Origin of the sequence: Pantoea sp. SJZ147, assembly GCF_007828605.1 — a bacterium.
In the GTDB taxonomy this organism is placed as follows: Bacteria; Pseudomonadota; Gammaproteobacteria; order Enterobacterales; family Enterobacteriaceae; genus Pantoea; species Pantoea allii.
The window spans coordinates 391,996-449,666 of sequence record NZ_VIVB01000002.1; the positions used below are offsets into that span (position 1 = coordinate 391,996).

The 57,671-nt window shown below is 53.3% G+C and carries 48 protein-coding genes and 1 riboswitch (1 of these 49 running past the window's edge); of the genes, 26 read left to right on the forward strand and 22 right to left on the reverse strand.

Features of this window, described 5'->3' with window-relative positions; translation table 11 throughout:
- Positions 1–1,366 carry the 5' portion of an LPS assembly protein LptD gene (lptD, locus tag FBY13_RS04510; protein WP_063881106.1) on the reverse strand. The gene continues 1,007 nt to the left of window position 1, outside the view, so the window shows 1,366 of its 2,373 coding nt (coding positions 1–1,366); it begins with the start codon at positions 1,364–1,366; the stop codon falls past the left edge of the window.
- A 182-nt stretch (positions 1,367–1,548) separates the two neighbouring features.
- Between lptD and djlA the strand changes: the two genes are divergently transcribed.
- Positions 1,549–2,364, forward strand: coding sequence for a co-chaperone DjlA (gene djlA / locus FBY13_RS04515; protein WP_063878376.1), 816 nt, complete (start codon positions 1,549–1,551; stop codon positions 2,362–2,364).
- A 61-nt stretch (positions 2,365–2,425) separates the two neighbouring features.
- Here djlA and rluA read toward each other — a convergent pair whose 3' ends face one another.
- The 3 genes from rluA to polB form a co-directional block, all read right to left on the reverse strand.
- Positions 2,426–3,079, reverse strand: coding sequence for a bifunctional tRNA pseudouridine(32) synthase/23S rRNA pseudouridine(746) synthase RluA (gene rluA, locus FBY13_RS04520; protein ID WP_063878377.1), 654 nt, complete (start codon positions 3,077–3,079; stop codon positions 2,426–2,428).
- 37 nt (positions 3,080–3,116) lie between these two features.
- Positions 3,117–6,023 carry an RNA polymerase-associated protein RapA gene (gene rapA, locus FBY13_RS04525; RefSeq protein ID WP_063881107.1) on the reverse strand — a complete coding sequence of 969 codons (2,907 nt, stop codon included), beginning with the start codon at positions 6,021–6,023 and terminating at the stop codon, positions 3,117–3,119.
- Between the two features lie 155 nt (positions 6,024–6,178).
- Positions 6,179–8,539: a DNA polymerase II gene (polB, locus tag FBY13_RS04530; RefSeq protein ID WP_145393600.1), complete on the reverse strand. Its 2,361-nt coding sequence runs from the start codon at positions 8,537–8,539 to the stop codon at positions 6,179–6,181.
- A gap of 168 nt (positions 8,540–8,707) precedes the next feature.
- On the opposite strand from polB, the gene FBY13_RS04535 reads away from it, so the two are divergent.
- Positions 8,708–9,472: a DedA family protein gene (locus FBY13_RS04535; RefSeq protein WP_096010967.1), complete on the forward strand. Its 765-nt coding sequence runs from the start codon at positions 8,708–8,710 to the stop codon at positions 9,470–9,472.
- Here the strand turns inward: FBY13_RS04535 and thiQ are convergent.
- From thiQ to FBY13_RS04560, 5 genes are all read right to left on the reverse strand, one after another.
- On the reverse strand, positions 9,469–10,170 hold the full coding sequence (gene thiQ, locus FBY13_RS04540) for a thiamine ABC transporter ATP-binding protein ThiQ (RefSeq protein ID WP_145393601.1): 702 nt from the start codon (positions 10,168–10,170) through the stop codon (positions 9,469–9,471). The two genes, FBY13_RS04535 and thiQ, sit on opposite strands and share 4 nt — an antisense overlap.
- Positions 10,154–11,764, reverse strand: coding sequence for a thiamine/thiamine pyrophosphate ABC transporter permease ThiP (thiP, locus tag FBY13_RS04545; protein WP_145393602.1), 1,611 nt, complete (start codon positions 11,762–11,764; stop codon positions 10,154–10,156). The genes thiQ and thiP overlap by 17 nt, the downstream gene beginning before the upstream one ends.
- Entirely contained in the window at positions 11,740–12,726 is a 987-nt protein-coding gene (thiB, locus tag FBY13_RS04550; protein ID WP_145393603.1) for a thiamine ABC transporter substrate binding subunit, read from the reverse strand. Before thiB ends, thiP begins: the two co-directional genes overlap by 25 nt.
- Before the next feature lie 44 nt (positions 12,727–12,770).
- A riboswitch (TPP riboswitch) is annotated at positions 12,771–12,875 on the reverse strand.
- A gap of 35 nt (positions 12,876–12,910) precedes the next feature.
- Complete coding sequence (sgrR, locus tag FBY13_RS04555; protein WP_145393604.1) at positions 12,911–14,572, reverse strand: HTH-type transcriptional regulator SgrR; 1,662 nt, start codon at positions 14,570–14,572, stop codon at positions 12,911–12,913.
- 191 nt (positions 14,573–14,763) lie between these two features.
- Positions 14,764–15,264, reverse strand: a complete 501-nt coding sequence (locus FBY13_RS04560) for a GNAT family N-acetyltransferase (protein ID WP_145393605.1) — start codon at positions 15,262–15,264, stop codon at positions 14,764–14,766.
- A 309-nt stretch (positions 15,265–15,573) separates the two neighbouring features.
- On the opposite strand from FBY13_RS04560, the gene FBY13_RS04565 reads away from it, so the two are divergent.
- Positions 15,574–16,752: an MFS transporter gene (locus FBY13_RS04565; RefSeq protein ID WP_109716550.1), complete on the forward strand. Its 1,179-nt coding sequence runs from the start codon at positions 15,574–15,576 to the stop codon at positions 16,750–16,752.
- 43 nt (positions 16,753–16,795) lie between these two features.
- Here FBY13_RS04565 and FBY13_RS04570 read toward each other — a convergent pair whose 3' ends face one another.
- Positions 16,796–18,103 (reverse strand): MFS transporter, encoded by a 1,308-nt coding sequence (locus FBY13_RS04570; protein WP_145393606.1) that lies wholly within the window; start codon positions 18,101–18,103, stop codon positions 16,796–16,798.
- A 193-nt stretch (positions 18,104–18,296) separates the two neighbouring features.
- Here FBY13_RS04570 and FBY13_RS04575 point away from each other — a divergent pair, with 193 nt between their 5' ends.
- Entirely contained in the window at positions 18,297–19,265 is a 969-nt protein-coding gene (locus FBY13_RS04575) for a LysR family transcriptional regulator (RefSeq protein WP_145393607.1), read from the forward strand.
- Here FBY13_RS04575 and aroD read toward each other — a convergent pair.
- The 9 genes from aroD to leuL form a co-directional block, all read right to left on the reverse strand.
- The gene (gene aroD / locus FBY13_RS04580) at positions 19,228–19,983 is read right to left on the reverse strand and encodes a type I 3-dehydroquinate dehydratase (RefSeq protein WP_145393608.1); all 756 of its coding nucleotides are present in this window, start codon (positions 19,981–19,983) and stop codon (positions 19,228–19,230) included. The genes FBY13_RS04575 and aroD overlap by 38 nt on opposite strands.
- Before the next feature lie 21 nt (positions 19,984–20,004).
- A complete protein-coding gene (locus FBY13_RS04585; RefSeq protein WP_145393609.1) occupies positions 20,005–21,219 on the reverse strand; it encodes an MFS transporter in 1,215 nt (404 codons plus the stop codon).
- Between the two features lie 11 nt (positions 21,220–21,230).
- Positions 21,231–22,094 carry a shikimate dehydrogenase gene (locus FBY13_RS04590; RefSeq protein WP_096010978.1) on the reverse strand — a complete coding sequence of 288 codons (864 nt, stop codon included), beginning with the start codon at positions 22,092–22,094 and terminating at the stop codon, positions 21,231–21,233.
- Between the two features lie 10 nt (positions 22,095–22,104).
- Positions 22,105–24,138: an NAD(P)/FAD-dependent oxidoreductase gene (locus FBY13_RS04595; protein ID WP_145393610.1), complete on the reverse strand. Its 2,034-nt coding sequence runs from the start codon at positions 24,136–24,138 to the stop codon at positions 22,105–22,107.
- A 391-nt stretch (positions 24,139–24,529) separates the two neighbouring features.
- Positions 24,530–25,135: a 3-isopropylmalate dehydratase small subunit gene (gene leuD / locus FBY13_RS04600; protein ID WP_063878391.1), complete on the reverse strand. Its 606-nt coding sequence runs from the start codon at positions 25,133–25,135 to the stop codon at positions 24,530–24,532.
- A gap of 10 nt (positions 25,136–25,145) precedes the next feature.
- The gene (leuC, locus tag FBY13_RS04605) at positions 25,146–26,543 is read right to left on the reverse strand and encodes a 3-isopropylmalate dehydratase large subunit (RefSeq protein WP_063878392.1); all 1,398 of its coding nucleotides are present in this window, start codon (positions 26,541–26,543) and stop codon (positions 25,146–25,148) included.
- Positions 26,544–26,547: 4 nt separating this feature from the next.
- The gene (gene leuB / locus FBY13_RS04610) at positions 26,548–27,639 is read right to left on the reverse strand and encodes a 3-isopropylmalate dehydrogenase (RefSeq protein WP_063878393.1); all 1,092 of its coding nucleotides are present in this window, start codon (positions 27,637–27,639) and stop codon (positions 26,548–26,550) included.
- A 2-nt stretch (positions 27,640–27,641) separates the two neighbouring features.
- Entirely contained in the window at positions 27,642–29,204 is a 1,563-nt protein-coding gene (leuA, locus tag FBY13_RS04615) for a 2-isopropylmalate synthase (RefSeq protein ID WP_145393611.1), read from the reverse strand.
- An 88-nt stretch (positions 29,205–29,292) separates the two neighbouring features.
- Positions 29,293–29,376 (reverse strand): leu operon leader peptide, encoded by an 84-nt coding sequence (leuL, locus tag FBY13_RS23880; protein WP_109716544.1) that lies wholly within the window; start codon positions 29,374–29,376, stop codon positions 29,293–29,295.
- A gap of 732 nt (positions 29,377–30,108) precedes the next feature.
- On the opposite strand from leuL, the gene ilvI reads away from it, so the two are divergent.
- The 22 genes from ilvI to mutT all read left to right on the forward strand — a co-directional run bounded on the left by ilvI (position 30,109) and on the right by mutT (position 55,923).
- Positions 30,109–31,833 (forward strand): acetolactate synthase 3 large subunit, encoded by a 1,725-nt coding sequence (gene ilvI / locus FBY13_RS04625; RefSeq protein ID WP_063878395.1) that lies wholly within the window; start codon positions 30,109–30,111, stop codon positions 31,831–31,833.
- 2 nt (positions 31,834–31,835) lie between these two features.
- Entirely contained in the window at positions 31,836–32,327 is a 492-nt protein-coding gene (gene ilvN / locus FBY13_RS04630) for an acetolactate synthase small subunit (protein WP_006117664.1), read from the forward strand.
- Positions 32,328–32,523: 196 nt separating this feature from the next.
- Positions 32,524–33,534: a catabolite repressor/activator gene (gene cra, locus FBY13_RS04635; RefSeq protein ID WP_096010982.1), complete on the forward strand. Its 1,011-nt coding sequence runs from the start codon at positions 32,524–32,526 to the stop codon at positions 33,532–33,534.
- A 491-nt stretch (positions 33,535–34,025) separates the two neighbouring features.
- Positions 34,026–34,484: a division/cell wall cluster transcriptional repressor MraZ gene (gene mraZ, locus FBY13_RS04640; RefSeq protein ID WP_063878397.1), complete on the forward strand. Its 459-nt coding sequence runs from the start codon at positions 34,026–34,028 to the stop codon at positions 34,482–34,484.
- Between the two features lie 2 nt (positions 34,485–34,486).
- Complete coding sequence (rsmH, locus tag FBY13_RS04645) at positions 34,487–35,428, forward strand: 16S rRNA (cytosine(1402)-N(4))-methyltransferase RsmH (protein ID WP_096010983.1); 942 nt, start codon at positions 34,487–34,489, stop codon at positions 35,426–35,428.
- Positions 35,425–35,745: a cell division protein FtsL gene (ftsL, locus tag FBY13_RS04650; RefSeq protein ID WP_145393612.1), complete on the forward strand. Its 321-nt coding sequence runs from the start codon at positions 35,425–35,427 to the stop codon at positions 35,743–35,745. The genes rsmH and ftsL overlap by 4 nt, the downstream gene beginning before the upstream one ends.
- A gap of 16 nt (positions 35,746–35,761) precedes the next feature.
- Positions 35,762–37,528, forward strand: coding sequence for a peptidoglycan glycosyltransferase FtsI (locus FBY13_RS04655; RefSeq protein ID WP_063878399.1), 1,767 nt, complete (start codon positions 35,762–35,764; stop codon positions 37,526–37,528).
- Positions 37,515–39,002, forward strand: a complete 1,488-nt coding sequence (gene murE, locus FBY13_RS04660; protein WP_096010984.1) for a UDP-N-acetylmuramoyl-L-alanyl-D-glutamate--2,6-diaminopimelate ligase — start codon at positions 37,515–37,517, stop codon at positions 39,000–39,002. The genes FBY13_RS04655 and murE overlap by 14 nt, the downstream gene beginning before the upstream one ends.
- On the forward strand, positions 38,999–40,357 hold the full coding sequence (gene murF / locus FBY13_RS04665) for a UDP-N-acetylmuramoyl-tripeptide--D-alanyl-D-alanine ligase (RefSeq protein ID WP_145393613.1): 1,359 nt from the start codon (positions 38,999–39,001) through the stop codon (positions 40,355–40,357). Before murE ends, murF begins: the two co-directional genes overlap by 4 nt.
- A complete protein-coding gene (gene mraY / locus FBY13_RS04670; protein ID WP_013024610.1) occupies positions 40,351–41,433 on the forward strand; it encodes a phospho-N-acetylmuramoyl-pentapeptide-transferase in 1,083 nt (360 codons plus the stop codon). Before murF ends, mraY begins: the two co-directional genes overlap by 7 nt.
- A 2-nt stretch (positions 41,434–41,435) precedes the next feature.
- A complete protein-coding gene (murD, locus tag FBY13_RS04675; protein ID WP_145393614.1) occupies positions 41,436–42,752 on the forward strand; it encodes a UDP-N-acetylmuramoyl-L-alanine--D-glutamate ligase in 1,317 nt (438 codons plus the stop codon).
- Positions 42,752–43,966: a cell division protein FtsW gene (gene ftsW / locus FBY13_RS04680; protein WP_145393615.1), complete on the forward strand. Its 1,215-nt coding sequence runs from the start codon at positions 42,752–42,754 to the stop codon at positions 43,964–43,966. Before murD ends, ftsW begins: the two co-directional genes overlap by 1 nt.
- A complete protein-coding gene (gene murG / locus FBY13_RS04685; RefSeq protein ID WP_109716540.1) occupies positions 43,963–45,018 on the forward strand; it encodes an undecaprenyldiphospho-muramoylpentapeptide beta-N-acetylglucosaminyltransferase in 1,056 nt (351 codons plus the stop codon). Before ftsW ends, murG begins: the two co-directional genes overlap by 4 nt.
- Positions 45,019–45,092: 74 nt before the next feature.
- The gene (murC, locus tag FBY13_RS04690) at positions 45,093–46,568 is read left to right on the forward strand and encodes a UDP-N-acetylmuramate--L-alanine ligase (protein WP_109716539.1); all 1,476 of its coding nucleotides are present in this window, start codon (positions 45,093–45,095) and stop codon (positions 46,566–46,568) included.
- The gene (locus FBY13_RS04695; protein ID WP_145393616.1) at positions 46,561–47,478 is read left to right on the forward strand and encodes a D-alanine--D-alanine ligase; all 918 of its coding nucleotides are present in this window, start codon (positions 46,561–46,563) and stop codon (positions 47,476–47,478) included. Before murC ends, FBY13_RS04695 begins: the two co-directional genes overlap by 8 nt.
- Before the next feature lies 1 nt (position 47,479).
- Positions 47,480–48,319 (forward strand): cell division protein FtsQ, encoded by an 840-nt coding sequence (gene ftsQ, locus FBY13_RS04700; protein WP_063878407.1) that lies wholly within the window; start codon positions 47,480–47,482, stop codon positions 48,317–48,319.
- Positions 48,316–49,572: a cell division protein FtsA gene (gene ftsA / locus FBY13_RS04705; RefSeq protein ID WP_063878408.1), complete on the forward strand. Its 1,257-nt coding sequence runs from the start codon at positions 48,316–48,318 to the stop codon at positions 49,570–49,572. Before ftsQ ends, ftsA begins: the two co-directional genes overlap by 4 nt.
- A gap of 71 nt (positions 49,573–49,643) precedes the next feature.
- Positions 49,644–50,798 carry a cell division protein FtsZ gene (ftsZ, locus tag FBY13_RS04710; RefSeq protein WP_013024618.1) on the forward strand — a complete coding sequence of 385 codons (1,155 nt, stop codon included), beginning with the start codon at positions 49,644–49,646 and terminating at the stop codon, positions 50,796–50,798.
- Between the two features lie 101 nt (positions 50,799–50,899).
- Positions 50,900–51,817 (forward strand): UDP-3-O-acyl-N-acetylglucosamine deacetylase, encoded by a 918-nt coding sequence (lpxC, locus tag FBY13_RS04715; protein WP_063878409.1) that lies wholly within the window; start codon positions 50,900–50,902, stop codon positions 51,815–51,817.
- A 288-nt stretch (positions 51,818–52,105) separates the two neighbouring features.
- Complete coding sequence (secM, locus tag FBY13_RS04720; protein WP_255474418.1) at positions 52,106–52,612, forward strand: secA translation cis-regulator SecM; 507 nt, start codon at positions 52,106–52,108, stop codon at positions 52,610–52,612.
- A gap of 70 nt (positions 52,613–52,682) precedes the next feature.
- Entirely contained in the window at positions 52,683–55,388 is a 2,706-nt protein-coding gene (secA, locus tag FBY13_RS04725) for a preprotein translocase subunit SecA (RefSeq protein ID WP_145393618.1), read from the forward strand.
- Between the two features lie 139 nt (positions 55,389–55,527).
- Complete coding sequence (gene mutT / locus FBY13_RS04730; RefSeq protein WP_063878412.1) at positions 55,528–55,923, forward strand: 8-oxo-dGTP diphosphatase MutT; 396 nt, start codon at positions 55,528–55,530, stop codon at positions 55,921–55,923.
- A 32-nt stretch (positions 55,924–55,955) separates the two neighbouring features.
- Here the strand turns inward: mutT and yacG are convergent, their stop codons facing one another.
- From yacG to coaE, 3 genes are read right to left on the reverse strand one after another with little or no spacing between them, the layout of a single operon-like run.
- Complete coding sequence (gene yacG / locus FBY13_RS04735) at positions 55,956–56,153, reverse strand: DNA gyrase inhibitor YacG (protein WP_063878413.1); 198 nt, start codon at positions 56,151–56,153, stop codon at positions 55,956–55,958.
- A gap of 8 nt (positions 56,154–56,161) precedes the next feature.
- Entirely contained in the window at positions 56,162–56,905 is a 744-nt protein-coding gene (zapD, locus tag FBY13_RS04740; RefSeq protein WP_063878414.1) for a cell division protein ZapD, read from the reverse strand.
- A 3-nt stretch (positions 56,906–56,908) separates the two neighbouring features.
- Entirely contained in the window at positions 56,909–57,526 is a 618-nt protein-coding gene (gene coaE, locus FBY13_RS04745) for a dephospho-CoA kinase (protein ID WP_145393619.1), read from the reverse strand.
- Between the last annotated feature and the right edge of the window lie 145 nt (positions 57,527–57,671).

The following is a 57,671-nucleotide window of genomic DNA, read 5'->3' on the forward strand; positions in this document are numbered from 1 at the left end:
TGGCTTCGGTATCCAGGCTGGCCCAGCCGTTTGATAACGGCAGATTGATGGTGGGCTCAACATGTAAACGTGTGGTTTCAGGGAAACTACTGTTTACGTTGGTGAACTTCACAGCCTGCGCATAAATGCGCGTGTCAAACGGGCCGACATCGTTCTGATACCAGTTCACATCCAGTTGCGGGAAGGCGCGGTAGACGTTGCTGTTGCTGGTATTACCAAAAATCTGGAAGTCTTTGGTCGACAGGGTCGCGTCCCAGTTGGTATCCGCGTAGCCCACGCTAAATTTCTGCGAGGCGTAACCGTCAGTCGAGCTGTAATAAGGTGAGGTCAGATCGTTGAAATAATACTGATCGCTGACTTTGGTGTAGTCAGCGCTAAAACGCCAGTGCTGGTCATAAACACCTGAATGGCGCCAGTAAAATAACCAGCGGTCGGAACTGTCATTTTGGGCGATGCCGCGCGCGGCTTTATCGTTGTCGTACTGCTTATCCGATGCCAGATAGTCGAACTCAACGATGCCTGCACCCGCCTGGGTCAGGTAGCGGAATTCATTCTGCAATTGCAGCCCGCGCTTACTCATGTAATGCGGCGTAATGGTGGCATCCGCCTGCGGCGCGATGTTCCAGTAATAAGGCAGAATGAATTCAAAACCGTTGCTGCTGCCGTATTTGGCGTTGGGGATCAGGAAGCCTGAACGGCGGCGGTCGCCCAGCGGCAGCTGCATATAGGGACTGTAGAATACGGGAACCGAACCGAGCTTAAAGCGCGCATTCCAGATTTCAGCAACCTCTTCCTGACGATCCTGAATAATCTCAGAACCGGCAACGCTCCAGCTGTTACTGCCAGGCAGACAGGAGGTGAAGGTTCCGTTTTCCATAATGGTGTAACGGTTTTCTCCGCGCAGCTTCATTTGATCGCCAGTGCCTCGCCCCTGGCGGTCTACCATCTGATAATCGCCGTTCCAGACGTTCGTATCTTTGGTATTAAGATTTGACCAGGCTTTCGGACCTTTCAGGATGACCTGATTGTCATCGTAGTGCACATTACCTAGCGCATCCACAGTACGGACGGGAACCGTCTGCCCTTCGGGCTGGCGTTGATGAAGCTGGACTTCGTCTGCCAGCATGCGGCTGTTGCCTTGCTTAACATCCACATCACCTGTGAATACCGCATCGTCAGGGTAGTTGCCTTTCAGTGAATCCGAGTGAATAGTAACGGGCAGCTGATTAGGATCGCCGTTAACCAGGGGACGATTGTAACTGGGTACGCCCAACATACACTGCGACATTAAATCGTCGGCGAAGGCTTGCTGGCTAATGGCTGCGCCGATCATGGTGGCCAGCAGAGTAGGTATATGTTTTTTCATACGCGGTATCGAAAATTCCATGAAAACTGGCATCATGCCGACAATCGGGTCAGAGACTAACGCACTGCCTGGCGTTGTGCCAGTGTTAATCCTTTTCTGTCCGCGCTGCCGTTAGGCGCTGAGATAAATGACAGGTATGATAATGCAATTTTCAGCCGTAAGCATGGCGAATTGAGGAGTTTATGCGCTACTGGGGAAAAGTTATAGGTTTAGTGCTTGGATTGCTGTCCGGCGCAGGCTTTTGGGGAATTGTAATTGGTCTGATCGTTGGGCATGGATTTGATAAGGTTCGCGGTGCGCAGAGCAAGGCTTACTTCTCAAATAATCAGACCCGGCAGTCACTGTTTTTCAGTACGACTTTTCAGGTCATGGGGCACTTAACCAAGTCCAAAGGGCGCGTAACCGAAGCGGATATCCAGATTGCCTCGCTGTTTATGGATCGCATGCAGTTGCACGGAGAGGCCCGAACGGCTGCTCAGCGTGCTTTTCGTGAAGGCAAACAGGGCGAGTATCCGTTACGTAATAAATTGCGTGAATTACGCAGCGCCTGCTTCGGCCGTTTTGATCTGATTAGGATGTTTCTGGAAATTCAGATTCAGGCGGCCTTTGCCGATGGCTCACTGCATCCCAATGAACGTCAGGTGCTGTATGTGATTGGTGAAGAACTGGGGATTTCACGCAGTCAGTTCGACCAGTTTCTGCGCATGATGGAAGGGGGCCAGCAGTTCGGCGGCGGCCGCAGCTACTCGCAACAGGGTGGCTTTCAGCAGGCGCAACGTGGCCCGACGCTCTCGGATGCCTGCAATGTGTTGGGCGTGAAAACGACGGATGATGCCACCACCATTAAACGCGCCTATCGCAAGCTGATGAGTGAACATCACCCGGATAAGCTGGTGGCGAAAGGCCTGCCGCCAGAAATGATGGAAATGGCCAAACAGAAAGCGCAGGACATTCAGTCAGCTTACGATCTGATTCGCAAAGAAAAAGGGTTTAAGTAAGCGGTTGATGCGCGCCCGGGCGAATGGCCAGGGCGCGCGAATACCAGGCATGGTGCGCGGGTTAAAAATCGGCAGGCTGTCTGAAGGTCATGGCATTACCAAACGCTGGGTGCGTAATGGTTAATGATTCGGCATGCAGCAGAAGGCGCTCTGCCATGGCTTTTGCTTCCGGATGGGCATAAAAACCGTCCCCCAGAATCGGATGGCCCAGCGCCAGCATATGCACGCGCAGCTGGTGCGACCGCCCGGTAATCGGCTTCAGTACAACGCGGGCGCTGTTATCTTCGCGATATTCAATCACCTGATAGTCGGTTTGTGCCGACTTGCCGGTCTCGAAACACACTTTTTGTTTCGGGCGATTTGGCCAGTCGCAAATCAGCGGTAAATCCACCACGCCTTTCTCGTGGGCCGGATGGCCCCAGATCCGGGCCACATAGGTCTTCGCGGGTTCGCGCTCGCGAAACTGGCGTTTAAGCTCGCGTTCGGCGGCTTTCGTCAGGGCAACCACTATCACGCCACTGGTCGCCATATCCAGCCGGTGCACGGACTCAGCCTCGGGATAATCGCGTTGAATCCGCGTCATCACGCTGTCTTTGTGCTCTTCAAGCCGGCCGGGTACCGAAAGCAGGCCGCTGGGCTTATTCACCACCATGATGTGGGCATCCTGATACAGGATGTGCAGCCAGGGCTCCTGCGGCGGATTATAGGGTTCCATAGGTTATTCCAAAAAAGAGGGCCTTACGGCCCTGAACTTATTGATGCGTAACCACAATCAGACGCAGTGCGTCCAGTCGCCAGTTGGCCTCATCCAGACTCTCCAGCACCTGCTGGCGATTGCTTTCTAACGCCTCGACTTCATCGTCACGGATGTTGGGGTTCACGGCTCTCAGGGCTTCAAGACGGGATAACTCGGCCCCCAGCTTTTCGCCTGCCTCACGCCGCGCCGCGTCAATGACGGCGCGCGCTTCACTGACGACTTCTTTTTCGGCCAGCGTAAGAATCGCGTGAACATCCTGCTGTACGGCATTCACCAGCTTACTGCCAGTATGGCGGTTAACCGCATTCAACTGACGGTTGAAACTCTCGAACTCCACTTTACCGGCCAGATTCGTACCGTTGCGATCTAACAGCAGACGCACGGGCGTTGGCGGCAGGAAACGGGTGAGTTGCAGATGTTTCGGCGCCTGCGCTTCCACCACATAGATCATTTCGACCAACAGCGTTCCCACGGGTAAGGCCTTATTCTTCAGCAATGACAGCGCACAGCTCCCGGTGTCACCCGACAGGATCAGATCCAACCCATTACGGATTAACGGATGTTCCCAGGTGATAAACTGCGTATCTTCACGCGAAAGGGCCTGATCGCGATTGAAGGTGATCGTGCAGCCATCTTCTGGCAGGCCCGGGAAATCCGGCACCAGCATATGATCCGATGGCGTCAGCACAATCAGGTTATCGCTGCGGTCTTCCTGATTGATTCCCACGATGTCGAACAGGTTGAGGGCAAAGTTAACCAGCTCGGTATCATTGTCCTGCTCGGCGATGGTATTCGCCAGCGCCTGAGCGGCGTCGCCACCGTTAGAGTTCAGTTCCAGCAGGCGATCGCGGCCCTGTTCCAACTGGGATTTCAGCGCGTCATGCTGCTTGCGGCATTCAATGATGAAATCATCAAAACCGTCGCTGTTTTCCGGCGCAGCCAGATAGTTGATCAGCTCTGCGTGAACGCTGTCATAGATTGCTCTGCCGGTCGGACAGGTGTGCTCAAACGCATCCAGCCCTTCGTGATACCAGCGCAGCAGCACGGCCTGCGCCGTTTTCTCCAGCCACGGCACCAGAATCTGGATATCGTGTGCCTGACCAATACGGTCCAGACGACCAATACGCTGTTCCAGCAGATCCGGGTTAAACGGCAGATCGAACATGACCAGACGGCTGGCGAACTGGAAGTTACGGCCTTCGGAGCCAATTTCGGAACACAGCAGCACTTGCGCACCGTTCTCGTCTGAAGCAAACCAGGCAGCGGCCCGATCGCGTTCAATAATCGACAAGCCTTCGTGGAACACCGCAGCGCGAATCCCTTCCCGTTCACGCAAGACCTGTTCTAACTGTAGCGCCGTCGCGGCCTGAGCGCAGATCACCAGCACCTTCTCTTTACGGTTACTGGTGAGATAACCCATAAGCCATTCAACGCGTGGATCGAAGTTCCACCAGGTGCCGGTATCGCCTTCGAATTCCTGATAGATCTGCTCCGGGTAAAGCAGGTCGCGCGCACGCGCCTCTGCGCTTTTGCGCGTTCCCATAATACCGGACACTTTAATGGCGGTTTGATACTGCGCAGGCAGCGGCAGACGGATCTGGTGCAGCTCACGTTTAGGGAAGCCTTTCACACCGTTACGCGTATTACGGAACAGAACGCGGCTGGTGCCGTGGCGATCCATCAGCATAGAAATGAGTTCTTTGCGCGCGTCCTGCTTGCCTTCACGGTCGCTGTTTGCCACCTGCAGCAGCGGTTCAATGTCCTGCTCGCCGACCAGCTCATTGATCATATTCATCTCGCTTTGTGAGATGGCATGATCGGCCAGCAGCGAGGTGACCGCGTCCGCAATCGGACGGAAGTGCTGCTGCTCTTCAACGAAGGCGGCAAAATCATGAAAACGATTAGGATCGAGCAGGCGCAGACGCGCAAAGTGGCTCTCCATGCCCAACTGTTCTGGCGTTGCCGTCAGTAACAGGACGCCCGGCGTTTTTTCGGCCAGTTTTTCGATAACCTGATATTCACGGCTGGGTTCGCCTTCGGACCAGGCCAGGTGATGGGCTTCATCGACCACCATTAAATCCCAGTCGGCCTCCGCCAGCTTATCCAGACGCTGTTTATTACGACGGACAAAGTCCAGCGAGCAGATAATCAACTGCTCGGTGTCAAAGGCATTATCACTGTCATGCTGTGCTTCGGCATAGCGATCGTCATCGAACAGGGCAAACCGCAGGTTGAAGCGGCGCAGCATTTCTACCAGCCACTGATGTTGCAGGGTTTCCGGCACCACAATAAGCACGCGCTCAGCCCGGCCCGCTAACAGCTGCTGCTGGATAATCATGCCGGCTTCAATGGTTTTACCTAAGCCCACTTCATCCGCCAGCAGAACGCGCGGCGCATGGCGACGACCCACATCGTGAGCAATGTGCAGCTGGTGTGGAATCAGGTTGGTGCGCATGCCGCGCAGACCGCTGACAGGCAGACGATACTGCTCACTTTGGTATTTACGTGCACGAAAACGCAGGGCGAAGCGATCCATACGATCAAGCTGGCCTGCGAATAACCGGTCCTGAGGCTTACTGAACACCAGTTTGCTGTCGAGCATCACTTCGCGCAACATAACGTCGGTTTCCTGGGTATCAAGGCGCGTACCGATATAGGTTATCAGGTCATTGTCATTGCGGACTTCATCGACCTGCATCTGCCAGCCTTCGTGGCTGGTAACGGTATCACCCGGATTAAAAATCACGCGAGTGACCGGCGAGTCGTTGCGAGCGTAGAGGCGATTTTCCCCTGTGGCCGGAAAAATCAACGTGATCATGCGAGTATCAATCGCCACCACGGTGCCTAATCCCAGTTCACTTTCTGTATCACTGATCCAACGCTGACCTAATGTAAAAACCATATAATTTTTGCTCGAATTTTTAACGTTTTTGAAGGTGTTCCCCATTCTCAGGCAATAGCATGTCAACCAGGCAAAAGGGCCTGGCACGTCATGTCAGAGCAGTGAGTTTTGAGGAAGGGCATTATGGTACTGGATGGCAGGGCATTCGTCACCTGTCAAAAAAGCCCTAACTGCCCGGTAATGAGTGTAGCAAAGTCACCCTCGACAAAGGGCAGAATGCCTTCGGCTACGGGTTGCAGCTGTTTTGTGACGTAATGATCGTAGTCCAGCGGCGTGGTTCGGGCCTCCACGGGCTCAGGGCCGCCGGTGGCAATCACATAGCGAATGCGGCCGCCGGTCTGGTATTGCAGCGGCCTGCCCAGTTTACGGTTTTGTTCATCAGCCAGGCGGGCGGCGCGAACGTGCGGCGGCACGTTCCGTTCATACTCGTTCAGCGGGCGGCGCAGGCGCTTTTTGTAAATCAGCTGATCGTCCAGCTCGCCCGCCAGTAATTGCGCCACGGTGGTACGGACATACTCCTCCCACGGCTGGCGATGAAATATCCGGCTGTAAAGCGCCTGCTGAAACTGCTGCGCCAGCGGCGTCCAGTCGGTACGCACCGATTCCAGCCCTTTAAACACCATACGTTCACCTTCGGCCTCCCGAATTAAGCCGGCATAACGTTTCTTACTGCCCTGTTCGGCACCGCGAATGGTGGGCATCAGGAAGCGGCAAAAGTGATTTTCATACTCCAGCTCCAGTGCGCTGGTCAGGCCGTATTGCTGTTGCAGATGCGTGCGCCACCAGTGATTAACCTTCAGCGCCAGCGAGCGGCCAATGGCTTCTGCATCGGCTTCACTGTGGGCGGATTTGAGCCAGACAAAAGTTGAGTCGGTATCGCCATAAATCACATCATAGCCTTCGGCTTCAATGAGTTCGCGGGTTTGCTGCATGATGGCGTGACCGCGCAGGGTGATGGAGGAAGCCAGCCGTGGGTCAAAAAAGCGACAGGCGCTGGTACCCAGCACGCCGTAAAACGCATTCATGATGATTTTCAGCGCTTGCGACAGCGGTTTATTACCCTGCTGTTTTGCGGTTTCACGTCCCTGCCAAATCTGTTCAACGATAGCCGGCAGGCAGTGCGTTGTGCGGGAGAAGCGTGCCTCGCGGAAACCGGTGACGGAGTCAGCGTCAGCAGGGTGCGCCAGGCCGTCAATCAGGCCGACGGGATCGATCAGGAAAGTGCGGATAATCGACGGGTACAGGCTTTTATAATCCAGCACCAGCACCGAATCATACAGACCGGGACGGGAATCCATTACGTAACCACCGGGGCTGGCCTCTGGTGCAACATCGCCAGGATTAGGCGCAACAAAGCCGACCCGATGCATGCGGGGGATATACAGATGACTGAAGGCGGCGACGGAGCCGCCGTGGCGATCGACTGCCAGCCCGTTGACGGCTGCGCGCTCCAGCAAAAACGGCATAATCTCGGTTTTGTGGAAGATGCGCGTCACCAGCTCACAGTCTTTCAGGTTATAGCGCGCCAGCGCCGGTTTATCGTTGGCAAAACGCCAGTTGATCTCTTCCATGCGCTGCCACGGATTATCAATGGCTTTGCCTTCACCAAGCAGCTGCTGCGAGACAGCCTCCAGACTAAAGGAGGGAAAGTCCCAGAAAGCGGATTTCAGCGCATCAATACCATCGATAATCAGGCGTCCGCTGGCCTGGGCAAAAAAAACGCCGGGTTTAAAACCGTGCTCTCGCCACTCCAGCACGGCCTGCTGTCGGCCAAGACGCAACGGAATGCCGTAGCGGTCGGCGTGTTTTTGCAGCACACGCAGGTCAAACTGCACCACGTTCCAGCCGATGATCACATCCGGGTCGTTGTCGGCAAACCAGCGATTAAGCGCGTCCAGCAACTGCGGGCGGCTTTCAAGGTAGATGAGTTCGAAATCCAGTGCGCTGGCATCACCGTTAGGCGGCCCCAGCATGTAAACCTGGCGCTGACCGCAGCCCTCCAGACCGATGCAGTAAAGCTCCCCGTGCTGAGTGGTTTCGATATCCAGCGATACCCACTTTAGCGGCGGGCGGTAATCAGGATGAGGTTTAAGACGAGCGTTAACCACCGAATCGCCCTGAATATCTCCATCGAACCACACGGGCGCGGTGATAAACCGTTCCATCAAGTAGCGCTCGGGGGGACGGATATCGGATTCATAGAGAGGAATACCGTTTTCACGCAGTTTTTTTTCAATCCACTGCAACTGACGGTGCTGGCGGCAGTAAAGGCCAAATACCGGACGGCGGCGAAAATCTTTTAACTGCAAAGGTTGGATGCGCAGCTGACGCTCGTCCTGCAACAGCGATTCCACCTGGGCCTGATATTCAACGGGAATAAAGGTTACCGATTCCTGCGCGGGCAGCACGACGCGCTGAGCACCTGAATCGGTGGCCAGCCAGAGCGTAATTTCAGTGCCTTGCGGCGTATCGCGCCAGTGACGGCTGAGCAGAAACCCTGCGCGGGGCTTATTCACGTATTCTCCAGGCAGACAGCGAGTCGGAAGTGTAGGTTAAAAAGTATAACATGGATATTTATACAGTGTCTGCCGGTGCGTTTTGTCAATATTGACCTACAATTCTTGCCTTGACGCTGTGATGTCTGCTCTGGACAATCCAGCCTTCTGCTTTTTCTGAGGATTGATATGGAAGCCTGGGTTGAACACCTGATTACACAGTCGCTGGAGTGGGCGCTGTTTGCCGTGGCGCTGGTGACATTTCTGGAGTCATTAGCGTTCGTGGGGCTGTTACTCCCCGGAACCGTGATGATGGCAAGCCTGGGCGCGCTGGTCGGTAGTGGGCAGATAGGATTGTATCCGGCCTGGGCGGCGGGCTTCGTCGGCTGCCTGTTGGGCGACTGGGTATCTTATGGCATTGGCTGGAAATTTCAGGGGCCGCTCCATCGCTGGAAATACCTGCAAAAGTACAAAGGGTTACTGGATAAGACCGAACATGCGCTGTATCAGCACAGCATGTTTACCATTCTGGTCGGGCGCTTTGTGGGACCAACCCGACCGTTAATCCCGCTGGTGGCGGGCATGCTGGAACTGCCGGTGCGTAAGTTTCTGCCCCCCAACCTGATCGGCTGCATTTTATGGCCACCGCTCTATTTATTGCCGGGTATTCTGGCAGGCGTCGCGATTGATGTACCGAAAGAAGCCAGGGGCGGTCATTTCATCTGGCTGTTATTGGGCGTTGCTATTCTGGTGTGGCTGGGATGCTGGCTGTGCTGGCGCTGGTGGCGCAGCGGTAAAACCCGCGACTGGGCGACGGCGTATTTGCCGCCGCAACGCCTGCGCTGGCTGGCACCGCTGAGTTTTGTCGTCGCCGTTGCAGCCTTTATCGGCATCCAGTTTCACCCGATGATGCCGATTTTCCGCCACCTGTTGTGGCAGGTCTTTATTGGCTAACGAAGCGGGATGCCGAGCACATCGGCTTCCCGTATTTCGCCTGATAACAGTCTGTCCGTCGCGCCATCCCAGTAAACCCGTCCGTCCACCACGACAACACTGCGTGGCGCAATCTGCTGCGCATCTTCAAGGCTGTGCGACACCATCAGCAACGTAATCGCGCGGGTTTCGCAGACGGTACGCACCAGATGAAGCATCTCACCGCGCAGGGCCGGGTCAAGCGCCGAAAAAGGTTCATCCAGTAGCAGCAGCGGGCGATCGCGGAGTAAACAGCGCGCCAGCGCAACGCGCTGGCGTTGTCCACCCGAGAGCTGACCCGGCAGGCGCGTCAGCATATCGCTTAACCCCACCTGGTGGGCGATAGCCGCGACCTGCTGACGTTGCACTGAATTAAGCTTCAATCCTGGATGTAAGCCCAGCCCCAGATTTTGTTCAACGTTAAGATGTGGAAACAGGTTGTTTTCCTGAAACAGCATCGACACCGGTCGCTGAGCGGGTACGCTGTGGGTGTGATCGACACCGTCGATCGTCAGACTGCCCTGGCTGACAGGCAGAAAGCCGGCTATCAGATTTAACAGCGTGCTTTTACCCGCGCCGCTGGGGCCTAGAATAGCCAGCCGTTCGCCGCGAACGGCGTTCAGAGAAAAACGCATCGGCAAATGCTGATACAGGTAAGTCAGATTATTCAGTGTCAGCATGGCGACCCGGTAATTTTTCCATCAGAGTGAACAGAGACAGGCAGAGTAACAGCAGTATCAGCGCAGTCACGGCCCCATCTGCGCCGCGATAGGAACCTATCTGCTGATAAAGGTAGAACGGCAGCGTGCGGAAATCCGCGTTGCCAAACAGCGCGACAATGCCGAAGTCACCAATTGACAGGATGCAGGCAAATGCCAGCGCCTGCGCCAGTGGACGCTTTAGTGCTCGCCGTTCAATCAGCCACAGACGGTTCCAGCCGCTGATGCCCAGTGCGCCGCACAGGCGGGTGTAACGTTCAGCGATATCTCGCATGGGGTTTTCCAGCACTTTCAGCGCGTAGGGAATGGCGATTAACGCATTGGCAAAAATGACCACGCCATCCGGGGCGTCGGGCAAACCGACCGTCGCGTTCAGCAGCAGGAAAAAGCCGGTTGCCAGTACAATACCGGGCATCGCCAGAATCAACATACCGCTGCTGTCCATGGCTTGTGCGGCGACATTACGCTGCCGCAGGCGCAGCTCCCGGCTGCTCCACAGCAACATCGTGGTCAGCACCACACATAACAGCCCGGCACCGAGCGCGATCCGCAACGAGGTCAGGGTGGCCTGCCACAGCGCCGGTTGCTGTAACGCGCCCTGAATCCCGCCCTCCAGACCATTCACAATCACCGCCAGCAGCGGAGGCAGCAGCAGCAGCAGCGCGAAAACAATCATCACGGCGTCACTGACGCGTGACAGCGTGGAGTCCTGAGGATCGCGCCAGCCCTGCAGCTGTGGACTGCCAGCCGGAATGGCTTTACTGAAGCGTTGGCTGAGGATCACCAGCATCAGGCAACAGCAGAGCTGAATAAGCGCCAGCAACGCAGCCCGGCCAGGATCGTAGTCATAACTTAACGCCTGGAAGATGGCCAGTTCGATAGTGGTTGCTTGGGGGCCACCGCCCAACGAGAGTACGGTGGCAAAACTGGCAAAGCAGAGCATGAAGATCAGTGCGCCCGTGGGCAGCAGCTGGCGGCGCAGCCAGGGCCACTCAAGCAATCGGAACTGATGCCAGCCACGTATGTTCAACTGGGCAGCCAGCTGCCGCTGTTCGGCAGGGATGCTTTCCAGTGACTGAAGCATCAGGCGCGTAGCCAACGGCAGATTAAAAAATACGTGCGCCAGTAAAATGCCCTGCAGCCCGTAAGGTGAGAAGTGATAGTCCACACCAAGCCACGCGCAAAGCTGTGCCAGCCAGCCCACCCGACCATAAACGGTGAGCAGGCCAAACACCGCGACCAGCACGGGCAGTACCAGGGTCATGGCGCACAGGCGCAGCAACCACTGGCGGCCAGGAAAGCGGCGTCGATAAAGGGCTCGGGATAGCGGAATGGCCGGAAGCAGAGAGAGCAGGGCAGAGAGCAGGGCCTGACCCAATGAAAAGACCATCACATGGTGCAGATAATCATCCTGCAGTACCTTCAGCCAGTCGGTCGCCGGTGCCGCCATCCACAATGACGCAAATGCCAACAGCGCCACGCTGCAAAGCAGTAGCGTGGCGAGGGAACCCGGAATCAGCCAGAACGGAATTAACGGCTGACGGCGCGTTGCCATTGGCTAACCCATTGCGAACGGTGGCTGGCGACCTCTTCGGGCGAGAACTGTAATGCGGTTTTTGGCACGCTGAGTGAGGCAAAGCCAGCTGGCAGGTCGGTTTTGATCACCGGATACATCCAGTTGCCGGTCGGAATGGTGTTCTGGAAAGCTGGCGTCACCATAAATTGCATAAACTGCTGCGCCAGTTTTGGCTGTTTACTGTTGGCCAGTCTGGCCGCCACTTCTACCTGCAGATAATGGCCTTCGGCAAACGGCGCAGCGGCATAGTTATCTTTTTTCTCTTCGATGATGTGGTAAGCCGGCGATGTGGTATAGCTCAGCACCAGATCGCTTTCGCCTTTCAGGAACAGACCATAGGCTTCACTCCAACCCTTGGTGACCGTGACGGTTTTTTTCGCCAGCTTTTGCCAGGCTTCAGGGGCCTTATCGCCATAGACTTTTTGCATCCAGAGTAACAAGCCAAGGCCGGGCGTGCTGGTGCGCGGATCTTCATAAATCACGCGCCACTTCTCCGGGCTTTCCACCAGTTCTTTCAGGCTTGTAGGGGGATTCTTCAGGGTGTTTTTGTTATAGACGAACGCAAAGTAACCGTAATCGAAGGGCACAAATGTGGTGTCTTTCCAGCCGTCCGGCAGCTGCAGTTTGCTGGTATCCACGTCGCTTTTGGCGAAAAGGCCGGTTTGTGCCGCCGCCTGCACGAGATTGTTGTCCAGGCCTAATACCACATCGGCCTTGCTGTTTTTGCCTTCCATGCGCACGCGGTTCAGCAGGGATACCCCGTCTTCCAGGGCAACAAATTTCAGTTCGCAATCGCACTGGGCTTCAAACGCTTTTTTTACGGCCGGGCCGGGGCCCCAGCCAGCGGAAAAGGAGTCGTAGGTGTAAACCGTCAGGACAGGTTTGGCGGCGAATACCGGGGTAGAAAGTAACAGCAGCACGGGCAGGACGTTTTTTAACACTTTGCGCTCCTAATGGCGGCAGGGTTGAGTCGCAAAGGATCTGAGCAAAGTAGCCTCTCAAATCCCTACGTCGGTATTAACCGATTCAGGTTCGACGGGTATTTCTCAGCGCTCTGACACTGTGGAAAGAGGCACCCCGTTGAGAACGTGACATTCTAGTCATTTAACGGTCAGGGGGGAAGGCTCACAGCGTGGGCGGGGCAAACCAGGCGGATTTAAAATCAAACCAGCCCAGCGTATTCATTCGGACGCCGCGCATGCTTCGCTGGCCCTCCAGCAGTAGCCAGTGGTGAAACAACGGATGGAGCCAGTTATTCTCAACCAGGTGTTTACCCCATTCGGCAAGGGGAAGCGTTTTTTCCCGCCAGCGCGCGGCATCCTGCTGCCAGTTAACCGGCAGGCAGTGCTGCATCAACGGCGTTTCGTATAACAACGCAAACAGTGAATACTCAAGTGGCAGAGTAAAATTGACGCTGCCCAGCCAGATATCGCTTTCACCCTCGCCCTGATGCCAGCTCTCGTAACTGACCTCTCGGGTTGCCAAAGCAACGCCATGTTCTGCCAGCAGTGGACGCAGGGCATCCGTAATGCTGACATGCTCAATATGCTGATTATACCAGGTCAGCGTCAGCGTCGTGAGGCCGGCAGGTTTTTCCACCGGGGTCAGATCGCGGCGATGGTGCCAGCGGGGCAGCAGGCCGTAAGCCGGGAACCAGTAGCGCTGATAACCCATGCCCGCCTTATTGAGGAGTGCAATCGGATTAAGCAGGTAGCTTACCCAGCGCCGGATGTCCCGATCGGCAGCTTTTTCTGAACGCTGATCGAACAGTAAATAGTAGCAACCCTCTTCGAGGCGGCTCTCTTCCTGTTTCTCATCGGCATTTTCGCCCTGCAGACGAACGCCGGCATACACCAGCTCGTCGCTGATCTCGGGCAGGACCCAAACTGACACGTCATCGATCAACGCGCGATAGCCAAAATAATCATCAAACGCTTCGATCTTCAGCTGGCTTTGCTGATTGCGTATCACCCGATAGGGGCCAGTTCCCACAGGCTGGCGGGCAAAATCGCGGATTTCAGGCCATTCACGCGGCAGAATCATGGCGCTGACGCTGCCCAGTAGCCAGGGCAGCCAGCTGTCGGGCTGGTCTAAATAAATATCCAGCGTCCAGGGAGCAGGGGAATCGATCCGGTGGATATGGGAAAACAGAGGATGCTGGCGCTGACGTTCAAGACTGGCGATAACGTCGGCCATGTCCAGTTCCCGGCCATGGTGAAAACGGATGGCCGGCCGTATATAGAAGCGCCAGTGACGATCCGAGGTCTGCTGCCAGTGATGGGCGATATCGGCTTCGATTTCCCCCTTTTCCTCATTTATACGGGTCAGGCCGCTAAAGATCTGGCGGGCAATATGGGTTTCGGAACGGCGCAGTGGCGATCCGGGCAACAGATTGAGCAGAGGACGGTAGTAAAGGACGCGCAAAATATGTTTGCCCTGGCGAAAACTGCGCCCCAGGTGCGCGCTAATCATCTGCCTGACCTGGTTTTTATCCCCCACCAGTTGAACTAACTGATCGATACGATCCTGCTCTAGCAGGTCTTCGGCACGCTGCTGCTGCAGTGCCAGCCCGGTATAGCAGAAGGTGAGCAGGGAGCGTTTTCCCCGTCCGGCTTCGGCCTGCCAGGTCAGCCAGCCAGCCTCCTGCATTCTGTTTAGCAGGTTTCGCATATGGCGACGCGAACAGTGCAGCAAATCAGCCAGTTCACCCAGGGTTGTTTCCTGCGATTGCCCCTGGCAACTTTGCCACAGACGAATGAACTGCTGCTTCAGACGTGATGAAGACATAAAAGAGGAACTCCCTGAGAAACGTGCTCTGTTTTTCTTACCTCATTTTAGAGGCAAGCTTTCCTGTAATGGAAGAGCGGGAGGCATTCAGTCATGAATGGCGCTCTGACATGGACTGGCAGCGATGTCTGTCCCTTCTGAGTCGTGTGTTACCATTTCGCCAGCAGCGTTATTCTGCTGGCTTTTTTCGCTTAGGGTAACGGTTCTTTACCGGAGACGGGCGTCAGCACCTTATTCATATTGATGCCCGTCACCTGAAAACCGGCGGTGTCGTAAAGCTGACGTGCAGAGGGGTTATCTGCCGCGACGCGCAGCCTGATTTGCGTGAAACCCTGCTCAATGAGCCGCTTTTCTAACGCCGCCATGGACGCCCGGCCGAGGCCTTGTCTGCGGAAGGCCGGGAACAGGTAAAAGTCATTGATAAAGACGGATCTAAACGCCAGGTCCGGTTTGTACCACAGGTAACCGACAGGTTGTGCGTTATCCCTACTGGTGTCAGTGATAGACAAAATAACGTGCCCGGTCGTTTTTTCGCCGTCAGGGAAGCTGGACAGGATAGTCTGACGAGCCTGTCGCAGCGCATCCTCTTGTGAAATGCGGTCATTGCTGACTATCTCTGCGGCATAATCAGCAATGAAATAAACTGTAAACGCAGCGAATTCGTCAGCGGTTAGCGGCCTGAAAGTAATCATGTCTCGTTCTCGTCGTGAAGGTGGCAGTCATAAAACAGTGTACTGGCGATGAAACGCGAGGCAATTTTGTTGATGATTACCTACTAAAAACCTTATCCGGGCAGCCTGAGCCGCGCCACCAGGTACGAAAGGTTTCGCAGGCAGAAGGCCATAAGAAAGCGGCAACACGCGCGGTATAACCTGACATGCAGTAGGCTATGAGCATCATCCGTTTGTTATTTTACGTTGAGTATAATCAGGCAAAATGAAGGGCTGACGCCCATCAGTCATGCAACCTGTTTATCACTTTCATCCTGTAAGGGACCTGGCATGAAATCGTTGTTCTCGCTCTTCAAGCGCTTTAATCCTGTCTTTTTTGCCTTTATGGTAACCGCATTTATCCTCGGTATTGCCGGTGCTTTGCAGGCACCCACGCTAAGCCTGTTTTTATCACGGGAAGTGCAGGTGCCGCCGCTGTGGGTAGGACTGTTTTTTACCATCAATGCCATTGCAGGCATTGTGGTGAGCATGATGATCGCAAAGCGCTCCGACAGCGTCGGCGATCGACGTAATATCATCTTACTGTGCTGCATCCTTGCCCTGGCAAACGCCATACTGTTCGCGTTTACCCGCCATTATCTGACGCTGATAACCTTAGGTGTGCTGCTCTCATCGCTGGCGAATGTGGCCATGCCACAGCTCTTTGCGCTGGCGCGAGAATATGCCGACAGTGCTTCGCGCGAAGTGGTGATGTTCAGCTCCATTATGCGTGCGCAGGTGTCGCTGGCATGGGTGATTGGGCCACCTTTGTCGTTTGCGCTGGCGCTGAATTTTGGTTTCGTGACGCTGTTCAGCGTGGCGGCCGGGCTGTTTTTTATCTGTTTTCTGCTGGTCTGGTTCACGGTGCCCTCGGTGCCGCGCACCGCTTCCCTGATGCAGTCGGGCGGTATTCCTCTTAGCGGCTGGCGTATTCGTGACGTGCGCGTCCTGTTTGCTGCATCGACCCTGATGTGGACCTGCAACACCATGTACATCATCGACATGCCGTTGTGGATCAGCAATGATTTGGGCTTGCCCGAAAACCTTGCCGGTCTCTTAATGGGCACGGCCGCCGGGCTGGAAATCCCGGTCATGATCCTGGCGGGCTTCTATGCCAAACGCTGGGGCAAACGCAATATGATGGTGGCAGCGGTTGCCTCAGCCGTGGTGTTTTACAGCGGACTGATTCTGTTTCACAGCCATCTGGCATTGCTGATCCTGCAGGTGTTTAACGCCCTGTTTATCGGCGTAGTCGCAGGCATCGGGATGTTGTGGTTTCAGGATCTGATGCCCGGACGGGCTGGGGCGGCCACAACCCTGTTTACCAACAGCATTTCGACCGGCATTATCCTGGCGGGGTTATTTCAGGGCATGCTGGTTGAACATTTTGGTCACGGCAGCGTGTACTGGGTAATTGCCGCGATTGCTGTGCTGACGCTGGTGATGATACGCAAAGTTAAAGACGTTTAATACGCGCGTTCCCCCGGAATAACAGTGCCGGGGGAACGGTACTTTAAAGAACAATCCGCTTAATATCGCCTATGATAAAGGTATAGGCGACTAAGCCAATAACCGCCGTGATGCCGATATACACTAACGCATAAAAAAAGCTGCTCGTCATTGAAATAATAATGCCAATAATCAGGGGTGCCAAAATCGAGGCCATATTGGCGCAAAAGTTAAATATACCGCCAGTGAAACCTGCCATTGAAGCAGGTGCAATATCCGCGATAATTGTCCAGCCCAATCCAACCATGCCTTGACCAAAAAAGGCAATGGACATAATAATGATCACGGCGCTATCTGAACTCATCCAGTTAGCAGCAATGATCATGCCTGAAAGAATTAAGCCGCTAATGACTGGGAGTTTTCGGCTCAGATTAATAGAGCCCGTTTTACTTAATAATTTATCAGACAGCCAACCGCCAAAGAAAACGCCTACTGCGGCAGCCATAAACGGCCACACTGAGAAAAAACCCACCTGAAGCCATTCAAGTTGCCGTTCTTTCGCTAAATAGGTGGGGAACCATGTCAGGAAAAAGACCAGTGTCGTATTTCCAGCGAATTGTCCGAGGCTGGCACCGATGATTTGCCGACAGCATATTAAACGTTTAGCATCGGGCCAGTTAAAAGGCGTGTTTTTGATTTTTTCGATAGGTTCATTGTTGAGAATATATTCAATTTCTTCCTGGTTGGCTTTTTTTGATACTTCAGGTTCATGATAAAAACGCCACCAAATAAACGTGAAAATAATACCGGCCCCGCCGGTGATCAAAAAAAGGCTGCGCCAGCTATGATGCTCCAGAATGATATAGAGTAAGGGCGAAAATGCCGCCAGGCCAATATATTCCCCGACAGAATAGGTTGCGGTGGCGCGAGCACGTTCATGACGAGGAAACCATTTTGTTACTACGCGGCTATTGACCGGAAAACACGGAGCTTCGCTTAGCCCCAGTCCCAGCCTCAGTAAGATCAATGATTTGAGTCCAAAAGTAAAGGTTTGCAGTAGGGTGAAAATCGACCAAAACATAATAGAAAGCGCATAGGTCAGTTTGTTACCAAAGCGATCTAAAAACATCCCACCAGGGATTTGTGCCAACGTATACGTCCAGGCGAAAGCAGAAAAGGCAACGCCCATCATGGCAGGATCGATGTCAAGTTCACTGGTGATTTTTGGCGCAACGATGCCCAGGATTGTGCGATCAAGATAGTTAATCATTGTACCAATGGATATTAATAGCAGAATAACCATTCTGACTTTCGTGGGTTTCTTTTTCTGCATGTACCTGCCAGTCTGTTCCTCTTGGTATGACTTTTTCATGGTGTATTCCTGAAGTTTAAACTATTTTTTGATGTTTTTTTTACATTAAAAAATAGTCTGACATTGCTAATCTTTTTTGCTTTTTTATAGCATTTTTCTAGTGCCATTAATTTTGACCTGAGTACATAATTAGTTCTTTTGACGATGATAAAGTAGGGATAGATGATTTACTTTTTATTTAAAGGCAAATGCCATGAACCTGAAGCAACTTTATTATTTTAAACGCCTGTCAGAAACTGAGCATTACACAGAAGCAGCATCCAGCCTTTTTATCACCCAGCCATCGTTGAGTCATGCTATCGCAGAGTTAGAAAAGGAGTTAGGCGTATCACTCTTTTCCCGTCAGGGCAGAAATGTGAGGATTAGCGAAAGTGGTAAATGCTTTTTACCCTATGTTGAGACGGCACTTTCAGCATTGGAAAATGGCAAGGAGGTGCTAAAAAATAATCAATTTCTGTGCCGGGAAAATATCCGGATTGCGTTTATCTATACTATGGGGGAATATGTTGTTCCGCAAATTATCAACAAGTATTCCCAACACTTGTGTCATAACGATGTGACATTCTCTTTTAAACAGGGAACGTCAGTTGTGTTGTTGCAGTCACTAAAAGCGGATAGGGTTGATATGGTCATTTGTTCTCGCATTGGCGACGATCCTGATATTGAATTTATCCCGGTGATTGAACAAGAATTAGTGGTGGCGGCGGCGAAAGATCATCCGTTAGCGCGTTTATACGACAGTGAAGTTGATTTAGCAGAGACCATCCGTTATCCCTATGTCTATTTTTCAGAAAGTAGTGGGCTACGTCCATTTATTGATGGAATCTTTCAACAGCAAAAGCTGTCACCGGACATTGCCTGCTATGTGGAAGAGGATTTGGCAATGGCCGGATTGGTCAGTATCGGTTATGGTATCGCCATCATGCCAAGGATTGCGGCACTCGCGAACTACAATATTCATATCCTGACGATCAAAAATTCGCTCCCACCCCGTTATATTTGTCTGGCGACGATTAAAACCAAAAAGCTTTCACCCGCTGTGCTTAGGCTAAAAAACTTTATTATCGCGAACAGCCAGGTCGCCCAAAAACATGCCCAAAGCACGGCTTTGGGCATGTCAGCATCTAGGAAAGCGTCTCCATCATCTCCCGCAACTGTGTAACGGCGATTTGCCCTGGTGCCGAGGACTGGCCCAGGGTGCCAAAAGTCATTGCTGAACCGAACAGGCGTCCGGTTACCCGACTGACACCGCCCATTTTTCCCATCGACATAGTGATAAGCGGCCGCGTTGCGTAGCACTCTTTCATTAACAGGGTGGCAGACAGCAGCGTCAGCACATCCTGTGGTGTCTGAGGCATTACGGCGATCTTCGGCAGGTCTGCACCTAAATCCTGCATGCGGCGCAGCCGGTAAATGATCTCTTCCTTCGCCGGTGTTTGGTGGAAATCATGATTACTCATAATGACCTTAACACCGACGTTATGGGCCTCGCTTACCAGCGAACGGATGCGTGACTCATCATTAAACAACTCAATATCAATCACATCAGCCAGTCCGCTTAAGGCGGCCGCACGGTTGAGCGCGAAGTATTCGTCATCACTGATTTCCGCCTCGCCGCCTTCTTTTTTACTGCGGAAGGTGAAGAGCAGCGGTGTTTCCCCCAGTTGCTGACGAATGTCGGCCAGCGTCAGTAAGACTTCACTCACGTCTTTCCCATCGATGAAGTGGTCGACGCGCCATTCAATAATGTCTGCCTTTGCTGTGGCCAGTAACTGCGCTCCGGCCTGAAGGTCAGCGCGAGTACGGCCTGTCAAGGGCACACATAGCAGCGTTTGTCCCTGTTGGAATATGATGTTTTTAACCCTAACCGTTTGAGTCATAGTCATTCCTGTTTTAACTGTTCAACTGCTTGCTGAGGCAGTTTGGCTGCGTTTTTCCGCACAATGAAATTGAAGCTGGCGGGAACCGATATAAAGCGCAAGGATAAAACCTGCCACCGCAATAATTAGATCAAACCACATGATGCTGGCGATACTGATTCGTGAAAGATGTGCTGTAAATAAAGGGATGGTAAAACTGGCCAGACTGCCGGCGGTGTAAAAGACCCCTGTCGCAAAGCCTTTCGCATGGGGAAAACTCATCGCCATGATCGTTGCCCCCAGTTGCATAACGCCGCCTGCGGCCGCAAACCCAAAGACGAATGCAAAACCAGTAACCATTTGTGGCGTCGGATAGAGGCAGACGATCAGCACTGAGAGGGCCGACAAGAAAGTGTAAATGATCATCGCAATGGCTGAGCTCAACACTTTTTTCACCATGACCGCCGTGACGAATACGCAGGTCAGCGATCCTGCCGTGTAGATACTGAGTAATTTCACCGATGCGGTATAGGACATACCAGCGACAAACTGCCCATACTGTGCCAACCATTGGCTCACCAGATAAAAGGTCGCCATACTGATATAGCCGTATAAGGTGAACACAACCATATCCAACTGATACAGACGACTACGCGGTGGGGTTGCCACCGTGGCTGATCCTTCCGCGATGTTCTGTACCCGATGATCGGGAAACGGCATCTTGATCAGGTAGATTCCGCTCATCATCATTAAGGCTGCTGCCAGCACGAATGACCAACCAAACCACAAATCCGCCCAGATAAGCAGGCTAATGATAAACGGCAATAAAAATTGCCCGGCGGAGACAAACGCTTTAATCAGCACGTTAGCGCGGCTGGCCGAGTCCGGGAAAGCCTCCATCAGCGTCGGATAGGTGGCTGAATCAAGGAAACTGTTTGCCATACCTGCCAGCACGCCAAAGATATAAGCCGTATAAATATCTCGGGTAAACAGAATACCGATGAAAAACGCCACGTAACTCATGATGCCCAAAAAGACAAAAGGCTTGCGGCCAAAACGATCCGACAGAAAACCGGTAATGATGGTAATCAGTTTGCCAATGCCCAGTGAGGAAATCACAATCGATACGCCCGCCGCATCGGTGTTCCATTGCACCTGCAGGTTAGCCATATTGAGAGTGATGACCAGCACGCCCATGCCATGAATGAGATAATTGAGATACAGCCCAGCGGCGGTGGGAATATATTTGTTTTTCATCTCTGTCATCCTCAAAAAAGGATTTTTTTGAGGTGATCAACAGGCATCGGTTTTCCTGTCCAGATTTCAAACGCGCTTGCGCCTTGCCACAGCATCATGCCGAGACCATTAATAATACGGCAGCCTTTTTTCTCTGCGATCTCAAGCAGATGTGTTTTACGTGGGATATATACAACATCCGAGACAATGAGCTCAGGACGCAGGAAGCTGTCGTCGGGGAGCAACATCTGACCTTCAAACGGTTTCATGCCCACGCCGGTCGCATTGGTGAGAATAACGCTGTCGTTAATCTCAGCGCGTAAACGGTCATGGTCGTCGAGATCAAAAAGCTGAATCTCACAGTCAGTATGGGCACGAATTTTCGCCACGGTTTCCTGCGCATTGGCAAAGAACTTATCGCGTTGGTTAAATACCGAGATCGCCTTTACCCCATCCAGCGCGGCCTGAACGCAAATGGCCGTTGCCGCACCGCCAGCGCCCAGAACAGTCATCTTTTTGCCCAAGATATCTATGCGCTCTTCAGCGAGGGCGCGCATGTAACCTGTACCATCAGTGATGTGCCCGGTTAGCACGCCATTATCATTCACGACGGTGTTCACCGCGCCAACAAGCTGCGCAGCGGGAGACAGCTTATCCAGATAACGACAAACCTCCGTTTTATTGGGCATGGAAACATTGCATCCGCGCAGCTTCAGTGCACGAAAACCTTGCACCACCTCCTTCAGTTCCTCAGTGCCAACCTCAAAAGCCAGGTAAGCATAGTCCAGCCCAAGATGCGCGAAGGCTTCGTTGTGCATGGTTGGCGACATACTGTGGCGAATAGGGGTGGCTATTAGCCCAATCAGCTCGGTATGCCCGGTAATACGTTCTGCCATGATAGTGTCCTCAGTAAGTTAAAAGTGGAATGCTTGTCGCTTCGCGGTTACCCAGTGCGCCAATCTCTTCAAGGGCATCCAGTACGTTGCGTCCTTCGCGTACACCATCAATAATTCGCCGCGCTTTCAGGCTGTCGCCGATGTTCATTATTTTGATCTGGTTGGCGGTGGCCCAGTGCTCTATGGCCTCGAAACCGGTGCGGTTAGGACGCATCCCCAGACAGATAAAGCCGTAGTCAAAGGTGATGTCGAAGGTGCGGTGAGGGTTTTTAACGCGGAAGCGATCGGGTTGGACTTCAACGAGTTGCGTGTCCATATGTTGTTCTACCTGATGTTGTTCAAGCAGAGCTAACATGGCTCTCTTTGTGATGATGTCGAGGTCGCGTCCTGGTGAATGCTGCATTTCAATCAGTACAGCTTCAGCGCCTCGGCTGGCAAAATACTCAACAACATCGAGTCCAACGGCACCGCCACCGACCACGGCGATACGCTTGCCTTGCAGCTCGCTAAAGCTATTCAGGTGTTGAATCATGCCAGTAATCGTGAACACCCCGCTGCCGGGGCGGTCGATCGTCTCATGTAACCCTGCAATTGGCGGCAGCAGGGGGACAGAGCCCGTGGCATTCACAATTAAGTCGGGACGCAGCACTTCGAGGGAGTCGGGCTGAATGTGTTGCCCCAGCTGCAATTGCAAATTCTCCAGCCGGGCCATACGGTTGTTCAGGAATTGCGGAAAATCGGCAATACGTTTTTTTTCGGGCAACCGTGCAATCTCGACAGCCAGGCCCCCGATATGGTCTTTGGCTTCAAGCAGCCATGTCTTGCATCCCACCTCGGCGGCCGTGCAGGCGGCTTCGATACCTGCGGTCCCAGCCCCGACGACGACGACACGCGTTGGACGATTTACCCGCCGCTTTTTATAAGCATCGCCATGGATAATATCGGGGTTAATTGAGCAGCGAAGGGGAAGCGAGCGGGCAATGCGATGGTCGGCGCACCCGATGTTGCAGGAGATGCACTTACGCATCATCTCTTCATGCCCACTCTGTACCTTTTGCACCCAGTCTGGTTCGGCAATCAGCCCGCGACCAATGGCAATGAGGTCGGCGTCACCCTGGGCAAGAATGTCTTCAGCAAGCTGAGGCGTGCGAATATTGCCAGCGACAACGGTGGGTTTATTAAATTTGTCGCGCACGGCACGTGACAGATAGCGTTTCCAGCCATCCTCTTGAGACATTTGGTCTATTTGTAAAAACAGGTTGTCATTCTGCGCCGCCGACACATTGATGAAGTCGACTTTTTCCTGACAGTATTCAAGGATGCGCAGCGAATCCGCGAGCGTGTTACCGCCCTGTAAAAAATCATCCGCGCTGATACGCAGACTGATGGGAAACGTCGGTCCAACGCAGGCCCGAACTTTGTCGACAATCAGGGTTAAAAAGCGTGACCGGTTCTCGATACTTCCGCCAAATTCGTCATCGCGCTGATTGAACAGTGGCGATAAAAACTGACTAATTAAATAAGAGTGCCCGGCATGAATCTCTACGCAGTCAAAATTGGCGCGTCTGACGCGTTCTGCAGCGTCACCAAATTTGTCAACCGCTCGATATATTTCCTCATGCGTCATCGGACGTGGAATAGTCCCCTTCTTTTTTGACGGTACCGCGGAGGCTGAAATGGGCATCTCCCCATTGAGGCGATAGGTATAAGCTGATGCACCTGCATGATTTAACTGGATGGCGACACAGGCTCCGTGTTTATGCAACGTCTCGGTGAGTTTGTATAAACCGGGAATATACTGGTCATTATCGATGCGTAGTTGTGTGGTGCCGTTCGACGCGAATGGGAAATCCACGCAAATATTCTCAATCGTAATGAGCCCGGTGCCACCCTTTGCTCTAAGTGAATAGTAATCAAGCTGTTCCTGAGAGACTTCGCCATTCAGACTGGCCAGATTGGTGCCCATTGGCGGCATGATGATACGGTTTTTTAATGTCATCCCGTTGATTGTTAACGGGGTAAACAGGTGAGGGTAAGCGTGCATACATTGTCTCCACAAAAGATCTGACAGGCAGGCTGAGACGATCCCGATGTGCTTTGCGTTGAATTTTCTCTGCGGCGATGATAGCGACGGGGAATTTGCGGAAATAATGGTTTTTTTTTCAGAAACTATAGGCAGGTTCTATGGGATTAACTATCAAATAACAAAAGAAGGGCGTTGATGTTAATTAAAATAGCAAACGATTTACTTCTTGTGATAACAGAGAGGAAAAAGTGAGGAGAAGATGATGCGAGTCAAAATATAAACGTCATCGGTGAATAAATAACGCGCTTTCTGCAAGAAAATAAATTGCGATTAATTGTTTTAGCGCAGTTTTCGTTAAAAAAAAAGCCCGGACTGCAGAGCAGAACGGGCTGATTAAGAGGTGTACCAGTTAACGCATAAAGGCCGGCTGGTTGTTTTCGTAAGCCGAGATCGCGCTTTCGTGCTGCAGCGTCAGGCCGATACTGTCCAGCCCGTTCAGCATGCAATGGCGACGGAAGTCATCAATCTTAAAGCTGTAAGACTGGTCGCCAGCTTTCACGACCTGGGATTCCAGGTCCACTTCAAACCTGATCCCCGGATTGGCTTTCACCAGCGTGAATAATGCTTCCACCTGCTCGTCGCTCAACGTCACCGGCAGCAGCTGGTTGTTGAAGCTGTTACCATAAAAAATATCGGCAAAGCTGGGGGCAATCACGACTTTGAAACCGTAATCGGTCAGCGCCCAGGGGGCATGTTCACGAGATGAACCGCAACCAAAGTTCTCGCGCGTAAGCAGAATCGAGGCACCTTTATACTCAGGAAAGTTGAGTACGAAGTCCGGATTGGGCTCTAAACCGTGATCGTCCAGAAATCGCCAGTCATTGAACAGATGGGCACCGAAGCCCACGCGGGTCACTTTCTGCAGAAACTGCTTCGGAATGATGGCATCGGTGTCGACGTTAGCGGCATCCAAAGGAACCACCAGACCAGTATGTTGAGTGAATTTTTCTGCCATGATGGTTTCCTTATGTCAGGCTGCGAATGTCGGCAAAATGGCCATTAATGGCGGCAGCGGCGGCCATTGCCGGGCTGACTAAATGCGTGCGTCCGCCACGGCCCTGGCGACCTTCGAAGTTACGGTTACTGGTTGATGCACAGCGCTCGCCGGGGTTCAGACGGTCATTGTTCATTGCCAGACACATGGAGCAGCCAGGCAGGCGCCACTCAAAACCGGCCTCAATAAAAATTTTATCCAGTCCTTCTGCTTCAGCCTGAGCCTTAACCGGGCCAGAGCCGGGTACCACAAGTGCCTGCACACCTGGCGCGACTTTACGCCCTTTGGCAATCGCGGCGGCGGCGCGCAGATCTTCAATGCGCGAGTTAGTGCAGGAGCCAATAAAGACTTTATCAATGCTGACGTCGGTCAGTTTGATGCCGGGTTGCAGGTTCATGTAAGCCAGTGCTTTTTCAGCGGAGGCTCGCTCTACCGGATCGGCAAATGACGCGGGATCGGGGATGTTGGCATCAACCGCGATCACCTGGCCGGGGTTGGTTCCCCATGTCACCTGCGGTGCAATCTCTTCCGCATGCAGCGTAACGACGCGATCAAATTTAGCCTCGGGATCGCTCTTCAGCGTGCGCCAGTATGCAACGGCCTGCTCCCACTTTTCGCCTTCAGGGGAGAACTGGCGGCCTTTCAGATAACTGAATGTCGTGTCATCCGGCGCAACCAGACCGGCTTTCGCACCCATTTCAATGGCCATATTACACAGTGTCATGCGGCCTTCCATGCTCAGCGCTTCAATCGCGGAACCACAGAATTCAACCACGTGACCGGTACCGCCGGCGCTGCCAGTTTTACCAATAATCGCCAGCACAATATCTTTTGCCGTAATGCCCGGCGCGACGGTGCCTGTCACCTCAATCTTCATGGTTTTGGCACGGCCCTGCTTCAGGGTTTGCGTGGCAAAAACATGTTCCACCTCGGACGTACCGATACCGAATGCCAGTGAACCAAAGGCACCGTGGGTCGCTGTGTGCGAGTCGCCGCAGACAATCGTCATGCCGGGTAATGTCATGCCTTGCTCTGGGCCAATAACATGCACGATGCCCTGGAACGGGTGATCCAGGTCATACAGCTGCACACCAAATTCGGCACAGTTCTTCATCAGTTCCTGCATCTGGATGCGCGCCATCTCACCCGAAGCATTGATGTCCTTGGTCTGGGTGGACACGTTGTGATCCATGGTGGCAAACGTCTTCGACGGCTGACGAACTTTACGCCCGTGTGCTCGCAAGCCATCAAAGGCCTGTGGTGAGGTCACCTCATGAATCAGGTGGCGGTCAATATAGAGCAAGGGTGTTTCATTCGGCGCTTCGTGAACGACATGTGCATCAAATAACTTCTGGTATAAGGTTTTCATTTTATTATTTTTCCTCGGCGATAAAGCGGGCAATGATGCTGCCCATCTCATCTGTGCTGATCGCATGGCCGTCACCCGCTAAATCTTTAGTGCGATAGCCTTCCGCTAAGGCCCGGCTAATGGCGCGCTCGATGCAGGCAGCGGCGTCATCGGCATTCAGGCTGTAGCGCAGCAGCAGCGACAGAGACAGGATCTGGGCAATGGGATTCGCAATGTTCTGACCTGCGATATCGGGCGCTGAGCCGCCAGCCGGTTCATACAGGCCAAAACCGTCTTCGCTCAGGCTGGCTGAAGGCAACATGCCCATCGAGCCGGTGATCATCGCGCACTCGTCTGACAAAATGTCACCAAACAGGTTGGAACACAGCAGCACGTCGAACTGAGAGGGATCTTTAATCAACTGCATGGTGGCGTTATCAATGTACATGTGGCTCAGCTGTACATCTGGGTAATCTTTCGCGATTTCGTTCACGATTTCGCGCCACATCACGGACGTTTGCAGCACGTTAGCTTTATCGACCGAGGTGACTTTGTTGCGACGCTTACGAGCCGATTCAAAAGCCTGGCGCGCAATGCGTTCGATTTCAAAGCGATGATAAACTTCAGTATCAAAAGCCCGCTCGTGTGGGCCGCTGCCTTCGCGTCCTTTCGGCTGACCAAAATAAATTCCACCGGTCAGCTCACGTACGCAGAGAATATCGAAACCGCGGGCAGCGATATCGCTGCGCAGTGGGCAAAAGGCTTCCAGACCACTGTACAGCGCCGCAGGACGCAGGTTGCTGAACAGCTTAAAGTGTTTGCGTAACGGCAGCAGCGCGCCGCGCTCAGGCTGAGAGGCTGGCGGTAAGTGCTCCCACTTAGGGCCGCCTACCGATCCAAACAGAATCGCGTTAGCCTGCTCACAACCTGCAACGGTAGCAGGTGGCAAAGGTTCGCCATGACGATCGATGGCGATACCGCCGACATCGTATTCACTGGTGGTAATACGCAAATTAAAACGCTGACGAACCGCATCCAATACTTTGATAGCCTGGGCCATCACTTCCGGGCCAATTCCGTCGCCCGCCAGTACTGCGATATGTGAAGAGTTTGACATGATTACACCGTTTCCTTCTGATCTTTAGACTTGCGCTGTAACTCTTTCTCGACCTGTTTGGCTCGCCAGATGTTGTTTAGTGCGTTCACCATCGCTTTTGCAGAAGATTCGACAATATCTGTCGCCAGACCGACGCCGTGGAACTTACGATTGTTGTAGCTCACCACGATATCAACCTGACCCAGCGCATTCTCGCCATGACCTTTTGCCGTCAGCTTGTAATTAACCAGTTCTGCATTGAACTGGGTAATACGGTTAATCGCCTGATAAACCGCATCAACCGGACCGTTACCGGTCGCCGCTTCTGATTTCGTTTGTTCGCCGCAGCCCAGATTCACCGACGCGGTGGCCGTAATGCTGGAGCCTGACTGCACATTGAAATCATTCAGTTGGAAAAATTCAGGCTCTTCGTTTTGTTTATTAATGAAAGCCAGCGCTTCCAGATCGTAATCAAATACCTGACCTTTCTTGTCCGCCAGTTTCAGGAAAGCGTCATACAGGGAATCCAGGTTGTATTCGCTTTCTGTGTAGCCCATCTCTTCCATACGATGTTTTACCGCTGCGCGACCGGAGCGGGATGTCAGATTAAGCTGAATTTTGTGCAGGCCGATGGATTCAGGAGTCAGGATTTCATAGTTTTCACGATTTTTGATGACACCGTCCTGATGAATACCGGAAGAGTGGGCAAAGGCGTTAGAACCGACCACTGCTTTGTTGGCCGGAATCGGCATATTGCAGATCTGGCTAATCATCTGGCTGGTACGGTAAATTTCCTGATGATGAATATTGGTATGAACATTCATGATCTGCTGGCGGGTTTTGATCGCCATGATCACTTCTTCCAGCGCACAGTTACCGGCGCGTTCACCTAATCCGTTCAACGTGCCTTCGACCTGACGGGCTCCAGCCTGAACCGCAGCAATCGCATTGCCCGTTGCCATGCCCAAATCATCATGCGTATGGACAGACAGGATCGCTTTATCAATGTTTGGCACGCGGTGAATCAACTGGCTAATGATGTTGGCGTATTCGTTCGGCAAGGTGTAGCCGACGGTGTCCGGGATGTTAATGGTGGTCGCACCGGCGTTAATTGCGGCTTCAACCATACGGCACAGGTCGTCAATTGGGGTACGGCCACCATCTTCACAGGAAAACTCGACATCATCCGTATAGTTACGGGCGCGCTTCACCATACGAACGGCGCGTTCGATCACTTCAGGCAGGGTACTGCGCAGCTTCGTGGCAATATGCATCGGTGACGTCGCGATAAAGGTATGGATACGGAACGCTTCAGCGACGCGCAACGACTCGTAAGCGGCATCAATATCCTGTTCAACACAGCGAGCCAGACCGCAAACCCGGCTGTTTTTGATGGTGCGCGCAATGGTTTGCACGGATTCAAAATCACCTGGTGAAGACACAGGGAAACCGACTTCCATAACATCAACGCCCATACGTTCCAGCGCTAATGCAATTTGCAGTTTTTCTTTCACACTCAGGCTGGCCTGTAATGCCTGTTCACCATCGCGCAGAGTGGTATCGAAAATAATAACTTGCTGGCTCATCGTGTTCATCCTTTTGCGTTTCTTGCCTTGCAACGAGCATAAAAAAACCCGCGACAGGCGCGGGTTTTTAACTTTTAGCAGGTTCGAATCAGTGTTTGATTTCGCCCACAAGTCTACCGCGCACATAAGTTGCGTTTAGTAGTAGACCTGATAGACGAAAAGAACGTGACATGTTTCAAACCTCGTGAATTTTTTGCTGCATCTATTGGTACTGGAATCACCCATCGATGTCAACCATAAGCAAAGGGTTATTTTTTGCAGCGGCAAAGAAAAATGTTCTGCCATTTTCGGCCCTCGCAGAGTATTAAACGAGAGAGACACTTCGCGTCATGCTTATTGCCGCTGACGTTAGCCTGCTGGTCGATGGTTGTGTGCTAATCCAATGAATTATAATGATAAATTAAAGGCTTTATATCATTTTATCCACGAAGGTGTGATGAAAGGCAGCATAATCCATCGCGCCTGAAGACTTTATAAGAGCGTTACGCCGTAAAAAGGCGCGGCTGAAAGACGGCTGGCTGAACCGGTCTGTCATCTGTTTTTTTTATTTCTTAGATACGACTGCAAAAAATACCATTAACAGCATTTTCCTCTGCTATTAACAGGCGTATTTAGTTTAATAATCGTAAGCCAAAGTTGGCGAGCAGAGGCTTTGTATCCTGCCTCCTTTAATAAAAGGCGTTTGGCGTTTGCCAGCCCGTTTTTCTGCGGTTATGGTAATCGACCTACTCTTAGAAAAAATAACCCAGCAGAATTCTCTGTATCTGGACAGCAGAAATGAGTTCTGCTGTCTTAGCAAAAACATAAGGTTTTGATCTTAATTGGCGAAAACAGGGCTGGATGCATGTGGCTAGCGGGAAAGCAGTCGTCAGTAGATTCAGTTCCTCAAGCCGGGAGGCAGAAAATGGAGATGTTGTCAGGAGCCGAAATGGTCGTCCGGTCGTTAATCGATCAGGGCGTTAAGCAGGTATTCGGCTATCCGGGTGGCGCAGTGCTGGATATTTATGATGCGCTGCAAACCGTAGGTGGGATAGATCACGTTCTGGTTCGTCACGAGCAGGGCGCGGTGCACATGGCAGATGGTCTGGCGCGCGCAACCGGCGAAGTGGGCGTGGTGCTGGTAACGTCGGGGCCGGGCGCAACCAATGCGATTACCGGCATAGCGACGGCCTATATGGATTCTATTCCGTTGGTCATTCTGTCAGGTCAGGTTCCTTCGTCTCTGATTGGCTATGATGCCTTCCAGGAATGTGACATGGTCGGTATTTCTCGTCCGGTGGTGAAACACAGTTTCCTGGTGAAAAATACCGAAGAGATTCCGATGGTGCTGAAAAAAGCCTTCTGGCTGGCCTCTACGGGTCGTCCTGGGCCGGTGGTCATCGATCTGCCAAAAGATATTCTTAATCCTGCGAATAAGCTGCCTTACCATTATCCGCAGGACGTGAGCATGCGCTCTTATAACCCCACGATTCAGGGGCACAAAGGCCAGATTAAACGCGCCTTGCAAACCTTGCTGGCGGCGCATAAGCCCGTTATCTATGCCGGCGGCGGTGCCATCACGTCCTCTTGCGAAGCGGAACTGCTGCAGTTGGCCGAACGCCTGAATATTCCGGTCACCACCTCACTGATGGGGCTGGGCGCGTTTCCCGGCAGTCATCGCCAGTGTGTCGGCATGCTGGGCATGCATGGAACCTACGAAGCGAACATGACCATGCATAACGCCGATTTGATCTTCGGGGTTGGCGTACGTTTTGATGACCGCACCACCAACAATCTGGCTAAATATTGTCCCAATGCCACCGTGATGCATATTGATATCGACCCGACCTCCATTTCAAAAACGGTAGCGGCAGATATTCCGATTGTCGGAGATGCCAAACAGACCTTACAGCAAATGCTGGAACTGTTGGATCAGAGTGAGGCAAAGCAGCCATTCGACAGCCTGCGTGACTGGTGGCAGTCGATTGAAACCTGGCGCAGTCGCCAGTGCCTGGCGTTCGATCGCACCAGTGACAAAATCAAACCACAGGCGGTTATCGAAACCATTTGTCGCCTGACGAACGGGGATGCCTACGTCACTTCGGACGTAGGACAGCATCAGATGTTCGCCGCCCTTTATTACACCTTCGATAAACCGCGTCGCTGGATTAACTCCGGTGGCCTCGGCACCATGGGCTTTGGCCTGCCTGCCGCGCTGGGTGTTAAAATGGCCCTGCCTGACGAGACGGTTATCTGTGTAACGGGTGATGGCAGTATTCAGATGAATATTCAGGAGCTCTCGACCGCGCTGCAGTACGATTTGCCGGTGTTGGTGCTGAATCTGAACAACCGTTTCCTGGGCATGGTGAAACAGTGGCAGGACATGATTTATTCTGGTCGCCATTCTCAGTCTTATATGGAATCGCTGCCTGATTTTGTTCGCCTGGCTGAAGCCTATGGTCACGTGGGTATTGCCATTGATCATCCTGCAGAGCTGGAAGAAAAGCTGGCGCTGGCGCTGGAAACCCTGGCCACAGGGCGGCTGGTCTTTGTGGACGTCAACGTTGACGGCAGTGAGCATGTTTACCCGATGCAGATTCGCGGTGGCAGCATGGACGAGATGTGGTTGAGCAAAACGGAGAGGACTTAATTATGCGTCGCATTTTATCAGTTTTGCTGGAAAACGAATCCGGCGCATTGTCTCGCGTAGTGGGGCTGTTTTCACAACGCGGCTATAACATTGAGAGCCTGACCGTTGCACCGACGGATGATCCCACGCTGTCACGCATGACCATTCAGACCGTCGGCGACCAGAAAGTGCTGGAGCAGATCGAGAAGCAGCTCCACAAACTGGTCGACGTACTGCGCGTGACCGAGTTAGGGCAGGGCGCGTATGTCGAACGTGAAATTATGCTGGTGAAAATTCAGGCGACGGGTTATGGCCGCGAAGAGGTGAAGCGTAGCGCTGAAATCTTCCGTGGGCAGATTATTGACGTCACGCCATCGCTTTACACGGTTCAGCTGGCAGGTACCAGCGACAAGCTGGATGCCTTTTTAAGCACCGTTCGTGAAGTCGCTGAAATTGTCGAAGTGGCTCGCTCAGGAATCGTGGGCGTGTCCCGTGGTGAGCGCATTATGCGTTAATCACGCTCCGTTACCATCAGCAATGTTTGTAACCCGGCGAAATGCCGGGTTTTTTCTTTTTAATGCGCAAGATTGACGACCATCAGAAAAGCGGTTGCTACGCGCACTTTTCTGCTGTTAGATGTGCTAAAAAGGATGTCCATAGCTTATCTGCGGGTTAACAATCAGCTTAAGCCTGTTTAATGGTGGGGTTACAGTGAAACTGGATGAAATTGCGCGTCTGGCGGGTGTATCGCGCACCACGGCCAGTTACGTTATAAATGGGAAAGCACGGCAGTATCGTGTCAGCGACAAAACCGTTGAGAAAGTCATGGCGGTGGTGCGCGAGCATAATTACCATCCCAATGCGGTAGCGGCAGGGCTGCGCGCCGGACGCACGCGATCGATTGGATTGGTCATCCCCGATTTAGAAAATACCAGTTACACGCGCATTGCTAACTACCTTGAACGTCAGGCTCGCCAGCGTGGCTACCAGTTGCTGATCGCCTGTTCTGAAGATCAGCCTGATAACGAGATGCGCTGTATCGAGCATCTGCTGCAACGCCAGGTCGATGCGATTATCGTATCGACGTCGCTTCCACCCGAGCATCCTTTTTATCAACGCTGGATCAATAACCCATTACCGATCATCGCGCTGGACCGTGCGCTGGATCGTGAGCACTTCACCAGCGTTGTCGGCGCCGATCAGGATGATGCCTTTGCGCTGGCGGCTGAATTGCGTCAGCTCAAAATTAATAACGTGCTGTTTATGGGCGCGTTACCTGAACTCTCCGTCAGTTTCCTGCGTGAATTGGGCTTCAGAGAGGCCTGGAAAGATGATGAGCGCCCGATTGATTACATTTACTGTAATAGTTTTGAACGCACGGCTTCTGCTGCGTTGTTTGAAACTTATCTGGAGAATCACCCCATGCCAGATGCGCTTTTCACGACCTCTTTTGGTCTGCTGCAGGGCGTCATGGATGTCACGCTGAAACGTAACGGGCGCTTGCCAGCCGATCTCGCCATTGCCACCTTTGGCGATCACGAGCTGTTGGACTTTCTTGAATGTCCGGTATTGTCTGTTGGCCAACGTCATCGTGACGTCGCCGAACGGGTGCTGGAATTAGTTTTAGCCTCTTTGGATGAACCCAGAAAACCCAAACCCGGTTTAACCCGAATTCGTCGTAATTTATTGCGTCGTGGACAATTAAGCAGAATTTCTAATTAAATTAAGGGCAGCAATAAGTCTGCCCTGTCTATTACATGCTGTTTTTAAACTCTTTCTTCTTAAAGTAAAAAAGCGTAAGCGTTATTCACTCATGCTCACAAATTAAGTTAACGGACTATTCTTGTTTACTTACAACTTAGCGCCTGTTTTAAACGCTGTTTGTCGCTATGTGGCTGTGCATCCCTTAAGAAATCCCCTAAAATGCGTCCCCTGTCTCAAAACGGCTCAACGCTATTCAACCTGAATAAACGTGTAATTTTAAGCCACTCTTTTTTGCGTCAGATTTTTTTATTCAGTTATTCATTAGTTTAATTTTGATTAATCATCTTTTGGCGTTTTGAAACCCTCTCAGTGTTAATTCCCGCCTCGGTAAATAGTCATATTCAACTGCCGCTCCGGCTTGACAATGATTTCCTACGATCCTTAAACTCGTTTTGTGGTAAAAAGTGGGATAAAGTGGTGCAAATGGGTAATTGAGGGGTGAGGCTGGCATGTTCCGTGGAGCAACGTTAGTCAATCTCGACAGCAAAGGACGCCTGGCGGTACCAACGCGCTATCGCAATTTGCTGAGCGAGGAATCACAGGGGCAGATGGTTTGTACCATCGACCTCCACCAGCCATGCCTGTTGCTCTACACCTTGCCCGCATGGGAAATCATTGAGAAGAAGCTGGCGAGTCTTTCCAGCATGAATCCTCTGGAGCGCCGGGTACAGCGCTTGCTGCTGGGACATGCCAGTGAATGTCAGATGGACAATGCAGGCCGCTTGTTGTTGGCGAATACGCTTCGTCAGCATGCAAATTTAAGCAAAGAAGTGATGCTGGTTGGGCAGTTCAATAAGTTTGAACTGTGGGATGAACAGACCTGGTATCAACAAGTCAGGGAAGATATTGACGCAGAACAGTCAGCTCAGGAGCCTTTATCTGAGCGGTTGCAGGATTTATCGCTATAGCTATGCAGGAAAATTACAAACACACCACCGTGCTGTTGGATGAGGCGGTTAATGGCCTCAACATCAAGGAAGACGGTATCTACATCGACGGCACCTTCGGTCGTGGCGGCCACTCGCGCTTAATTCTGGCGCAGCTTGGCGCTGGCGGAAAGCTCATCGCCATTGACCGTGACCCGCAAGCTATCGCCGCAGCGGCTGAGATAAAGGACCCACGTTTTTCGATTGTTCATGGTCCTTTTTCCGCACTGGCAGAGTACATGGCCGAGCGGGAACTGGTTGGCCGTATCGACGGCATATTGCTGGATCTGGGGGTTTCGTCCCCCCAACTGGATGATGCCGAACGAGGCTTTTCATTCATGCGTGACGGACCACTGGATATGCGCATGGACCCCACGCGGGGTCACTCTGCCGCCGAATGGTTATTGCAGGCAGACGAAGCGGATATTGCGTTTGTGCTGAAAACTTACGGTGAAGAGCGTTTTGCGAAACGCATTGCCCGCGCCATCGTCGAACGTAATCGTGAAGAACCGATGACGCGCACGAAAGAGCTGGCTGCGGTAATTGCCGCAGCCACACCGATAAAAGATAAGTTTAAACATCCGGCCACGCGCAGCTTCCAGGCGATCAGGATCTGGATTAACAGCGAACTGGAAGAGATTGATATCGCGTTGAAAGGTGCGGTTGAGGTACTTGCCCCACAAGGGCGTTTATCCGTTATCAGCTTCCATTCGCTGGAAGACCGACTGGTAAAACGTTTTATGCGCGATCAGAGTCGGGGTCCGCAGGTGCCACATGGACTCCCTATGACCGAACAGCAGCTCAATGCGCTGGGTGGCCGTCAGTTAAAGCTACTGGGAAAAATGGTCCCGGGCGACATTGAGGTGAAAGAGAACCCTCGTGCACGCAGTTCCGTTTTACGCATCGCGGAGAGAACTGACGCATGATCGGCAACGAACGGCACAGCTTACCCGGCGTTATCGCCGGGGACATTTTGCGCAAAGGCAAAATTCCCCTGCTGTTGCTGATAGCCGTACTGGTTTCTGCCGTATTGGTGGTGACCACTACGCACAAAACGCGCCTGTTAACCGCCCAGCGAGAGCAACTGGTGCTGGAGTGTGATGCGCTGGACATTGAATGGCGCAATTTAATTCTGGAAGAGAACGCCCTTGGCGATCACAGCCGCGTTGAGCGGATCGCCACCGAAAAGCTGCAGATGCAGCACGTTGATCCTTCGCAGGAAAACATCGTGGTGCAAAAATAAGGATCTGTTACTGCTAATGAACGGCGTAAAAAGAACGCTGAAGTTAAAAAAACCGGAAGATAAAGCCAGCTTTGTAAGCTGGCGTTTTGCGTTGTTATGCGGTTGCATTTTGCTGGCGTTAGGTGGGCTGTTGTCCCGGGTTGCATGGCTGCAGGTGATCAACCCAGACAAGCTGGTTAAAGAAGGCGATTTACGCTCATTACGCGTTCAGGCGGTGCCGACCGCGCGCGGCATGATCAGCGATCGTGGCGGACGCCCGCTGGCGGTCAGCGTGCCGGTAAATGCGATCTGGGCCGATCCTAAAGAGCTACATGATGCTGGCGGGGTCACGCTTGACAGCCGCTGGAAAGCCTTATCCGATGCCCTTTCTATCCCCATTGATCAACTGGCCGCACGCGTGAATGCGAATCCCAAAGGGCGCTTTATTTACCTGGCGCGTCAGGTTAATCCCGCCATCGGTGAATACGTTAAAAAACTCAAGCTGCCAGGCATTCATTTGCGTGAAGAGTCCCGACGCTACTATCCGGCTGGTCAGGTGACGTCACATCTCATCGGCTTTACCAATATCGACGGCCAGGGCATTGAAGGCATCGAAAAGAGCTTCGATAAATGGCTGACCGGTGAACCGGGCGAGCGAACCGTGCGTAAAGATCGCTACGGACGTGTGATTGAAGATATCTCTTCGGTTGACAGCCGTGCCGCGCATAACCTGACGCTGAGCATCGACGAACGCCTGCAGGCGCTGGTCTACCGCGAACTCAACAACGCAGTGGCGTTTAACAAAGCGGAATCGGGCACGGCGGTGCTGGTGGACGTGAACACCGGCGAAGTACTGGCAATGGCCAACAGCCCGGCCTATAACCCGAATAACCTGAGCAACACGGCAAAAGACCTGATGCGTAACCGCGCCATCACCGACATTTTCGAGCCTGGCTCAACGGTGAAGCCGATGGTGGTGATGACGGCCCTGCAACGCGGTGTGGTGAAAGAGAACAGCGTACTGAATACCGTTCCCTATCGCGTCAACGGCCATGAAATCAAAGATGTGGCGCGCTACAGCGAACTGACTTTGACAGGTGTTTTACAGAAATCGAGTAACGTCGGTGTTTCACGACTGGCGTTAGCGATGCCCTCCTCAGCGCTTGTAGATACTTACGCGCGCTTTGGACTGGGTAAACCGACCAATTTGGGGCTGGTCGGGGAAAGTAGTGGCTTATACCCTAAAAAACAACGGTGGTCTGACATAGAGAGGGCCACCTTCTCTTTCGGCTACGGGCTAATGGTAACGCCGTTACAGTTAGCGCGAGTCTACGCAACGATTGGCAGCTTCGGCATTGCTCGTCCGCTGTCGATAACCAAAGTTGATCCACCGGTTGGTGGTGAGCGCGTGTTTCCTGAAGCCCTGGTGAAAACCGTGGTGCACATGATGGAAAGCGTGGCGTTACCGGGCGGAGGCGGCGTGAAAGCCGCCATCAAAGGCTATCGCGTGGCGATCAAAACCGGTACCGCGAAAAAGGTCGGGCCGGATGGTCGTTACGTGAATAAATACATTGCCTATACCGCAGGCGTTGCGCCTGCCAGTCGCCCTCGTTTTGCGCTGGTGGTGGTCATTAACGATCCCCAGGCCGGTAAATATTATGGTGGTGCGGTTTCTGCACCGGTGTTCGGTGCCATCATGGGCGGCGTTCTGCGTACCATGAATATCGAACCGGATGCCCTGCCGACCAATGACAAAAACGAGTTGGTGACAAACAGAAGTGAGGAATCAAGTGACAGATCGTAACCTGCGCGACTTACTCGGACCGTGGGTGCCTGACGCACCTGCGCGCCCGTTGCGTGACATGACTCTGGACAGCCGCAGTGCGGCGGCGGGCGATCTGTTTGTGGCCATTGCTGGCCATCAGGTTGATGGTCGACGGTTTATTCCTCAGGCGATTGCGCAGGGCGTGGCTGCCGTTATCGCGGAAGCAGAAGGGGAAGCGACCGACGGCGAAATTCGTGAGATGCACGGCGTGCCGGTCATTTATCTGGCGCAGCTGCATCAACGTCTTTCTGCTCTGGCAGGCCGTTTTTACCAGCAGCCGGGCGAAAAGCAAAAGCTGATTGGCGTAACCGGTACCAATGGTAAAACGACCACCACGCAGTTACTGGCGCAATGGGCCAGCCTGCTGGGCGAAACCAGTGCGGTGATGGGCACGGTAGGCAATGGGCTGGTCGGGCAACTGGTGCCAGCGGAAAATACCACGGGTTCAGCCGTAGATGTGCAGCACAACCTGGATGAACTGGTCCGGAAAGGCGCATCGCTGACGGCAATGGAAATTTCGTCACACGGGCTGGTGCAGCATCGTGTTTCAGCACTGCCTTTTGCCGCTGCGGTGTTTACCAACCTCAGCCGTGACCATCTCGATTACCACGGTGATATGCAGCAGTATGCGTCGGCAAAATGGTTGTTATTTTCCGAGCATCAGGTCGGTGTGGCCGTGCTTAATGCTGACGATGACGTCGGTCGCCGCTGGCTGGCAAATCTGCCTGACGCCGTGGCAGTCACGATGGAAAATAACCTGCAGCCCGGTAATCATGGTCGCTGGCTTCGTGCGACCGACGTGAACTATCACGATAATGGTGCCCACATTCGCTTCGACTCAAGCTGGGGCGAGGGCGAGATAAACAGCCGCCTGATGGGGGCCTTCAACGTCAGTAACTTACTGTTGGCTCTGGCAACGCTGCTGGCGCTGGGTTATGCGCTGGATGATCTACTGCGGGTTGCGGCAAGACTGCAGCCGGTGAACGGGCGAATGGAAGTCTTCAGCGCCCCGGGTAAGCCTACCGTCGTGGTGGATTATGCCCACACGCCGGATGCCTTAGAGAAAGCACTGGAAGCCGCGCGCCTGCATTGCAAAGGCAAACTGTGGTGCCTGTTCGGATGTGGCGGCGATCGCGACAAAGGTAAGCGCCCACTAATGGGAGCAATTGCTGAGCAGTTTGCCGACGTGGTGGTGGTGACGGATGATAATCCGCGCAGTGAAGATCCTCAGGCGATTGTGCAGGACATTCTGAGTGGGCTGCTCGATCCTGGCCGTGCCCGTGTCGTTTCCGGACGCGCGCAGGCCGTGACCAGCACCATCATGCAGGCTCATCCCGATGACATCGTATTGGTGGCCGGGAAAGGCCATGAAGACTATCAAATTGTTGGCAATCAACGTCTGGATTACTCCGATCGTGCGACGGTCGCCACATTGCTAGGAGGCGTAGCATGATTCCGGTTTCATTGAGCACGTTAGCACAGATCACCAGCGGCACCCTGCACGGCGACGACCTGACATTAAATGATGTCACAACGGATACCCGCAAGGTCACCGCAGGTAGCCTGTTTGTGGCCATCGTGGGCGAGCGTTTTGATGCCCATGACTTTGCAGAAGATGCCATTGCCAAGGGGGCCAAAGCCTTGCTGGTAAGTAAGCGTTTACCTGTATCTGTGCCTCAGGTCGTGGTTAAAGATACGCGCCTGGCGTTTGGCAAGCTGGGAGCATGGGTGCGTCAACAGGCCAGCGCTCGGGTCGTTGCCCTGACCGGCTCTTCCGGTAAGACCTCGGTGAAAGAGATGACGGCTGCGATTTTACGTCAATGCGGTGAAACACTTCATACCGCCGGTAACCTGAACAACGATTTTGGCGTGCCGATGACCTTATTGCGCCTCACGCCTGAACATCAGTTCGCGGTCATTGAGCTGGGTGCAAATCATCAGGGCGAAATCGCCTACACCACCGATCTGGTCCGTCCGGAAAGCGCGCTGGTCAATAACCTTGCCGCGGCTCATCTTGAAGGGTTTGGTTCGCTGGCTGGCGTGGCAAAAGCCAAAGGTGAAATTTTTAACGGTTTGCCCGCGAAGGGAACGGCGATTTTAAACGCTGACAGCAATGACTGGCCGCACTGGCAGGAGAACCTGCACGGTAAAACGGTATGGCGTTTCTCCCCCCAGGATGCTGACTGCGATTTTCACGCGCGCGACATTCGCATCAGTCAGGATGGCACGCACTTTGTTATGCACACGCCGCATGGCGAAGCAGACATTACCTTACCGGTGCCGGGACGGCATAATATTGCGAATGCGCTCGCCGCTGCCGCGCTCGCGCTGTCGGTGGATGCCCCGCTCAGCGCAGTGCAGAGTGGCCTGAAAAACCTTCAGTCCGTGCCCGGTCGCCTGTTCCCCATTCGCCTCTCCGCGCAGCAACTGCTGCTCGATGACAGCTACAACGCAAACGTCGGCTCAATGATCGCAGCAGCCCAGGTGTTGTCTGAGATGCCGGGTTACCGCGTCATGGCGGTGGGCGATATGGCTGAATTAGGCGACGAAAGCGAACAGTGCCATCGTGAAGTGGGCCTGGCCGCCAAAGCCGCAGGCATTGATCGGGTGTTAAGCACCGGTCAGATAAGCCATTTAATTAGCGAAAGCAGTGGCGTTGGCGAACATTTCAGCGATAAAACCGCGCTGACTGAACGTTTACGCCAGTTACTGTCCGAACACAAAGAAATGACCGTATTGATTAAGGGTTCACGTAGTGCCGCCATGGAGCAGGTAGTACAGAGCTTACAGGAGAAAGGAACATGTTAGTTTGGCTGGCCGAACATCTGGTCGCATTTTATTCCGGCTTCAACGTCTTTTCGTATCTGACGTTTCGCGCCATTGTCAGCCTGCTGACCGCGTTATTTATCTCCCTGTGGATGGGGCCACGCCTGATTGCGTGGCTGCAGAAACTGCAAATCGGTCAGGTGGTGCGTAACGACGGCCCGGAGTCGCACTTTAGCAAGCGTGGGACGCCGACCATGGGCGGCATCATGATTCTGACTTCGATCACCCTGTCGGTATTGATGTGGGCTTACCCATCCAACCCCTATGTCTGGTGTGTGCTGGTGGTGCTGGTGGGCTTTGGCGTGATTGGCTTTGTCGATGATTACCGCAAAGTAGTACGCAAAGATACCAAAGGGTTGATCGCGCGCTGGAAATACTTCTGGATGTCGGTGATTTCCCTGGGCGTTGCCTTTGCGCTTTACCTGGCCGGTAAAGATACGCCAGCCACAGAGCTGGTTGTGCCTTTCTTCAAAGACGTGATGCCACAGCTGGGGCTGTTTTACATCGTGCTGGCTTACTTTGTCATTGTGGGTACCGGTAATGCCGTCAACCTGACCGACGGTCTGGATGGCCTGGCCATTATGCCAACCGTCTTTGTGGCGGCAGGTTTTGCACTGGTCGCCTGGGCAACAGGTAACGTGAAATTCGCCGAGTATCTGCATATTCCTTATTTACGGCATGCCGGTGAACTGGTGATCGTCTGTACCGCCATCGTGGGGGCAGGATTAGGGTTCCTCTGGTTCAATACCTATCCGGCCCAGGTTTTCATGGGCGATGTCGGATCGCTGGCGCTGGGCGGCGCATTGGGGACCATCGCCGTGCTGCTGCGTCAGGAATTTTTATTAGTGATCATGGGCGGCGTGTTTGTTGTTGAAACGCTGTCGGTGATTCTGCAGGTGGGGTCATTCAAGCTACGCGGGCAACGCATTTTCCGTATGGCACCAATCCACCATCACTACGAACTGAAAGGCTGGCCAGAGCCGCGCGTCATTGTGCGCTTCTGGATTATTTCGCTCATGCTGGTGCTGATTGGCCTGGCGACGCTGAAGGTACGGTAATCATGGCTGACTATCGCGGGAGAAAAGTCGTCATCATCGGATTAGGCCTGACCGGGCTGTCCTGTGTTGATTTCTTTGTAGCGCAGGGCGTAACGCCACGCGTGATGGATACCCGTATGTCACCGCCAGGGCTGGATAAGTTGCCTGAGCAGGTAGAGCGCTACGTGGGCGGTATCAACAGTGACTGGCTGTTAGCGGCAGACCTTATCATTGCCAGCCCCGGTATTGCGCTGGCGCATCCGGCGTTGTGTGAAGCTGCGGACGCGGGCATCGAAATCGTCGGTGACATTGAGCTGTTTTGTCGTGAAGCACAGGCACCGATTGTGGCGATTACCGGCTCGAACGGAAAAAGTACGGTCACCACCCTGGTCGGCGAAATGGCGAAGGCGGCAGGCTGGCAGGTAGGCGTGGGTGGCAATATTGGTTTGCCCGCGCTCAGCCTGCTGAAAGCGCCTGCGCAGCTGTATGTGCTGGAGCTCTCCAGCTTTCAGTTGGAAACCACGCACAGCCTGAAAGCCGCAGCCGCCACCATTCTTAACGTGACGGAAGATCATATGGATCGCTATCCGTTAGGTATGCAGCAGTATCGGGCAGCCAAACTGCGTATTTACGAGAACGCCCAGGTTTGTGTGGTGAACGCTGATGATGGCATGACGATGCCGGTGCGCGGCGCTGACGCGCGCTGTGTGAGTTTTGGCATCGATATCGGGGATTATCATCTCAATAAGCAGCAGGGCAGTATCTGGCTCCGGGCCAAAGGCGAGAAGGTGCTAAACACCGATGAAATGACGCTGGTGGGGCAACATAATTACACCAATGCGCTGGCGGCATTAGCGTTGGCAGATGCGGTGGGGTTACCACGATCCACCAGCCTGTCTGCGCTTGCAGCCTATTCCGGCCTGCCACACCGTTTTCAACTGGTTCATGAGAATCGCGGCGTACGCTGGATTAATGATTCAAAAGCGACCAACGTCGGCAGTACAGAAGCCGCATTAAAAGGCTTGCAGGTTAACGGCACGCTCTGGCTGCTGCTTGGTGGGGATGGCAAATCAGCAGACTTCTCGCCGTTGGCGCCTTATGTTCAGGGCGATCGTATCCGGTTGTTCTGCTTTGGTCGCGATGGTGATGCGCTGGCCGCGCTGCGGCCCGACGTCGCTGTACGCACTGAAACGCTGCAGCAGGCTATGGAACAGATTGCCAGGCAGGTCCAGCCGGGCGATATGGTACTGCTTTCGCCAGCCTGTGCCAGCCTCGATCAGTTTCGCAGTTTTGAGCAGCGCGGTGACGTCTTCGCGCAACTGGCCAGGGAGCTAAGCTGATGCGTATTCTTGGTTCGGGCATTGCGAGTTACCTGTCCAGTCGGTTGAGTAACTGGGTAATGGGGTCGCGCGAAAGCGATGATACCTCGCTGGTGCTCTATGACCGTACGTTGCTCTGGTTAACGCTGGGCTTAGCCGCCATCGGCTTTGTGATGGTGACCTCGGCGTCGATGCCGGTAGGTCAGCGTCTGAATGACGATCCGTTCTATTTTGCCAAGCGTGATGCGTTTTATATCGCCCTGGCATTCGGTATGGCGCTGGTTACCCTGCGCGTCCCGATGGATTTCTGGCAGCGTTACAGCAACGTGATGCTGATGGTGTCTGTCGCCATGCTGTTGATTGTTTTAGTCGTGGGTAGCTCGGTCAATGGTGCTTCACGCTGGATTGCGTTAGGCCCGCTACGTATCCAGCCAGCCGAATTATCTAAACTCACGCTCTTCTGCTATCTCGCCAGTTACCTGGTGCGTAAAGTCGAAGAGGTGCGAAATAACTTCTGGGGCTTCTGTAAGCCGATGGGCGTGATGGTCGTGCTGGCTGTACTGCTGCTGGCTCAACCGGACCTCGGCACGGTGGTGGTGCTGTTTGTTACCACGCTGGCGATGCTGTTTCTGGCGGGGGCCAAGCTGTGGCAGTTTCTGGCCATCATCGGCTCCGGCATTTTTGCCGTGGTGCTGTTGATTATCGCCGAGCCATACCGTATGCGCCGCGTTACGTCATTCTGGGACCCATGGGAAGATCCTTTCGGCAGCGGCTACCAGCTTACACAATCGCTGATGGCATTTGGCCGCGGTGAATTCTGGGGCCAGGGGCTGGGGAATTCGGTTCAGAAACTGGAATATCTGCCCGAAGCGCATACCGACTTTATTTTCTCCATTATCGGAGAAGAACTGGGTTACATCGGTGTGGTTTTAGCGCTGTTAATGGTATTCTTCGTCGCTTTTCGCGCAATGTCGATCGGTCGACGCGCGCTTGAACTTGACCAACGTTTTTCGGGCTTCTTAGCCTGTTCAATCGGCGTATGGTTTAGCTTTCAGGCACTGGTCAACGTGGGTGCCGCGGCGGGTATGTTACCGACCAAAGGGCTGACGTTACCGTTAATTAGTTACGGTGGTTCGAGTCTCATCATTATGTCTACGGCCATCGTATTTTTGTTACGTATTGATTATGAAACGCGTCTGGCTAAAGCGCAGGCGTTTACCCGAGGTGGTCGATGAGTGGTAAACGATTGATGGTCATGGCAGGTGGCACCGGTGGACATGTGTTCCCGGGGCTGGCCGTGGCCCATCATCTGAAAGCGCAGGGCTGGGAAGTTCGCTGGTTAGGCACCGCAGATCGTATGGAAGCCGACCTGGTACCCAAGCACGGTATCGACATCGACTTTATCCGTATCAGCGGATTACGCGGCAAGGGCATCAAAGCCCTGTTGCTAGCGCCGGTGCGTATTTTTAACGCCTGGCGTCAGGCTCGCAAGATTATTAAAGCCTGGAAGCCGGACGTCGTGCTGGGCATGGGTGGCTATGTATCGGGCCCGGGCGGCCTGGCGGCCTGGAGCTGTGGTGTCCCTGTCGTGCTGCATGAGCAAAACGGTATTGCCGGACTGACCAACAAGTGGCTGGCAAAAATTGCCACCAAAGTTATGCAGGCATTTCCCGGTGCGTTTCCCCACGCAGAGGTGGTAGGAAACCCGGTGCGTACGGACGTGCTGGCCCTGCCATCACCGACTCAGCGCCTGGCCGGACGCAGTGGTGCCATCCGTATTCTGGTGGTGGGCGGCAGTCAGGGCGCGCGCGTTCTTAACCAGACGGTGCCCCTGGTTGCGGCAAAACTGGGTGAGCAGATCACCGTCTGGCATCAGACCGGTAAAGGTGCATTGCAGGACGTAGAGCATGCCTATCAGCAGGCAGGTCAGCAGCACAAGGTGACCGAATTTATTGATGATATGGCGGCGGCGTATGCCTGGGCTGATGTAGTGATTTGTCGCTCAGGTGCACTGACGGTGAGTGAAATTGCTGCCGCGGGATTACCGGCCATCTTCGTGCCGTTTCAGCACAAAGATCGTCAGCAGTACTGGAATGCCTTGCCGCTTGAGGGCGCAGGTGCAGCCAAAATTTTTGAGCAGCCGCAGTTTACAGCGGAGGCGGTAGCGGAAACGTTGCGTCACTGGGATCGCCCGACATTACTCGCGATGGCTGAAAAAGCCCATGAGGTGGCGGTACCCGATGCGACTGAACGGGTCGCGCAGGCAGTGGCTCACGCCGCACATTAACGCATCAGGTCAGCCTGGCTGACCCGTGCTCAAACTGAGCACAAACTGAATGAGTAGGTAGGTAATAAAGCGTAATGAATACACAACAACTGGCAAAACTGCGTTCAATCGTGCCCGAGATGCGTCGCGTCCGGCACATTCACTTTGTCGGCATCGGCGGTGCTGGCATGGGCGGTATTGCCGAAGTGTTAGCAAATGAAGGCTACCATATCAGCGGTTCTGATCTGGCGCCGAATCCGGTAACACAAAATCTGATCAAACTGGGCGCAACGATTTACTTTAACCATCGCCCGGAAAACGTAACGGATGCCAGCGTAGTCGTGGTGTCCAGCGCCGTTGCGCAGGACAATCCTGAACTGGTGGCGGCACGGGAGCAACGTATCCCGGTGATTCGTCGCGCGGAGATGCTGGCAGAACTGATGCGCTTTCGTCACGGTATTGCGATTGCCGGCACGCACGGCAAAACCACGACAACAGCCATGGTGTCGAGCATTTACGCAGAAGGTGGCCTGGACCCGACTTTCGTTAACGGGGGGCTGGTTAAAGCGGCAGGCACGCATGCGCGTTTAGGCAGCAGCCGCTATCTGATCGCCGAAGCGGATGAGAGCGATGCGTCATTCCTCCATCTGCAGCCAATGGTCGCTGTCGTCACCAATATCGAAGCGGATCATATGGACACCTATCAGGGAGATTTTGAAAACCTGAAGCAGACGTTCATTAATTTCCTGCACAATTTGCCGTTCTACGGCCGCGCAGTCATGTGCGTCGATGATGCCGTGATTCGTGACCTGCTTCCTCGCGTAGGCCGCCAGATTACGACCTATGGCTTCAGTGACGATGCTGACTTCCGCATCGAAGACTTTGAACAGCGTGGTGCACAGGTGCACTTTAGCCTGATTCGTCAGGACAAGGCGCCGTTACAGATCACCCTGAACGCGCCGGGTCGGCACAATGCATTAAACGCAGCAGCGGCCGTAGCCGTTGCCAGCGAAGAAGGGATTGAAGACAGCGCCATTCTGGCGGCGCTGGAAAGCTTTCAGGGAACCGGCCGTCGTTTCGACCAGTTGGGCGAGTTTTCTACCGAACCGGTCAACGGTCAGCCTGGCACCGCCATGCTGGTGGATGATTATGGTCATCATCCCACGGAAGTGGACGCTACCATCAAAGCGGCGCGCGCGGGTTGGCCTGATAAAAAACTGGCGATGGTGTTTCAGCCGCACCGTTACACGCGAACCCGTGACCTGTTTGATGATTTTGCCAACGTGCTGTCTCAGGTTGACGTTTTGCTGATGCTGGATGTGTACGCGGCAGGTGAAACGCCCATTCCTGGCGCGGACAGCCGTGCACTGTGCCGTGCCATTCGTAACCGTGGCAAGGTCGATCCTATTCTGGTGCCGGAGCATGATTCGCTCGTTGAAATGCTGGCACCTTTGCTGTCAGGTAACGATCTGATTCTGGTTCAGGGTGCAGGAAATGTAGGTAAAGTGGCGCGTAAACTGGCCGACTGCAAATTGCAGCCAGAGCGCAAAGTGGAGGGCCGTCATGCCTAAAGTTGCCGTTTTAATGGGCGGCACGTCAGCCGAGCGCGACGTGTCCCTGATGTCCGGCGGTGCCGTGCTGGCCGGCTTACGCGAAGCAGGTATTGACGCACAGGGTATTGATACCCGCGACGTTTCAGTGCTGGATTTAACTGCACAAGGTTTTGAAAAGGTGTTTATCGCCCTGCACGGTCGTGGCGGTGAAGACGGCACGCTTCAGGCGGTGCTGGAGTTCCTGCAGTTGCCCTATACCGGCAGCGGCGTGATGGCCTCGGCCGTGACCATGGACAAACTGCGCACCAAGCTGCTGTGGCAGGGCAGGGGACTGCCGGCAGGTAAATTTGTCTGGATCACGCGTGAACAGATGCAGGCCGGTCTGGATACGGCCACCAAGACGGCGATTAGCGCGCTAGGTTTACCGCTGTTCGTTAAACCGAGCAGCGAAGGGTCCAGTGTTGGGATCAGCCGCGTGAATCAGCAGAGCGATCTGACCGCAGCACTGGAAGAAGCATTTCGCCACGACGATAACGTGCTGGTTGAGGCGTTTCTGAGCGGTGAGGAATATACCGTTGGCATTCTGGGCGAGCAGATTCTGCCAGCCATAAAAATAAAGACCGCCAGCGAGTTCTATGACTATGAAGCTAAATACATTTCTGACGATACTCAGTACTTCTGTCCAGCCGGACTGAGTGCAGAGCGTGAAGCAGAATTACAACAGCTGGTTTGGTCTGCCTGGCGTGCACTGGGATGCAGTGGCTGGGGACGCGTTGATGTCATGACCGATGGTGAAGGACACTTCCAGCTGTTGGAAGCGAACACGTCACCCGGTATGACCAGCCACAGCTTAGTGCCGATGGCAGCAAAGCAGGCTGGCCTGACGTTTTCTCAGTTGGTTGTACGCATTCTGGAACTGGCCGACTGATATGTCACAGGCGGCGATGAACGTACGTAACCGTGAGGCGCAGGAGCGGGCACGCAACGGTCGCAGTAACGGTGCCCGGCTCTTCGGCATCGTGTTTCTGCTGATGGTGATGGGCGTAATGATTGCGGGTGGCTTAGTGGTGCTGAAGTGGATGAACGATGCCTCTCGGTTACCGCTGTCAAAGCTGGTAGTGACGGGACAACTGCATTACACCACTCACGACGATATTCGCCAGGCGATTTTGTCGTTAGGTTCACCTGGCACCTTTATGTCGCAGGATGTGAACATCATCCAGCAGCAGATAGAAAGATTGCCATGGATAAAGCAGGTCAGCGTGCGTAAGCAGTGGCCGGATGAACTGAAAATCCATTTGGTGGAATATACGCCGGTGGCGCGCTGGAACGACTCTCACATGGTTGACAGCGACGGCGTGTCATTCAGCGTACCGGCTAACCATATGGGTAAAGAAACGCTGCCGATGTTATACGGTCCAGAAGGCAGTGAAAAAGAGGTGCTGGCGGGTTATCACAGTATGGATGACGTGCTGAAAGCCAGGAAGTTTACCCTGAAGGTGGCGTCGATGACGGCGCGGCGTTCATGGCAGTTAGTGACCAGCGATGATGTACGTATTGAGCTGGGTCGTACCGATACCATGAAGCGTCTGAATCGTTTTATTGAGCTCTATCCGGTGCTGCTGCAGCAAGGTCAGAATGAACACAAGCGCATCAACTCGGTTGATTTACGCTATGACTCTGGCGCTTCTGTTGGCTGGACACCGATAGTGATGGAGCCACAGGACAGTAATCAGCAACAAAACCAGGCACAGGCTAAACAACAATGATCAAGGCAACGGACAGAAAACTGGTAGTTGGACTCGAAATCGGCACTGCGAAGGTCGCCGCCCTGGTTGGGGAAATTCTGCCTGATGGTATGGTCAATATTATTGGGGTCGGCAGTTGCCCGTCCCGCGGTATGGATAAAGGCGGCGTAAACGATCTTGAGTCGGTGGTGAAATGCGTACAGCGCGCCATCGATCAGGCTGAGTTGATGGCGGATTGCCAGATCTCTTCCGTTTACCTTGCATTATCGGGCAAACATATCAGTTGTCAGAACGAAATCGGGATGGTTCCGATTTCCGAAGAGGAAGTGACTCAGGATGATGTAGAGAATGTGGTGCATACGGCCAAGTCAGTGCGCGTTCGTGATGAGCATCGCATTCTGCACGTTATTCCTCAGGAATATGCCATCGACTATCAGGAAGGCATTAAAAATCCGGTTGGTCTGTCAGGTGTGCGCATGCAGGCAAAGGTGCATTTGATCACCTGTCACAACGACATGGCAAAAAATATTGTCAAAGCCGTTGAACGTTGTGGCCTCAAAGTTGACCAACTGATTTTTGCCGGTCTGGCATCCAGCTTTGCGGTCCTGACCGAAGACGAACGCGAACTGGGCGTTTGTGTGGTGGATATTGGTGGCGGCACAATGGATATCGCCGTCTATACGGGCGGCGCATTACGTCATACTAAGGTTATTCCTTATGCTGGCAATGTGGTCACCAGTGATATTGCCTACGCATTTGGTACGCCGCCCACCGATGCGGAAGCCATCAAAGTGCGCCACGGCTGTGCACTCGGGTCGATCGTCGGAAAAGACGAAAACGTTGAAGTGCCAAGCGTGGGCGGACGTCCGCCACGTAGCCTGCAACGTCAGACGCTGGCCGAGGTGATCGAGCCACGTTACACAGAGCTTTTAAATCTGGTCAATGACGAGATTTTGCAGTTACAAGAGCAGCTTCGCCAGCAGGGCGTTAAACACCATCTTGCAGCAGGGATTGTGTTAACCGGCGGCGCGGCGCAGATTGAAGGATTGGCCGCCTGTGCGCAGCGCGTATTTCATACGCAGGTGCGCATTGGACAGCCGCTAAACATCACGGGTCTGACGGACTACGCGCAGGAGTCTTACTATTCCACTGCGGTGGGGCTGTTGCACTACGGTAAAGAGTCACACCTGAACGGTGACGCAGAGGCTGAAAAGCGCGTTTCCGTGGGTAACTGGTTTAAACGTATTAATAGTTGGTTAAAAAAAGAGTTTTAATTTTTGTAAAAGGGGATCATGCTGTTTTCTTTAGTGATCTCCAGGCGACAGGCACATAACGGAGAGAAATCATGTTTGAACCTATGGAATTAACCAATGACGCGGTGATTAAAGTCATCGGCGTCGGCGGTGGCGGTGGCAACGCCGTAGAGCACATGGTACGCGAGCGTATCGAAGGTGTGGAATTCTTCGCTGTGAATACCGACGCTCAGGCGTTGCGTAAGACAGCGGTCGGCCAGACCATCCAGATTGGTAATAACATTACCAAGGGGCTGGGCGCGGGTGCTAACCCGGAAGTAGGCCGTAACTCTGCAGAAGAAGATCGCGAAGCACTGCGTTCTGCGCTGGAAGGGGCAGACATGGTGTTCATCGCAGCAGGTATGGGTGGCGGTACTGGTACCGGCGCAGCGCCTGTTGTGGCTGAAGTGGCCAAAGATTTAGGTATTTTGACCGTTGCGGTCGTGACCAAGCCTTTTAACTTTGAAGGCAAGAAGCGCATGGCGTTTGCTGAGCAGGGTATCGCTGAGCTGTCCAAGCACGTGGATTCACTGATTACCATTCCTAACGACAAGCTGTTAAAAGTCCTTGGACGTGGTATTTCCCTGCTCGATGCTTTTGGCGCGGCTAACGACGTACTGAAAGGCGCCGTACAGGGTATCGCCGAGCTGATTACTCGTCCTGGCCTGATGAACGTGGACTTCGCTGACGTGCGTACCGTAATGTCAGAAATGGGTTACGCAATGATGGGTTCTGGCGTGGCCTGTGGTGAAGACCGTGCAGAAGAAGCCGCTGAGATGGCGATCTCCAGCCCACTGCTGGAAGATATCGATCTCTCTGGTGCGCGTGGCGTGCTGGTCAACATTACTGCGGGCTTTGACCTGCGTCTGGATGAGTTTGAAACCGTGGGTAACACTATCCGCGCCTTCGCCTCAGACAACGCAACCGTCGTGATTGGTACCTCGCTGGACCCAGAAATGAATGACGAACTGCGCGTCACTGTGGTGGCAACCGGTATTGGCATGGATAAGCGTCCAGAGATCACCCTGGTCACTAACAAACCAGCCAGTCAGCCTGTGATGGATCATCGTTACCAGCAGCACGGTATGTCTCCGCTGCCGCAGGAGCAAAAACCTGCCGCTAAAGTGGTGAACGATCAGAGCGCACAGTCTAACAAAGAGCCAGATTACCTTGATATTCCGGCATTTTTGCGTAAGCAGGCCGACTAGGAATAACCCTATAATTGGGATTTCCCGCTCTTTGTGCTAAAGTGTTCGCCCGCTGGTAACGTATACTGGCGGTCGGAAAGCGATATTGCGAGATAATAACGATGATCAAACAAAGGACATTAAAACGTATTGTTCAGGCGACAGGTGTCGGTTTACATACCGGCAAGAAAGTCAGTCTGACCCTGCGCCCTGCGCCGGCTAATACCGGGGTCATCTATCGTCGCACTGACTTGAATCCACCGGTTGATTTTCCGGCTGATGCAAAATACGTGCGCGACACCATGCTGAGCACCTGCCTGGTGAACGATGAAGGCGTGCGTATTTCGACAGTTGAACACTTAAATGCCGCACTGGCAGGTCTTGGCATCGATAACATCATTGTCGAAGTTGATGCGCCAGAAATCCCGATTATGGACGGCAGTGCAGCGCCTTTCATCTATCTGCTGATGGATGCAGGTATCGAGCAGCTCAGCAGCGCCAAGAAATTTGTGCGTGTTAAGCAGACTGTGCGTGTTGAAGACGGTGACAAATGGGCAGAGATCAAACCTTATAACGGTTTCTCGCTTGATTTCACTATCGATTTCAAACACCCGGCTATCGATTCCAGCTCTCAGCGCTACCAGATGAAATTCTCTGCCGAAGCGTTTGTTCGTCAGATTAGCCGTGCACGTACTTTTGGCTTCATGCGTGAAATCGAATATCTGCAGTCTAAAGGCCTGTGCCTGGGCGGTAGTTTAGATTGTGCGATTGGCCTTGATGATTTCCGCGTGCTTAATGAAGAAGGCCTGCGTTTTGAAGACGAGTTCGTGCGTCACAAAATGCTGGATGCTATCGGCGATCTGTTTATGTGCGGCCACAATATTATTGGCGCGTTCACCGCGTTCAAATCAGGCCATGCGCTGAACAACAAACTGCTGCAGGCCGTTTTGGCTAAGCAGGAAGCCTGGGAATGGGCAACCTTCGAAGACGAAGCTGAATTGCCACTGGCGTTCAAAGCACCAAATTTGGTTCTGGCTTAAATCCGTTCAGAACGTAAAACGGCTGGCTGTGCTGACACTCTCTCCGGTCAGTGGCACCAGCCGTTTTTTATTGCCTCGCTGTTAATCTCCGCCTGTTGCGATAGCATTCCCACGTCAAAGCAAACAATTGCTGAATTGCTGCACAATCGCGCGCGATTTCTCCCGTTGTTGCGCTAATCCCAGGTGTCGCCGCGCCACATTAGTGTTACTATCTCTGGCGCTTTTACAGGCTGCATGCTGCTGAAAACCGCGGTGAATAATTAAAATGTTATGCGCAATGGAACAATTGTGATCGGAATCCTTCTACGCTGGCGACAATTAGGTAGACGCTATTTCTGGCCTCATTTCCTTCTCGGAATGGTGGCGGCCAGTCTTGGCTTGCCAGCGTGTGCGCAAACGGCTGAACTCAATACCGCATCAGAATCTTCCGCCAGTAGCCTGTTTATCGGCAATGCCGTTCGTTTTGACCATTTGATTCGTCTTCAGGAAGCCTCGCGACGTCCCAGTTTCTCGGTTGACTACTGGCACCAGCACGCCATCCGCACGGTTATCCGCCATCTCTCTTTCACGTTAACGCCGCAGACGCAGGCGGAAGAGCAGGTGCATCCGCTGGCCGCACAAAAGCTGGCGTTGATTGATTCGCTTCATGCATTATTAACCTCCCAGGCGGCACAACCCAGCATCCCGGTTCGTGTCTCCTCGCAACCCCTTCCTGCCGCTCCGACACAGACGCGTTCTGACGGACATGGCAAAGTGCACGGTATCCGTGCCGGACCCGCTTTATTGTTCTGCTAATCTCTTTGTTTTTAATCCCATTTAGATTTCGCAGTCCGGACTCTCCGGCTGAATTGAGAATATATTTATTATGTTAATCAAAATGTTGACCAAGGTTTTTGGTAGCAGCAACGATCGTACTTTGCGCCGCATGCGTAAAAACGTTGATATCATCAACAAGATGGAGCCCGAGTTCGAGGCGCTCTCCGATGACGAGCTGAAAGCCAAAACGGTACTCTTCCGTGAGCGCCTGAAAAAAGGTGAATCACTGGAAAGCCTTATCCCCGAAGCCTTTGCAACCGTGCGTGAAGCCAGTAAACGTGTGTTTGGCATGCGTCACTTTGACGTGCAGCTGATTGGCGGCATGGTGCTGAATAACCGCTGTATCGCAGAGATGCGTACCGGTGAAGGTAAAACCCTGACGGCAACCCTGCCAGCCTATTTGAATGCCTTAACCGGCCAGGGCGTACACGTCGTCACCGTCAACGACTATCTGGCCCAGCGTGATGCGGAAAATAACCGTCCGCTGTTTGAGTTTCTTGGCCTGAGCGTCGGGATCAACATGTCTGGCCTGCCTTCTGTCGCCAAACGCGAAGCCTATGCAGCAGACATCACCTACGGTACCAACAACGAGTACGGCTTTGACTATCTGCGTGACAACATGGCGTTCAGTCCAGAAGAGCGCGTACAGCGTAAGCTGCACTATGCGCTGGTGGATGAAGTTGACTCCATCCTGATTGATGAAGCGCGTACGCCGCTGATCATTTCTGGTCCGGCCGAAGACAGCTCAGAACTTTACACCAAAGTGAATAAAATCATTCCTCATTTGATTCGCCAGGAAAAGGAAGATTCAGACAACTTCCAGGGCGAAGGCGACTATTGGGTCGATGAGAAGGCGCGTCAGGCGCACATGAGCGAGCGCGGTCTGGTAAAAGTAGAAGAACTGCTGGTAAGTCAGGGCATTATGGTGGAAGGGGAATCACTTTATTCACCGACCAATATCATGCTGATGCACCATGTTACTGCGGCACTTCGCGCCCATGCGCTGTTCACGCGCGATGTCGACTACATTGTAAAAGATGATGAAGTCGTCATTGTCGACGAACATACAGGTCGTACGATGCAGGGGCGTCGCTGGTCTGACGGTCTGCATCAGGCGATTGAAGCCAAAGAAGGCGTTGAGATTCAGAACGAAAACCAGACCCTGGCTTCTATCACCTTCCAGAACTACTTCCGCCTTTATGACAAGCTGGCGGGGATGACCGGTACAGCTGATACCGAAGCGTTTGAGTTCAGCTCCATCTACAAACTCGATACTATTGTTGTGCCGACCAACCGTCCTATGGTGCGTAAAGATCTTGCCGATCTGGTTTATATGACCGAGAAAGAGAAGATCGATGCCATCATTGAAGACATCCGCGAGCGTACCGCCAACGGACAACCTGTATTGGTCGGTACGATTTCGATTGAGAAATCAGAAGTGGTATCAAACGAACTGACGCGCGCCGGCATTAAACACAATGTCCTGAATGCGAAGTTCCATGCCCGCGAAGCGGATATCGTGGCGCAGGCCGGTCAACCGGGTGCTGTCACTATCGCCACTAACATGGCGGGCCGTGGTACGGATATCATGCTGGGCGGTAGCTGGCACGCAGAAGTTGCCGAGCTTGAAAACCCATCAGATGCGCAAATCGAAGAGATTAAAGCCGCCTGGCAGATTCGCCATGATGCGGTGCTGGCTTCGGGCGGTCTGCATATCGTGGGTACTGAACGTCACGAATCGCGTCGTATTGATAACCAGCTACGTGGTCGTGCGGGTCGTCAGGGTGACGCCGGTTCTTCACGCTTCTACCTGTCCATGGAAGATGCGCTGATGCGTATCTTTGCCTCGGATCGTGTTTCCAACATGATGCGCAAACTGGGAATGAAACCTGGCGAGGCCATTGAGCATCCGTGGGTGACCAAAGCCATTGCCAACGCGCAGCGTAAGGTAGAAAGCCGTAACTTCGATATTCGTAAGCAACTGCTGGAATATGATGACGTTGCCAACGATCAGCGTCGTGCTATCTATAGCCAGCGTAATGAACTCCTTGATGTGTCTGATGTGTCAGAAACCATCAACAGTATTCGCGAAGACGTCTATAAATCCATTATCGACAGCTATATTCCGCCTCAGTCGCTGGAAGAAATGTGGGATGTGCCGGGCCTTGAAGAGCGCCTGCGTAACGATTTCGATCTGGATCTGCCGATTAGCGAATGGCTGGACAAAGAACCGGATCTGCATGAAGAGACGTTGCGTGAACGTATCATGACGCACGCCGCCGAAAGTTATGCGGAAAAAGAAGAGATCGTCGGCGCGGAAATGATGCGCAACTTTGAGAAAGGCGTCATGCTGCAAACGCTGGACTCGTTGTGGAAAGAGCACCTGGCCGCAATGGATTATCTGCGTCAGGGCATCCACTTACGTGGATATGCGCAAAAAGATCCTAAGCAGGAATATAAGCGTGAATCGTTCGCTATGTTTGCCGCGATGCTGGAAACGCTTAAGTACGAAGTGATCAGTACCCTGAGCAAAGTACAGGTTCGTATGCCGGAAGAAGTCGAAGCGATGGAGCAACAACGTCGTGAAGAGGCCGAGCGCCTGGCACAACAACAGCAGTTGAGCCATGCCAGCGAAGAAATCCTGGCGGCGGAGTCCGTTGCGCAGCAGGGCGGCGAGCGTAAAGTGGGCCGTAACGATCCTTGCCCGTGCGGTTCAGGTAAAAAATATAAACAGTGTCACGGTCGTCTGGCCTGATCACGTTGTGGAACTAAAAAGGAGCCAATGGCTCCTTTTTTTTGCCTTTCAGTTTGCTATTCGGATGCCTGAGCGGTTAACAACCTGCTTAACATGTTTTAGAATCAGCCCTCTTTCACTCACTCTCCGGGATATTTTCATGAAGCACCTGCAGGTTGCGGTCGGCATCATTCGCAATGCCAGTAAACAGATTTTTCTTGCCCAGCGTGCGGCGTCCTCGTATATGGCCAATAAGTGGGAATTCCCCGGCGGGAAAATTGAAGCAGGTGAGAGCGCCGAGCAAGGATTAGTGCGCGAACTGTTAGAAGAAACCGGTATTGAAGTGACGCAGGCGCGCGCTATTGGCACGAAAGATCATACCTACGACGATCTGCGCGTAACGCTGCATTTTTTCCTGGTGGAAGGCTGGAAAGGTGAGCCCTGGGGCAAAGAGGGACAACCACAACGTTGGGTCGAACAACATGCGCTGGTCGCCGAAGAGTTTCCGGCAGCGAATCATGAGCTGATAGCTCGTCTGGTGGCGGACGAACTGTAATACGGTGGGGCAATCACGCCCCACGGCTTTATTCAGCGGTCTTCTTCGCTCCAGTTATCACTGTCATTCAAATCATCGCTGCTGGGAATGCGCTTTTCTTCTGCAGCCCACTCGCCCAAATCGATTAACTGACAGCGTTTACTACAAAATGGCCGCCACGGGCTGAGTTCATCCCAGATCACTGTTTTACCGCACTGCGGGCATTCCACCGTCATTATCTCTTCCTGCATTTTCACCTCTAACAACAGGCCAGTTGGAAGTTAAGGCGCGCTGGCACTTCGCCATGCTCGCTGTCCAATGGCATAAAACGTATCGCAAAACGGCTTTTATGGCCCGAAACCTGGGGATACAGAGCATCCTCCATTTCCAGCTGCAGTCGCAATAAATCCGCGCCTTCAGCATTATCCTGATAAAACCCATTCAAACTGGTTTGTAAACGGTAGGTTCCCGACTGGCGAATCAAATCAAGCAGCATCGCCAGGGTACTGTGCAACGGGATAAGGGTTTCCATCCAGCGTGTCACCTGCGCGTCGCGCGTCGCCTGGGGCAAATGCAGCCAGATATGCAGGCCGGGTAAATCAAAGCTACAGCATCCGCCGGGAATGCTGAGTCGTTGGCGAACCAGGGCGATAAGACGATCTTCTCGCAATGGCTGTCCCATACGAGGCGCGCTGTTAAGCAGAACAGATTGCGCTTTCAGCTTGTCACGTAATGCATCCACCACGGACATATCTACGCCGGGCACATCGGCCCATGCACGCAGTTTCGCTTGCTGGCGTTCAAGCTCTTTCAGCAATTCGGTGCGCATATCGCCACGCTCGAAGATATCCAGCAGTTCTCCAATCAGGCGGAAAAAAGTCAGTGCCGTAGCGGTGTTTTCCAACGGCATAATGTCATGCAACTGGTCGATCAAAAATTCCACGCGCAGCCAGGTACGCATTTTTTCATTCAGTGGATGTTCAAACAGAACGACTGTACTCATGGGTTAATCCTGTTTCGCTGCCGCAAGCTTCAGATAAAGCTGATGGAGTTGGGCAACCTGGGGCAGCGCATTTTCAGGTGCGCCACTGTTATCAATAATATCGTCCGCACAGGCGAGACGCTGTTGACGCGTGGCCTGTGCCGCAAGAATACGTTTAGCCTGATCGAGAGAGACGTTGTCGCGCTGCAGCGTGCGTTTAAGCTGCGTCTCTTCATCGGTATCGACGACCAGCACACGATCGGCCTGCCGCTGCAGCTGATTTTCAACCAGCAAAGGCACCACCCACAAAACATAGGGCGAAACGGCCTGCGCTTTAAGCTGCTGGGTGCGTGCATTGATCAGAGGGTGAAGCAGCGCATCTAACCAGCGTTTTTCATCGGGCGTGGCAAAAATGATCTCTCTTAAACGTGAGCGATGTAGTGCGCCCTGTTCGTTCACAATAGCGTCGCCATAGCGAGAGATAATAACCTGAAGAGCGGGCGTGCCTGGCTCGACGACTTCACGAGCAATGACATCCGCATCAATGATATCGACACCTGACGCAGCAAAATACTCGGCAATGGTACTTTTGCCGCTGCCAATTCCGCCAGTCAGCGCCACAGTGTAGGGGGAATCTCTCACACAAACTCTCTTAGTCGCTCTGTATCACGCCGGTCACGCGTCATCACAGGATAAATATGCGCGCTGGGTCACAACAAAAATACGCAGTTGAATTTAATGGATTGTAGCGTAAATAAAGTGAAATTCGCAGTCTTGTTGCGGCTGG

Coding starts and splice junctions, on each gene's coding strand:
- mraZ (WP_063878397.1), top strand. CDS start 34,026: ATGTTCCGTGGAGCAACGTTAGTCAATCTCGACAGCAAAGGACGCCTG.
- leuB (WP_063878393.1), bottom strand. CDS start 27,639: ATGTCAAACTCTTCACATATCGCAGTACTGGCGGGCGACGGAATTGGC.
- murC (WP_109716539.1), top strand. CDS start 45,093: ATGAATACACAACAACTGGCAAAACTGCGTTCAATCGTGCCCGAGATG.
- ilvN (WP_006117664.1), top strand. CDS start 31,836: ATGCGTCGCATTTTATCAGTTTTGCTGGAAAACGAATCCGGCGCATTG.
- sgrR (WP_145393604.1), bottom strand. CDS start 14,572: ATGTCTTCATCACGTCTGAAGCAGCAGTTCATTCGTCTGTGGCAAAGT.
- leuD (WP_063878391.1), bottom strand. CDS start 25,135: ATGGCAGAAAAATTCACTCAACATACTGGTCTGGTGGTTCCTTTGGAT.
- leuL (WP_109716544.1), bottom strand. CDS start 29,376: ATGTCACGTTCTTTTCGTCTATCAGGTCTACTACTAAACGCAACTTAT.
- ftsZ (WP_013024618.1), top strand. CDS start 49,644: ATGTTTGAACCTATGGAATTAACCAATGACGCGGTGATTAAAGTCATC.
- zapD (WP_063878414.1), bottom strand. CDS start 56,905: ATGAGTACAGTCGTTCTGTTTGAACATCCACTGAATGAAAAAATGCGT.
- FBY13_RS04590 (WP_096010978.1), bottom strand. CDS start 22,094: ATGGCAGAACGTATTACCGGGCATACCGAGCTGATTGGGCTAATAGCC.
- ftsW (WP_145393615.1), top strand. CDS start 42,752: ATGCGTATTCTTGGTTCGGGCATTGCGAGTTACCTGTCCAGTCGGTTG.
- FBY13_RS04575 (WP_145393607.1), top strand. CDS start 18,297: ATGAACCTGAAGCAACTTTATTATTTTAAACGCCTGTCAGAAACTGAG.
- FBY13_RS04585 (WP_145393609.1), bottom strand. CDS start 21,219: ATGAAAAACAAATATATTCCCACCGCCGCTGGGCTGTATCTCAATTAT.
- FBY13_RS04655 (WP_063878399.1), top strand. CDS start 35,762: ATGAACGGCGTAAAAAGAACGCTGAAGTTAAAAAAACCGGAAGATAAA.
- mraY (WP_013024610.1), top strand. CDS start 40,351: ATGTTAGTTTGGCTGGCCGAACATCTGGTCGCATTTTATTCCGGCTTC.
- rsmH (WP_096010983.1), top strand. CDS start 34,487: ATGCAGGAAAATTACAAACACACCACCGTGCTGTTGGATGAGGCGGTT.
- aroD (WP_145393608.1), bottom strand. CDS start 19,983: ATGACTCAAACGGTTAGGGTTAAAAACATCATATTCCAACAGGGACAA.
- thiP (WP_145393602.1), bottom strand. CDS start 11,764: ATGGCAACGCGCCGTCAGCCGTTAATTCCGTTCTGGCTGATTCCGGGT.
- ftsL (WP_145393612.1), top strand. CDS start 35,425: ATGATCGGCAACGAACGGCACAGCTTACCCGGCGTTATCGCCGGGGAC.
- leuC (WP_063878392.1), bottom strand. CDS start 26,543: ATGAAAACCTTATACCAGAAGTTATTTGATGCACATGTCGTTCACGAA.
- mutT (WP_063878412.1), top strand. CDS start 55,528: ATGAAGCACCTGCAGGTTGCGGTCGGCATCATTCGCAATGCCAGTAAA.
- FBY13_RS04570 (WP_145393606.1), bottom strand. CDS start 18,103: ATGAAAAAGTCATACCAAGAGGAACAGACTGGCAGGTACATGCAGAAA.
- yacG (WP_063878413.1), bottom strand. CDS start 56,153: ATGCAGGAAGAGATAATGACGGTGGAATGCCCGCAGTGCGGTAAAACA.
- lpxC (WP_063878409.1), top strand. CDS start 50,900: ATGATCAAACAAAGGACATTAAAACGTATTGTTCAGGCGACAGGTGTC.
- rluA (WP_063878377.1), bottom strand. CDS start 3,079: ATGGAACCCTATAATCCGCCGCAGGAGCCCTGGCTGCACATCCTGTAT.
- rapA (WP_063881107.1), bottom strand. CDS start 6,023: ATGGTTTTTACATTAGGTCAGCGTTGGATCAGTGATACAGAAAGTGAA.
- murG (WP_109716540.1), top strand. CDS start 43,963: ATGAGTGGTAAACGATTGATGGTCATGGCAGGTGGCACCGGTGGACAT.
- leuA (WP_145393611.1), bottom strand. CDS start 29,204: ATGAGCCAGCAAGTTATTATTTTCGATACCACTCTGCGCGATGGTGAA.
- FBY13_RS04535 (WP_096010967.1), top strand. CDS start 8,708: ATGGAAGCCTGGGTTGAACACCTGATTACACAGTCGCTGGAGTGGGCG.
- djlA (WP_063878376.1), top strand. CDS start 1,549: ATGCGCTACTGGGGAAAAGTTATAGGTTTAGTGCTTGGATTGCTGTCC.
- FBY13_RS04595 (WP_145393610.1), bottom strand. CDS start 24,138: ATGCACGCTTACCCTCACCTGTTTACCCCGTTAACAATCAACGGGATG.
- FBY13_RS04560 (WP_145393605.1), bottom strand. CDS start 15,264: ATGATTACTTTCAGGCCGCTAACCGCTGACGAATTCGCTGCGTTTACA.
- secA (WP_145393618.1), top strand. CDS start 52,683: ATGTTAATCAAAATGTTGACCAAGGTTTTTGGTAGCAGCAACGATCGT.
- ftsA (WP_063878408.1), top strand. CDS start 48,316: ATGATCAAGGCAACGGACAGAAAACTGGTAGTTGGACTCGAAATCGGC.
- thiQ (WP_145393601.1), bottom strand. CDS start 10,170: ATGCTGACACTGAATAATCTGACTTACCTGTATCAGCATTTGCCGATG.
- murF (WP_145393613.1), top strand. CDS start 38,999: ATGATTCCGGTTTCATTGAGCACGTTAGCACAGATCACCAGCGGCACC.
- ftsQ (WP_063878407.1), top strand. CDS start 47,480: ATGTCACAGGCGGCGATGAACGTACGTAACCGTGAGGCGCAGGAGCGG.
- FBY13_RS04565 (WP_109716550.1), top strand. CDS start 15,574: ATGAAATCGTTGTTCTCGCTCTTCAAGCGCTTTAATCCTGTCTTTTTT.
- FBY13_RS04695 (WP_145393616.1), top strand. CDS start 46,561: ATGCCTAAAGTTGCCGTTTTAATGGGCGGCACGTCAGCCGAGCGCGAC.
- ilvI (WP_063878395.1), top strand. CDS start 30,109: ATGGAGATGTTGTCAGGAGCCGAAATGGTCGTCCGGTCGTTAATCGAT.
- murD (WP_145393614.1), top strand. CDS start 41,436: ATGGCTGACTATCGCGGGAGAAAAGTCGTCATCATCGGATTAGGCCTG.